At 59.1% G+C, this 56,822-nt stretch carries 48 protein-coding genes, 1 tRNA gene and 1 rRNA gene (1 of these 50 running past the window's edge); 16 read left to right on the top strand and 34 right to left on the bottom strand.

The features are described from left to right. Positions 1-26, top strand: partial view of a RidA family protein gene (locus BLV11_RS08890; RefSeq protein WP_091812681.1) — the final stretch only. The gene continues 361 nt to the left of window position 1, outside the view; only the last 26 of its 387 coding nucleotides appear in the window; its start codon lies off the left edge, out of view; it ends in the stop codon at positions 24-26. Positions 27-82: 56 nt separating this feature from the next. Here the strand turns inward: BLV11_RS08890 and BLV11_RS08885 are convergent, their stop codons facing one another. After that, the gene (locus BLV11_RS08885; protein ID WP_091812679.1) at positions 83-970 is read right to left on the bottom strand and encodes an NAD-dependent epimerase/dehydratase family protein; all 888 of its coding nucleotides are present in this window, start codon (positions 968-970) and stop codon (positions 83-85) included. A 61-nt stretch (positions 971-1,031) separates the two neighbouring features. Here BLV11_RS08885 and BLV11_RS08880 point away from each other — a divergent pair, with 61 nt between their 5' ends. The 3 genes from BLV11_RS08880 (at position 1,032) to BLV11_RS08870 (ending at position 5,572) form a co-directional block, all read left to right on the top strand. Then, on the top strand, positions 1,032-1,994 hold the full coding sequence (locus tag BLV11_RS08880; protein WP_091812677.1) for a hydrogen peroxide-inducible genes activator: 963 nt from the start codon (positions 1,032-1,034) through the stop codon (positions 1,992-1,994). 7 nt (positions 1,995-2,001) lie between these two features. Next, positions 2,002-4,077 carry an ATP-dependent DNA helicase RecG gene (gene recG, locus BLV11_RS08875; protein WP_091812670.1) on the top strand — a complete coding sequence of 692 codons (2,076 nt, stop codon included), beginning with the start codon at positions 2,002-2,004 and terminating at the stop codon, positions 4,075-4,077. Positions 4,078-4,207: 130 nt separating this feature from the next. Next, positions 4,208-5,572, top strand: a complete 1,365-nt coding sequence (locus tag BLV11_RS08870) for an HDOD domain-containing protein (protein ID WP_091812667.1) — start codon at positions 4,208-4,210, stop codon at positions 5,570-5,572. A 334-nt stretch (positions 5,573-5,906) separates the two neighbouring features. Here BLV11_RS08870 and BLV11_RS08865 read toward each other — a convergent pair whose 3' ends face one another. The 11 genes from BLV11_RS08865 to rpsU all read right to left on the bottom strand — a co-directional run bounded on the left by BLV11_RS08865 (position 5,907) and on the right by rpsU (position 21,861). After that, a complete protein-coding gene (locus BLV11_RS08865; protein WP_091812664.1) occupies positions 5,907-6,362 on the bottom strand; it encodes a DUF2489 domain-containing protein in 456 nt (151 codons plus the stop codon). 34 nt (positions 6,363-6,396) lie between these two features. Next, positions 6,397-8,691 (bottom strand): molybdopterin-dependent oxidoreductase, encoded by a 2,295-nt coding sequence (locus BLV11_RS08860; protein WP_091812662.1) that lies wholly within the window; start codon positions 8,689-8,691, stop codon positions 6,397-6,399. Positions 8,692-8,840: 149 nt separating this feature from the next. Further along, the gene (locus BLV11_RS08855; protein WP_091812660.1) at positions 8,841-12,017 is read right to left on the bottom strand and encodes an Ig-like domain-containing domain; all 3,177 of its coding nucleotides are present in this window, start codon (positions 12,015-12,017) and stop codon (positions 8,841-8,843) included. A gap of 20 nt (positions 12,018-12,037) precedes the next feature. Then, entirely contained in the window at positions 12,038-13,375 is a 1,338-nt protein-coding gene (locus BLV11_RS08850) for an aromatic hydrocarbon degradation protein (RefSeq protein ID WP_091812658.1), read from the bottom strand. A gap of 359 nt (positions 13,376-13,734) precedes the next feature. Further along, complete coding sequence (locus tag BLV11_RS08845) at positions 13,735-14,190, bottom strand: PEP-CTERM sorting domain-containing protein (protein ID WP_175528317.1); 456 nt, start codon at positions 14,188-14,190, stop codon at positions 13,735-13,737. Between the two features lie 166 nt (positions 14,191-14,356). Next, a complete protein-coding gene (locus BLV11_RS08840; RefSeq protein WP_091812653.1) occupies positions 14,357-15,937 on the bottom strand; it encodes a hypothetical protein in 1,581 nt (526 codons plus the stop codon). Positions 15,938-16,388: 451 nt separating this feature from the next. Next, complete coding sequence (locus BLV11_RS08830; protein WP_091812647.1) at positions 16,389-16,982, bottom strand: PEP-CTERM sorting domain-containing protein; 594 nt, start codon at positions 16,980-16,982, stop codon at positions 16,389-16,391. 558 nt (positions 16,983-17,540) lie between these two features. Beyond that, positions 17,541-17,617: transfer RNA gene (locus tag BLV11_RS08825), tRNA-Ile, on the bottom strand. An 81-nt stretch (positions 17,618-17,698) separates the two neighbouring features. Next, positions 17,699-19,534 carry an RNA polymerase sigma factor RpoD gene (gene rpoD, locus BLV11_RS08820; RefSeq protein ID WP_091812622.1) on the bottom strand — a complete coding sequence of 612 codons (1,836 nt, stop codon included), beginning with the start codon at positions 19,532-19,534 and terminating at the stop codon, positions 17,699-17,701. 219 nt (positions 19,535-19,753) lie between these two features. Continuing rightward, positions 19,754-21,493 carry a DNA primase gene (gene dnaG, locus BLV11_RS08815; protein ID WP_091812620.1) on the bottom strand — a complete coding sequence of 580 codons (1,740 nt, stop codon included), beginning with the start codon at positions 21,491-21,493 and terminating at the stop codon, positions 19,754-19,756. A gap of 152 nt (positions 21,494-21,645) precedes the next feature. Then, a complete protein-coding gene (gene rpsU / locus BLV11_RS08810; protein WP_072794797.1) occupies positions 21,646-21,861 on the bottom strand; it encodes a 30S ribosomal protein S21 in 216 nt (71 codons plus the stop codon). A 298-nt stretch (positions 21,862-22,159) separates the two neighbouring features. Between rpsU and tsaD the strand changes: the two genes are divergently transcribed. Then, the gene (gene tsaD, locus BLV11_RS08805; protein ID WP_091812619.1) at positions 22,160-23,224 is read left to right on the top strand and encodes a tRNA (adenosine(37)-N6)-threonylcarbamoyltransferase complex transferase subunit TsaD; all 1,065 of its coding nucleotides are present in this window, start codon (positions 22,160-22,162) and stop codon (positions 23,222-23,224) included. Here tsaD and plsY read toward each other — a convergent pair. Then, positions 23,221-23,811 (bottom strand): glycerol-3-phosphate 1-O-acyltransferase PlsY, encoded by a 591-nt coding sequence (gene plsY, locus BLV11_RS08800; protein WP_091812618.1) that lies wholly within the window; start codon positions 23,809-23,811, stop codon positions 23,221-23,223. The genes tsaD and plsY overlap by 4 nt on opposite strands. A 186-nt stretch (positions 23,812-23,997) precedes the next feature. Here plsY and folB point away from each other — a divergent pair, with 186 nt between their 5' ends. Both folB and folK (BLV11_RS08790) read left to right on the top strand, forming a co-directional pair. Continuing rightward, a complete protein-coding gene (gene folB / locus BLV11_RS08795) occupies positions 23,998-24,357 on the top strand; it encodes a dihydroneopterin aldolase (RefSeq protein ID WP_175528316.1) in 360 nt (119 codons plus the stop codon). Further along, entirely contained in the window at positions 24,354-24,875 is a 522-nt protein-coding gene (gene folK / locus BLV11_RS08790) for a 2-amino-4-hydroxy-6-hydroxymethyldihydropteridine diphosphokinase (protein WP_091812616.1), read from the top strand. Before folB ends, folK (BLV11_RS08790) begins: the two co-directional genes overlap by 4 nt. 4 nt (positions 24,876-24,879) lie before the next feature. Here folK (BLV11_RS08790) and pgi read toward each other — a convergent pair whose 3' ends face one another. The 10 genes from pgi to dksA form a co-directional block, all read right to left on the bottom strand. Then, entirely contained in the window at positions 24,880-26,547 is a 1,668-nt protein-coding gene (gene pgi, locus BLV11_RS08785; RefSeq protein ID WP_091812615.1) for a glucose-6-phosphate isomerase, read from the bottom strand. 54 nt (positions 26,548-26,601) lie between these two features. Continuing rightward, entirely contained in the window at positions 26,602-27,453 is an 852-nt protein-coding gene (panC, locus tag BLV11_RS08780) for a pantoate--beta-alanine ligase (RefSeq protein ID WP_091812614.1), read from the bottom strand. Continuing rightward, positions 27,450-28,244, bottom strand: coding sequence for a 3-methyl-2-oxobutanoate hydroxymethyltransferase (gene panB, locus BLV11_RS08775; RefSeq protein ID WP_091812613.1), 795 nt, complete (start codon positions 28,242-28,244; stop codon positions 27,450-27,452). The genes panC and panB overlap by 4 nt, the downstream gene beginning before the upstream one ends. 111 nt (positions 28,245-28,355) lie before the next feature. Next, positions 28,356-28,868, bottom strand: coding sequence for a 2-amino-4-hydroxy-6-hydroxymethyldihydropteridine diphosphokinase (folK, locus tag BLV11_RS08770; RefSeq protein ID WP_091812612.1), 513 nt, complete (start codon positions 28,866-28,868; stop codon positions 28,356-28,358). Between the two features lie 3 nt (positions 28,869-28,871). After that, a complete protein-coding gene (gene pcnB, locus BLV11_RS08765) occupies positions 28,872-30,230 on the bottom strand; it encodes a polynucleotide adenylyltransferase PcnB (RefSeq protein WP_091812611.1) in 1,359 nt (452 codons plus the stop codon). A 637-nt stretch (positions 30,231-30,867) separates the two neighbouring features. Then, positions 30,868-32,262 (bottom strand): sigma-54-dependent transcriptional regulator, encoded by a 1,395-nt coding sequence (locus BLV11_RS08760; protein ID WP_091812610.1) that lies wholly within the window; start codon positions 32,260-32,262, stop codon positions 30,868-30,870. A 1-nt stretch (position 32,263) separates the two neighbouring features. Next, a complete protein-coding gene (locus BLV11_RS08755; RefSeq protein ID WP_091812609.1) occupies positions 32,264-35,233 on the bottom strand; it encodes an ATP-binding protein in 2,970 nt (989 codons plus the stop codon). Further along, a complete protein-coding gene (locus tag BLV11_RS18305; RefSeq protein ID WP_175528315.1) occupies positions 35,223-35,399 on the bottom strand; it encodes a hypothetical protein in 177 nt (58 codons plus the stop codon). Before BLV11_RS18305 ends, BLV11_RS08755 begins: the two co-directional genes overlap by 11 nt. A 62-nt stretch (positions 35,400-35,461) precedes the next feature. After that, the gene (gene gluQRS / locus BLV11_RS08750) at positions 35,462-36,364 is read right to left on the bottom strand and encodes a tRNA glutamyl-Q(34) synthetase GluQRS (RefSeq protein ID WP_091812608.1); all 903 of its coding nucleotides are present in this window, start codon (positions 36,362-36,364) and stop codon (positions 35,462-35,464) included. A 56-nt stretch (positions 36,365-36,420) separates the two neighbouring features. Beyond that, entirely contained in the window at positions 36,421-36,861 is a 441-nt protein-coding gene (gene dksA, locus BLV11_RS08745) for an RNA polymerase-binding protein DksA (protein WP_091812607.1), read from the bottom strand. Between the two features lie 201 nt (positions 36,862-37,062). Between dksA and sfsA the strand changes: the two genes are divergently transcribed. Then, positions 37,063-37,791, top strand: a complete 729-nt coding sequence (gene sfsA, locus BLV11_RS08735) for a DNA/RNA nuclease SfsA (protein WP_091812605.1) — start codon at positions 37,063-37,065, stop codon at positions 37,789-37,791. Here the strand turns inward: sfsA and BLV11_RS08730 are convergent. The 3 genes from BLV11_RS08730 to BLV11_RS08720 all read right to left on the bottom strand — a co-directional run bounded on the left by BLV11_RS08730 (position 37,775) and on the right by BLV11_RS08720 (position 40,118). Next, the gene (locus BLV11_RS08730; protein ID WP_091812604.1) at positions 37,775-38,113 is read right to left on the bottom strand and encodes a Rieske (2Fe-2S) protein; all 339 of its coding nucleotides are present in this window, start codon (positions 38,111-38,113) and stop codon (positions 37,775-37,777) included. The two genes, sfsA and BLV11_RS08730, sit on opposite strands and share 17 nt — an antisense overlap. After that, the gene (locus BLV11_RS08725; protein WP_091812603.1) at positions 38,110-38,466 is read right to left on the bottom strand and encodes a pentapeptide repeat-containing protein; all 357 of its coding nucleotides are present in this window, start codon (positions 38,464-38,466) and stop codon (positions 38,110-38,112) included. Before BLV11_RS08725 ends, BLV11_RS08730 begins: the two co-directional genes overlap by 4 nt. A 74-nt stretch (positions 38,467-38,540) precedes the next feature. Beyond that, on the bottom strand, positions 38,541-40,118 hold the full coding sequence (locus tag BLV11_RS08720; protein ID WP_091812602.1) for a bifunctional aminoglycoside phosphotransferase/ATP-binding protein: 1,578 nt from the start codon (positions 40,116-40,118) through the stop codon (positions 38,541-38,543). Positions 40,119-40,233: 115 nt separating this feature from the next. On the opposite strand from BLV11_RS08720, the gene mrcB reads away from it, so the two are divergent. Together mrcB and BLV11_RS08710 are read left to right on the top strand one after the other, a co-directional pair. After that, the gene (mrcB, locus tag BLV11_RS08715; protein WP_091812601.1) at positions 40,234-42,561 is read left to right on the top strand and encodes a penicillin-binding protein 1B; all 2,328 of its coding nucleotides are present in this window, start codon (positions 40,234-40,236) and stop codon (positions 42,559-42,561) included. Further along, positions 42,561-43,127 carry a tetratricopeptide repeat protein gene (locus BLV11_RS08710; protein ID WP_091812600.1) on the top strand — a complete coding sequence of 189 codons (567 nt, stop codon included), beginning with the start codon at positions 42,561-42,563 and terminating at the stop codon, positions 43,125-43,127. The genes mrcB and BLV11_RS08710 overlap by 1 nt, the downstream gene beginning before the upstream one ends. 93 nt (positions 43,128-43,220) lie before the next feature. Here the strand turns inward: BLV11_RS08710 and BLV11_RS08705 are convergent, their stop codons facing one another. The 6 genes from BLV11_RS08705 to BLV11_RS08680 form a co-directional block, all read right to left on the bottom strand. Further along, positions 43,221-44,177 carry a DUF4382 domain-containing protein gene (locus tag BLV11_RS08705; protein WP_245725968.1) on the bottom strand — a complete coding sequence of 319 codons (957 nt, stop codon included), beginning with the start codon at positions 44,175-44,177 and terminating at the stop codon, positions 43,221-43,223. A 187-nt stretch (positions 44,178-44,364) separates the two neighbouring features. Beyond that, positions 44,365-45,645: a glutamate-1-semialdehyde 2,1-aminomutase gene (gene hemL / locus BLV11_RS08700; RefSeq protein ID WP_091812599.1), complete on the bottom strand. Its 1,281-nt coding sequence runs from the start codon at positions 45,643-45,645 to the stop codon at positions 44,365-44,367. A gap of 16 nt (positions 45,646-45,661) precedes the next feature. Next, the gene (thiE, locus tag BLV11_RS08695; protein WP_091812598.1) at positions 45,662-46,327 is read right to left on the bottom strand and encodes a thiamine phosphate synthase; all 666 of its coding nucleotides are present in this window, start codon (positions 46,325-46,327) and stop codon (positions 45,662-45,664) included. After that, a complete protein-coding gene (thiD, locus tag BLV11_RS08690; RefSeq protein WP_091812597.1) occupies positions 46,324-47,082 on the bottom strand; it encodes a bifunctional hydroxymethylpyrimidine kinase/phosphomethylpyrimidine kinase in 759 nt (252 codons plus the stop codon). Before thiD ends, thiE begins: the two co-directional genes overlap by 4 nt. Positions 47,083-47,123: 41 nt before the next feature. Next, complete coding sequence (hemJ, locus tag BLV11_RS08685) at positions 47,124-47,546, bottom strand: protoporphyrinogen oxidase HemJ (protein WP_091812596.1); 423 nt, start codon at positions 47,544-47,546, stop codon at positions 47,124-47,126. A gap of 38 nt (positions 47,547-47,584) precedes the next feature. After that, positions 47,585-49,360, bottom strand: coding sequence for a chloride channel protein (locus tag BLV11_RS08680; RefSeq protein WP_091812595.1), 1,776 nt, complete (start codon positions 49,358-49,360; stop codon positions 47,585-47,587). Between the two features lie 178 nt (positions 49,361-49,538). Here BLV11_RS08680 and argC point away from each other — a divergent pair, with 178 nt between their 5' ends. The 4 genes from argC to erpA all read left to right on the top strand — a co-directional run bounded on the left by argC (position 49,539) and on the right by erpA (position 52,203). Then, entirely contained in the window at positions 49,539-50,579 is a 1,041-nt protein-coding gene (argC, locus tag BLV11_RS08675) for an N-acetyl-gamma-glutamyl-phosphate reductase (protein WP_091812594.1), read from the top strand. An 8-nt stretch (positions 50,580-50,587) separates the two neighbouring features. After that, positions 50,588-51,328: a DUF6776 family protein gene (locus BLV11_RS08670; protein WP_091812593.1), complete on the top strand. Its 741-nt coding sequence runs from the start codon at positions 50,588-50,590 to the stop codon at positions 51,326-51,328. A gap of 4 nt (positions 51,329-51,332) precedes the next feature. Further along, complete coding sequence (locus BLV11_RS08665) at positions 51,333-51,785, top strand: bactofilin family protein (protein ID WP_091812592.1); 453 nt, start codon at positions 51,333-51,335, stop codon at positions 51,783-51,785. 64 nt (positions 51,786-51,849) lie between these two features. Then, complete coding sequence (gene erpA / locus BLV11_RS08660) at positions 51,850-52,203, top strand: iron-sulfur cluster insertion protein ErpA (protein WP_091813203.1); 354 nt, start codon at positions 51,850-51,852, stop codon at positions 52,201-52,203. A 32-nt stretch (positions 52,204-52,235) separates the two neighbouring features. Here erpA and BLV11_RS08655 read toward each other — a convergent pair whose 3' ends face one another. Together BLV11_RS08655 and BLV11_RS08650 are read right to left on the bottom strand one after the other, a co-directional pair. Continuing rightward, complete coding sequence (locus BLV11_RS08655; RefSeq protein WP_091812591.1) at positions 52,236-53,339, bottom strand: anhydro-N-acetylmuramic acid kinase; 1,104 nt, start codon at positions 53,337-53,339, stop codon at positions 52,236-52,238. A gap of 4 nt (positions 53,340-53,343) precedes the next feature. Beyond that, entirely contained in the window at positions 53,344-54,714 is a 1,371-nt protein-coding gene (locus BLV11_RS08650; RefSeq protein WP_091812590.1) for an OapA family protein, read from the bottom strand. Between the two features lie 299 nt (positions 54,715-55,013). Here BLV11_RS08650 and tyrS point away from each other — a divergent pair, with 299 nt between their 5' ends. Beyond that, the gene (tyrS, locus tag BLV11_RS08645; RefSeq protein WP_091812589.1) at positions 55,014-56,216 is read left to right on the top strand and encodes a tyrosine--tRNA ligase; all 1,203 of its coding nucleotides are present in this window, start codon (positions 55,014-55,016) and stop codon (positions 56,214-56,216) included. A gap of 466 nt (positions 56,217-56,682) precedes the next feature. Then, a 16S ribosomal RNA gene (locus BLV11_RS08640) occupies positions 56,683-56,822 on the top strand; the annotation flags it as partial.

The following is a 56,822-nucleotide window of genomic DNA, read 5'->3' as shown; positions in this document are numbered from 1 at the left end:
TGGACGCGGTCATGGTGCTTAGCTGATTTGCTGGCAGGCGCCCACATCCGTTGGGCGCCGTCTTCCCCCCCCCCCGCCACTCTCAGCGGCGCTGGTTGTTCGCCCGTTCCCGGGCAATCATCTCACCATAACCCGCACGATAATCCGGATAACGGAACTGGAAACCACTGGCCAGCAGGCGCTGGTTACTGCATCGTTTGCTACCGGCACGCCCGCCCGTCCGGGCATCGGCCACCGGCTCTGCGCATGAAATCTGCGTACGGACCCAGGCCACGACCTCATCGAGCCGGACCGGCTCACAGTCACTGACAATGTACGTATCCTCTATGCCGGCTCCGGACAGGGCCCGCTCCAAAAGGTAAACCACGGCGCCAGCGGCATCGTCTTCGTGTATACGGTTGCTATAAGGGGCAGGTTGCGAAGGGTTCATTCGACCCTCCAGTACCTCGCTGAGGAAGCGCCGTCGGCTGGGGCCATAGATGCCACTGTAGCGGATCACGGTGGACGGAATCCCACTCTGGCGTGCCAGCTGTTCACCTTCGAGAATGCGCTGGCCAGTAGCGCGGGAGGGATTGCAGGGGCTGTCTTCGGTTACCCAGCTGTCATCGTCCTGTGGGTAAACGCTGGTGCTGCTGATAAACACCAGTCGCCGGGGCGCTCGCCCGGACAGCGCGGCCAGCAGATTCTGTAAACCATGGACGTAGGCATCGGCATAGCCCTTATCATCGTACTGGCTGGGCGTCAGGCAGTAGACAATGGCGTCCAGGTCCGCGGGCACACGTTCCTGCAGCTGTTGTGGCTGCATCAGGTCGGCCGCGACCGGGTGAACCCCTTCGGGTACCCGGCTGATGTTGCGTCTCAGCCCAAACACCTCTGCATTGGCGCAAAGGCGGCGGGCGATCTCGCCACCGAGAGAGCCGCAACCGGCAACCAGGATCCGGGGGCGGGAAGGGTGTTCTTTGATTGCCATAGTCAATATCAATCCTTATGCTTTATCTCATAAATTCGTAGAAGCCTGACCGGAGCTGTCCATGACCCTCACTGAGTTGCGATACGTCGTTACCCTGGCCCGAGAAAAGCATTTTGGCCGTGCAGCTGAGCGTTGTCACGTGAGTCAGCCAACTCTGAGCGTCGCAGTGAAGAAACTGGAAGATGAACTGGGTATTCCACTGTTTGAACGCAGTAAAAGCAGCATCAGGGTTACCGAGACCGGTCTGAGAATCATCGAACAGGCACAACGAGTGCTGGATCAGGTCGGCGTGATCCGGGATATGGCCCAGGACGGCAAGAACCAGCTCAATTCGCCGCTGAAAGTGGGCGCCATCTACACCATCGGGCCGTACTTGTTCCCACACTTGCTGCCAGAGCTGCGCAGGGGAGCCCCGGACATGCCGCTCTTCATTGAAGAGAACTACACCGCCAATCTGCGTCAGAAGCTGCGTCACTCGGAACTCGATGCCATCATCGTTGCGTTGCCGTTTGAGGAACCGGAAGTGGTTACCCTGCCGCTTTATGATGAGCCGTTTGTGGTGCTGCTGCCGGCCGGACACCACCTGACCGAGAAAGAGGCGCTCAGTCCCGAGGAGCTGGCCCGTGAACAGCTGCTGTTGCTCGGCCCTGGCCATTGTTTTCGTGATCAGGTGCTGGAGTCCTGCCCGCCTCTGGTCGAGACAGTGACCGCCAAGCCCGCCCATGGGGATGAGCCGACGTTGGTGACCGAGGGCAGTTCGCTGGAAACCATCCGTCACATGGTGGCATCGGGATTGGGGATTACCATACTGCCGCTGTCGGCGGCGACGTCGATGCAGTATCGCCCAGATATCCTTACTATCCGGCCCTTTGTGGCGCCAGTACCGTTCCGCACTGTGGCCCTGGCCTGGCGGGTCACGTTTCCGCGGCCGAAGGCCATCGATATGTTGCGTCTGGCCGCCAGCCAGTGCCGGGTGGTTGACCGGGCCCGGCAGGAAGCGGCTGGTGCCGGGCTGAGTATCTGAGGGAGTTATGGCAGCGCTTGGGGATATCCAGGTCACGGTACTCAAGGGCGTCGGTCATGCTCTGGCCGGGACGCTGGCGAAACTGGGCATCCATTCCCTGCAGGATCTGCTGTTTCACCTGCCTCACCGATATGAGGATCGCACCCGCATTATCCCGATGGGCAGCCTGAGAGTGGGCGATGTCGGGGTCGTTGAAGGCGAGGTTGTGAAGAACGATGTGGTGATGGGGCGCCGGCGGAGCATGCAGGTAACCCTGCGTGATGATTCTGGTTTCCTGGTCTTGCGCTTCTTCCATTTCAATGCGGCCCAGAAGGGCCAGCTGGCCATCGGCACCCGGGTCCGCTGTTACGGTGAGGTTCGTGCCGGTCGCGCCGGATACGAACTGTACCATCCGGAATATGAAGCCAACCCGGAACCGATGGCTGCAGCGGGCAGTGCGACCCTGACGCCGGTCTATCCGCTCACTGAAGGCATCCAGCAGCCCCGCGTACGCAGCCTCTGTCGGCAGGCGCTGAGCTATCTCCAACGTTATCCGATCCGTGAGCTGTTACCGCCGGAGATGCTGGCCGATTACCAGTTGCCGGATATCTCGGCAGCGGTAGCTCTGGTTCACGCACCACCAGCCAGTGCCAATGTGCCCCAGCTGTTGGCGGGTAAACATCCGGCACAGCAGCGTCTGGTGATGGAGGAATTGCTTGCGCACCAGCTTAGTCTGCTCAAGGTGCGGCAGCAGATCCAGCAGCGTCAGGCACTGGCGTTGTTGCCTCAGGGGGCGTTGGTGGCACAGTTTCTCGATAACCTGCCGTTCAGTCTGACCGCTGCCCAGAAGCACGTGTTGGCGGATATCCGGCAGGACCTGAGTCAGCCGCTGCCGATGTTGCGGCTGGTGCAGGGCGATGTGGGCTCTGGCAAGACCGTTGTGGCAGCCCTGGCGGCGCTTCAGGCCATCTCTGGCGGAGGCCAGGTGGCCTTGATGGCGCCCACGGAAATTCTCGCGGAACAGCACTACAACAGCTTCCGCCAGTGGCTCGAGCCCCTGGGCATCAGGACCGCCTGGCTGTCCGGTAAGGTCAAGGGGCGGGCTCGCACCGAAGCACTGGATCAGGTGGCCAGTGGTGATGCAGTCATCGCCATCGGGACTCATGCGCTGTTCCAGCAGGATGTGGCGTTTCATCGTCTTGCGCTGGTCATTGTGGATGAGCAGCAACGGTTCGGAGTGCACCAGCGTCTGGCATTGCGGGAAAAAGGGGTGAGTGGCACCCTGGCCCCGCATCAACTGATCATGACGGCGACCCCAATACCGCGTACGCTAGCAATGAGTGCCTATGCCGATCTGGATACCTCGGTGATTGACGAACTGCCGCCGGGTCGCAAGCCGATTGAAACCATTGCGGTTCCGGACGGTCGTCGTGAAGACATCATTGACCGGGTGCGCAAGGCTTGCGAACAGGGCCGTCAGGCTTACTGGGTCTGTACCCTGATTGAGGAATCCGAGGCCTTGCAGTGCCAGGCCGCCGAAGTGACCGCCCAGGACCTTCAGGAGCGATTGCCGGGGCTGCGGATCGGACTGGTCCATGGCCGCCTGAAAGCTGCGGAAAAAGCGGAGGTCATGACGGCCTTCAAGACTGGTGAGCTGGATCTGCTGGTGGCGACAACGGTCATTGAGGTGGGGGTGGATGTGCCCAACGCCTCACTGATCATCATCGAAAATCCCGAGCGACTGGGGCTGGCCCAGCTGCATCAGTTGCGCGGTCGTGTTGGCCGGGGCCATGAAGCAAGTTTTTGTGTACTGATGTACCATCCCCCTCTGTCGCAGAACGGCAAGGCCCGGCTGCAGGTCTTGCGTGACAGCCAGGATGGCTTTGTGATTGCTGAAAAAGATCTTGAGATCCGTGGGCCGGGTGAGGTGCTTGGAACCCGCCAAACTGGCCTGATGCAGTTCCGGTTGGCGGAGTTCGAGCGTGACAAGGGCTGGATTGAAGTGGTCCGGGAATTGGCGCCAGCGGTGCTGGCGGACTCAGGGCGCACCGAAGGGCTGATCCGACGCTGGCTGGGGGAACGAATACAGTATGGCGACGTGTAGGAAATACACGTCGCATGGATTCAGGCTGTGCCGGGTGTTGGCAGCGATTGTCTCTGCTATTGGCACTGCTCTGTAAAACAATCAGGCCCGCGATCCGATGATCGACTGGCCAAACTTACAGGGGAGTATCATGGAATTACCTGTTGTCGTCCGTCAGGCACTGGGAGACAAGGCAGATTGTGTGGAGTTGCAGGAGGTGACCGAGCGGGCTGCGGTGCAGACACTGAGGATGGTGCTGCTGAACGACAGCAACGGCAAGGTACAGGTCATCTGTCGCAGTCAGGACCTGATCGACATTGTGGCTCTGAATAAACACCTGGGCCGGGAACTGCACCTGATGCCAGGTTCCGAGCAGTTGCGGGTCCGGGAGAAAACCGGGTTGCGGCAGTTACCGGCGCTGCCGCTGCTGACCGGTTTCGATACGGTGGTAGATCAGGCGGTGGATGGGCTGACCGATGTGGCTCTGGAACTGGTGGATCAAAACCTGGTCATGGTGCTGAAAGGGGACGAATTCCGCGCGCTGACCGAAGGCGCCCGGCGGCTGTTGTTCGCCGTAGACCCGGACTCGGTCGGGGTTAACCTGAACAGCCCCGAGAAGGACCGTGAGCAGCTCGATAACGCCATCCAGAGGTTTACCGGGCTGCGGATTCAGCAACGACTCGAAGACACCCTGGAGCTGCCTCCGCTGCCGGAAACGGCTCAGCGCATTCTCCAGTTGCGGGTCAACCCCAACGCGTTGATGGGGGATCTGGTGGACATTGTCGAGAGCGATCCCAGCCTGGCGGCTCAGGTTGTCAGCTGGGCATCGTCCTCATTCTATGCCGCTGCCGGCCAGGTGCGTTCTGTGCACGATGCGGTCTCGCGGGTGCTGGGCTTTGATCTGGTGATGAACCTGGCCGTGGGGCTATCCCTGGGCCGGGCTCTGGAGCAGCCGAAAGACCGGCCGGCTGGCTACGTCGACTATTGGCAGCAGGCCATCTGGCAGGCCCAGTCGGCCGGTGTGCTGGCGAGCATGATGCCCCGGGGTGAGCGGCCGGTGTTTGGACTGGCCTACCTGGCGGGACTGCTCCACAATTTCGGCTATCTGGTACTTGCCCATGTATTCCCTCCGCATTTCAGGCTGGTGTGCCGTTATCTGGAGGTGAACCCTCACCTGGATTCATCGGTGATCGAGCATTTCCTGCTGGGAGTCACCCGTGAACAGATTGGTGCCCAGTTGATGCTGAACTGGGGCATGCCCGATGAAGTCACCCAGGCCATTCGTCAGCAGAAGAACCCTGAGTTTGATGGCCCTTTCGATGTTTATGCCAGACTGTTGTGGCTTGGACGCCAGCTGCAGGTGGAGCGGGGTGTTGCGCTAGGGGGCGGAGAGCCGGTTCCTGATAGCGTTTATGATGACCTCGGGCTGGACCGGGCCAAAGTTGAACGGCAGTTCGATGAACTGGTGGCCAGCCAGGACAGCGTCATGGCCATTGCAGGCATGATCCAGGGTTGATGCGGCTGGGTTTTCGGCACGCATAAAAAAGCCGGCCCAAGGGCCGGCAAGCTCACCCGCTTGTTGCAGATCATTCCGGTGGAACACTAGGTTGGTGTGAGGAGAGTAGCCGCTGACGCTCTGAGCCGACCCTCCCTGGCCGCGCATCCTGATACTTAATCTAGCCAAAGAACGTCAATGCTGCTGGCCGGATGTTCCTCTTTTCAAAGTGTGACCCATCATTCATTTTTCGGTAAATCTGGAACAGACTGATTTGCTTGCGAAATAGTGTTGAGGCGACAGATTTCCTGTTACAAAAAATTACAAATGAGTGGCGGTCGGCCTTATGGCTGGCTCAGAAGCTGTGTTGTCGCAGGGCGCAGGCCGCCGTCCGGATCGCTTCTGCGTACTGTGTCTCAATGGCGAAGCGCTCGCGATCAAGTTTGCGGATAAAGCGCTTGTCGGTATCTTCCCTGGCCTGGTGGGTGGGCATGTGCCTGAGTTGCTCATGGACCTGCGCGAATATCTCAAACGGCGACTGCTCCAGCAGTTCCGGTGCCACCAGGTCCAACAGCCCCTTGATCCGCAGACAGGCCTCAGAATACTCCACCTGATTTTCCTCAATGGCGAGCGCAAGCACTCGCAGGCTCTCCACGATCTCCTGCCGGCGCCGGACCTGGAATGCCTGGTGCTTATTGCGCTGAGCCCGTTCGCCTTGGAGTACTTTGAGCTGGCGGATTATGAACAGCAGCAACAGGGCGATCGCCAGCAGGCCGCTTGCGATCAGTGTCCATTGTAGCCATGGGGGCATAAGGTCTTCTCCTCGAATTCGCGGGGCGTGCCGATCAGGCCCGTTTGCGACTGCGTTCGGCCCGCCACAGGCGGACTTTGACCGATTGCCCGTTGAGCACGGAAGTACCGCTCAGACGGTCGACCTGATCGGCTGCGATGATATCGTTGATGCTGGCGCCGGCATGGGCCGCGGCGATGGATTGCCCCGTGCCCTCCCGTGTATGACCCCAGCCGTGGGGAATCGAGACCACACCTGACATCACGTCCTCGGTAATGTCGACCGGCAGTACCACACGGCCTACCGCACTGGAAATCTCCGCCATATCGCCGGGTTTCAGCCCGCAGCGAGAGGCATCTTTGGGGTGGATCAGCAGCGTGCAGCGGTCTTTGCCTTTGACCAGCCGCTGGCTGTTGTGGAGCCAGGAGTTGTTGCTACGCACGTGGCGGCGGCCAATCAGTTGCAAGTCTTCGCTGACCGGTGATGCCAGCAGTTGATGTAGCCGGTCGAGATCTGCAAGATAGCGCCGTGGCGCCAGGTTGATGCGGCCGTCACGGGTAAATAGCCGCTCTGGCAGGCAGGGCTGCAGGGGGCCCAGGTCGACCCCGCTGGGGCAGGCCTTCAGGGAGCGTATTGACAGGCCCTTGGGCAGCTCTGACCAGCGTCGGTAGACCGGGCTGAGTTCTGCCAGGCCGTGCAGGGGATGCCCTGAAGGGAAAAGGTCGGTGATCAGGTCGGCCAGGTTACGGGCAACCGGGCGCAATGGCCCCAGGTCGGTACCGTAAGGCCCGCTGCGCAAGGCCAGGTCGAGAATGCCGTCGGGTCCGAGTTGTCTGAACGCGCGCCAGCCCAGTTCGGTTTGCAGGGGAAGCTGCCCACCTTTGTGCAGGCGTTCCAGACGGTGGGCGAGGCCCAGCAGGATTTCCCAGTCATGACGGGCATCGTCGCTGCGTTCGAACAGGGCGGGACTGTACTTGGCGCTGTTGCGTACCGAGAACAGGTTGAAGATCAGATCGTAATGGCTGCGTTCCAGCGCCGCCGTCGGGGGCAGAATGACATCAGCGTGGCGGGTGGTCTCATTCAGGTAATAATCCACGGAGACCATGAAATCCAGGTCTGCCAGGGCCCGCTCCAGACGGCCGCCGTCGGGGTTGGACAGGACCGGGTTGCCGGCAATGGTGACAAAGGCGCGGATCTGGCCGTCACCTGGGGTCAGCATCTCGTCGGCCATGGTGCTGGCGGGATATTCACCGCCAAATTCCGGCAACTGCCGGACCCGGCTGCGGCGCTTGTCGAAGTGGCCGGTCTGGCCAGACATTGCAGCCAGGGCGACCAGATCCACCGCCGGTTGGGTAAACATGACGCCGCCAGGTACGTCGAGCTTGCCGGCGAGGATGTTGAGCGTGTAGATCAGCCAGGTGGCGACGCCGCCGTGGGCTTGGGTGCTGGTGCCCATGCGTCCATAGAGGACGGCTTTGGGCGTGCTGGCAAACTGGCGGGCCAGGTCACGGATGGTGTCGGCCGCAATGCCGGTATGATCACTGACCGCCTCCGGGCTGAACGGCAGGGCCGCCAGACGGACCAGGTCGGCATCTTTCAGCCACTGCTCGGCGTGCCCGGGGCTGACCAGCTGTTCCTCGAACAGGGTATGCACCATGGCCATCAGCAGCAGGGCATCGGTGCCGGGCCGGATAAAGTGGAAGGCATCGGCGTGGCTTGCGGTTTCGTTGCGTCGTGGATCAATCACGATCATTTGGCCACCCCGTGCCTGCAGGGCCTTGAGGCGGCCACGGAAGTCGGGGACGGTCATCAGACTGCCGTTGGAGGCCATGGGGTTGGCACCGATGCAGATAAACAGGTCGGTGCGGTCAATGTCGGGAATTGGAAACATCAGCTGATGGCCGAACAGCTCCAGGTTGGCCAGCATGTGGGGAAGCTGGTCGTTGGAGGTGGCCGAAAAGCGGTTCTGGGTCCCCAGTGCCTTGAGGAAGGAGGGGTTGGCGATCAGGGCGCCATGGTTGTGGACATTGGGGTTGCCCAGGTATACCCCGATGGCATTGCGGCCCTGTTCCTGGCGTACCCGGTGAAGCCGGTTGGCGACAAAATCCAGAGCGTCATCCCATTCCATTTCCTGCCAGCCATCCGCTGTCCGCCGAACGGGCTTGCGCAAGCGCTCCGGGTCTTCGTGGAGATCCTTGAGGGCGACGGCCTTGGGGCAGATGTGACCCTGGCTAAGCGGGTCGTTGTCGTCCCCCTTGATGGACTGAATCTCGCCGTCGCTCACTTCGATGGCGATGCCGCACATGGCTTCACACAGGTGGCAGGTGCGAAAGTGGGTTCCGTTCTCCATGGGGCTCTCCATCTCGGTTGATGTACTGACGGGCTGCAACAGGCCATCAGACTAGCAGGAAACGCGAGGCAGGGGAAAAGACCGGTGTTGGCAATTGCGGCCATAAAAAAGGCCAGCCCGAAGGCTGGCCTGATGCCAAGGAACACCCCTTAGTACTGCTCGGGAATGTCCTTGATGGCGAAGGAGACGAAGTTGAGCCAGATACCCTCGGCTGGAATCACCAGGGGAATGCTGATGTCTCCACTGTCAGTACCGGCACCGCTAAGACAGTCCGCAAGCGAATTGCCAAGGCTGACGCACTGGAAGAAGTCAATGAATCCGCCGAGCAGCGGAATTTCAACTTCAACGTTAACGTTGATTGGCGGCTGGTTCTGGTTGCGCTGCTCGATCTGCATGCGGCCATCATCGAAGAACAGGATGGGGCCGCTCAGATCCAGCGAAAACGGCTTGCTGTAGAGGTCATGGGCCAATAACGCGGCAATTGGCAGCTGCAAATTAGGGGCGTCCAGGGTCAGGTTGGCGAGGGTCTTGAAGGTCGGCTTGCCGTCCTCACCCTCGACAATCAGACCTTCAACCAGCCCCAGTGGGTTGTCCTCAGTCGGTTCACCGTAGGTCATGCGGATCACCTGCGGGCCGGTTGCGTTCTCACCAAAACCGTCCAGGAACACACTGGCCGAGGTGGTGGCCAGCATGGTCGGGTACAGCAGTACCCGAACGCCAATGTTGTTGCCTTCGGCGTCATAGGCCGGTCCCATCACTTCGGTGTTCAGGCCGTAGGTCTGGTAGATGAACTTGTTTTCCGGGCAGGATTCGCTGGCGGCGCAGCCGACGCTGGCACCAACCGGAATGCCGAGAGCGTTTGCCTGCTGGTCAACCACTGCCAGCTTGGCGGCATTCTCGCTCGGCAGGAAGCCGCCGTTGCCGTCAGAGGCGTGGGCGAAGGGTTCAACACCCTCGATAAGGTAGTTGGAGTTGGTATCCCGAACCGGCAGGTTGCGCAGCGGCGTATAGACGGAGCTGGCCGTTTCGGTTCCGCGGAAGTAGATGGCCATATCCGGGCCGCCAACGTCTTCCGGGTCCACCAGGATATCGGTCTGCAGCGGGTAACCGTCTTCGGAACACAGCGCAGTGGAACAGTCATCTACGGCGGTGGATGAGGCCATGGTATAGCGGTAGGTGGTTCCCACTTGCCATGGGCTGTCCGGGTAGAAACGGATCCGCTGGTTGTTCTTCTCCAGGTGGCCGGGGACCTGCCCAGCGACACTGCCGTCAGGATTGATCTGCTCAACCACGAAGGTCTCGCCATTGCGGATCGAATCGAGATCCATGGACTGGGAGAAGACAACCACGATCGCCCGATCCTGGGGCAGAGTGGTGATTGGCATCACCTGCCCCGCAGGGCCACCGGGTGCGGCATCGACGCATTGACCGTGGGTGCCTGCGTCCAGGTCAAGCCCGGTGGTGACACAGGGGAAGCCCGGGTAAGTCGTCAGTGCAAACGGCGATCTGTCGACGCTCGCCAGCTCTGGCAGGGCAAAGCTGAGGGTTTCCGACATCGCACTGTTACCCGCGAGATCGGTCAGGCTGCCATTGATCTGCAGGGCGTAATCCACGCCGTGCCGCAAGCCGCCGACCGGATTGAGCGCAACGACGGTGCCATCGAGCTTGCGACGAAGGTTGGCGTCATCGACGGGGACGCCATCGGCCAGCAGGGTAAAGCCGCCCGCCAGGCTGTCGCCATCCAGCGCTTCATCAAAGTTCAGCACGATGGGATCGCCAGGACGTTGCATGGCTTGCCGGGTGCTCGGCAGGGCGTCGTCAGGCCCGGGCATCCAGCTCACCAGCTGTGGGCCGGTGGTGTCGAAGGTACGGTTGTCCAGGGCATCGAGCTGAACGTCCGCATTGGTGTTCGCCTCGATGTGGAAGGCGATGGTGGAATCGGTGAATTCCTGGCCCAGCAGGTTGGGCTCGACCATGCCGATGGCGTCGATGTTCAGGATGCCGTCTCTAACGATGGCGATACCACTGAGTTCCACGCCCAGAAGATCCTGGGACAGGGACGCATTGGGCTGGGCCTCGACGGTGTTCATGGATACGTCCATGTACAGTTTGACGTGGCGTGGCGCTTCACCCGAGTTGGAGTAGGGGTTGGGGTACAGGTAGCCGGTTGCATCCGAGAGCATGGTGACGCGGATGTCCCCGGTGGTCTGGATGCTGTTGGTGTCCGGGTTGATGATCGGCACCGTGCCGTTGATCCTCACGTCCAGGCTGCTGCTCGTCAGCAGGCTGCCTTTGGGGACGCGCAGGGGCACCGGTTCGTCGCCCGGAAAACTGGGACCGTAGCCCAGCTCGGCGTAGAGGCCGCCGGTTTGCTGGGAGGGGCCGGCAATGCCCTGAAGCACGGAGTTCAGGGTGACGCCATTGATGATCTCACCGTTGAGTACCGAGCGCTGGGCATCGGCCTCGGACAGCCCTGCGAGCAGACCGGAGTCAATGGTGTCCTGGAACAGGATCACCGTCGGGCTGGTGTCTTTCGGGGTGAAACTGCTGGAGTAATCCAGGGTGTCACCGGCCATGTTCGGCAGGTTGGCGATGTCGATGGAGTAGCTGGCACCCGGAGTCAGGGCGTCGCCCTCAAGCCCGCACTGGGCCGGATCATTGGTGGTGCAGGGATCGACCGTGATGCGCCGGCCATCGACCAGCACCGTCGCCGGTACCTCATCGCCGTTGCCATCACGCAGGGTGATGCTGCCCCCCATGCGTTGCCAGTCCGGGTGAACCGGCTGGGTCAGGCGCAGGCGGAAGGTGGAGAAATCCATCGGGCGGAAAAAACCGTTGGCCGACGGGATCATGTCGGCCACTGCGAAATTGCTGCTGAGGTTGTCGAGCCCTGCCACGCCGGACATGCCGGCGCGGGTAGAGAACTGCACACCGTTTGCGCCAATGGCATTGGGTGTTGCAACAGCACGATTGCCGGCAGCCAGAAGGCTTTCGGCAAACGTAATTGTGTAGTTTGTGCCGGTCTGGAACTGGCCAACCGGAGACAACTTCAGGCTGCGTCCGCCGTCGATGGCCGTGACGGTAAATGGCACGGTGTTGGTGCCATCGCTAATCCGGATCTTGCTGGTGAGGTTCTCGTCAGTGATCGCATGAGAGAAGCGCAGAACGACGTCAGCTTTGGGGCTGACTTCGGTCTGGCCATCGGCAGGATACGAGTATATGACCGAGCCGGGGATGAGAGGAGCATTCAGGGTTTGCTCCTCTCCTCCGCCACACGCTGCCAGCAGCAGGACAGGGGTAAGTGCCAGTATTTTATTGTATTTCATGGCAATAAAACCTCAAATTATCAGAACTTCAGCGTGATGGAGCCGGTAAAGATATCCACCTCGCCATCTGTGGTCGCCACGATGTTGTTGCTCTGCGTGCCATCGGGACGGGTGTTGCTCAGGGTGAATTCACGTTCTTGCAGCATCTGCCGCTGGTAGCCAAAATCCAGACGAACCGGGTAGGTCAGGATACGGGTACGGGCGTATTCCGCACTCAGTCCCAGGCCAAGGATGACCTTGTCGTTGTCGAAGTAGTTAACATCGGGCGTGCTGGTGCTCTTCAGGGCTGACTCCTCGTAGGCCGCGCCGAAGGAAATCCCGAAGTGCTGACCCACTTTGAACTCGGCGCCAATACGGGGCACGAGAATGTCGTCAAACTCCGCCAGGGCCTGGTCCTTGATGTCGTCCAGTTCAAACTTCTCTCCCAGCTCGCTCCAGTTCTGCTGCTCCAGGGTCACACCTACCCGCCAGCGGTCGGTGCTGTACTGTGCGCCGATGGCGTAAACAGAGGGTTCAAAGGAGTCGTAGGTTGAAACTGCCAGGATCAACGGCGCGCTTGCGGGAATCAGGCCGGGAATGATGGTTTCGGCTTCGACCGTGGTGTTGGCGTAAGAGTTGGTACGGTACACGAAGGCCGTCTCGAAGCCATCGAGCCAGCAGTCAGAATCGGGGCAGAAGGTTTCACCCAGATCGACGGTGCTACTGACAATGGAGCGAAGTGACGGCTCTGCACTAACCTCCAGGGACTCGTATTCGGTGTTGCCGGCCAGATCGGTGGTTACGGACATGGAGGCGGATGCATGCAGCGTGATGCGCAGGGAGGCACCGACATCAATACCGCGCCACAAAGTGGTGGCACCACCGACGTTCAGGAACAGGGGTTCACGACCATAGCGGAGGAACTGACCCTCGACGCCGGTGGTGGATTCGAACGCCATCATTTCCTTACTGAATTTTTCAACGCCGGCGACAAAGCCCAGATAAATCGGATGATCCACCCGGGTCAGTGAACTCAGGTTGGTCTTCATGCCAATCAGTACCTGCTGACTGGGGGAGTCACTCAGGATGTCGCCTTCCCGGTCGGAAGCCGATGCGCGCAGTTCCTGTCCACCATGAAGTAAGCCACCGGTGAGTTCACCGCGAGGATCCTTGGCCAGGTAGGACGGGTTGTAATAAGTTGCAGACACCTGGGTGTTGAACATGGAGAGCGCCTGGGCGGTTCCCACGTCGGTGGGCAACAGACCGTAGCTGCTCGGTGTCTGGCCCATGTTGGCTGACGCGTTGAGGGCGATGCCGGAAGAGGCTGCTGCAAGCGCAAGGGTTAACGTCCGCACAGAAAAGCGGTGGGATAATGGCATGGATAGTACTCCAACTTTGTTTTTTTCGTTTATTCGACGCCGGATTAGGCAGAGAGCCTGATTTTTGATCTGCTATTTATAATTTGGCACTTTTGTTCAAAAAAGAGTCTACCGGTCTTGTTATTTTGGGACGTTGGCCTTTTTGACAGTTATTTGCGTCGAAGAAACCACTGTGCTTTCGGGCCCGGGCCGATTTGTCTGGTCGGTTGTGTTCTATTCTTAGCTATTTGTCGGCGGGCTGAGGGGGATTTTGGGGACGGAACTGTTGTTAAATTGTGACAGAATTTTGTGTTTTCTTACCCGGATAACAGAAAAAAGGCGCTGTACGCGCCCTTTCTCTCCTTGGACAGGTCCCGCTATCAATGTGGCGGGCGGGTTTTGCGGCGAAGGTGATTGATGCCAATGGCCGCCAGCCCCAGGCAGAGCAGGGCAATGGTGCCAGGTTCATCAATGTTGGCGACGGGGTATTGATATCCGTCGCCAATCCCGTTGGCGCCTTCATTCGGCAGTTCGACCGCCAGTGGCTGATCAAACAGGAACAAATGCAGCACTCTGGCGTGATTCAGTACATGCCCCCAGTTCAGTTGATGAAATTGGGGTGTACCGTTGGCCAGGGGCGAAAATGCTCCATAGTCAGACAGCATGTTGCCAAACTGAAATTTCTCTATCGTGTAGCCGTTGTATTGCTGTACCGATGGTTCGCAAGCCGGGTCCGACACAGACTGGCAGTCGATGTTGCCTGCCAGAGTGGCGGCCCCTGAAAGCGAAAGGCAAATGCCTGCGAATACGCTAGCTAGTACCCTATGCGTTTTCATACATCCCCCCATTATCCGTTAGAGGGTTTATAGCCACGGAATAGGCCACCATGGATCAAGCATATCTTGTGCCTGGAATTTAAGGTTTTGATTATATTAGTGTTTGTTTTGATCCTTCGTGACAGGATGTAATGAAAGCTGACACACGTGGACAGTCAGTGAAGGTTCAGGCTTCCGGAAACTCCGTCCATCCGGCAAGCCACGACCGTGGTGCCAGCGGGTTCAGGGCGCCCTGGAAAACCGCGGATTCATCGAAGAACTCGCTCTGTGGTGGTTTGACGGCGCGCATCTGGCGCAGTTGAACCCGGGAGCCGAAGCTCGGAGTGAACGGGCTCCTGGCGGAGTCATGGAGCGCGCTGTCCATGCGGAAGTGATTGTTGTGATCCGGAGACCTGAGCCAGTTGTTTTCGCTGAAACTGAAATCGTCATCGGCGGTGCCGGTTTCTTCCGGGCTGCGTCCCAGCTGGCCAGTGTTGGCCAGAAGGTTGTTGGCGAAAGTCAGCTGCCCGTTGTGAACCTGAGCTGAAACCTCATCTCTGAGGTCAATGGCTTCAATGCCATAGCTGTCGATGACCATGTTGTGGAAGTGGCCGCCGGAGCCTTCCCTGATAACAATACCACGGTGTTGACGAGGCGATTGGCCGGTGCCCGCGAGGGTAACGTTGTAGAACGTTGGTTCTGAACGGGGGCTGGCATTGTGATCATTGCCATTGTTGTCACCCTCAAAAGCATTGTCACCGACATCCGGGTGCTGCTGAATCACCGCAAACTGGACGCGACCTGTCCAGCCCCAATCCCAGTCGATGCTGTCATCCCCTGCGCCGGAAATGACGATGTTCTTCAGGTCGACCGTGCCACCGAACATTTCAATGCCATCATCCAGGGAACGGTGTACCTGAAGGTGGCGAACAATGGTGCTGCGCCCGCACCCGCCAAGTGTCAGGCCATTCAGTTCGTTATCCTGATAGATCTCAAAACCGGCAAACTCAATCCGGGTGTACTCCAGTACGCCGCAGCTGTTGTTGGGGTCGTCGCCGCCAAACTTGCCCCGCTGATCGTGTTCGTCCAGCCCCTCTATGCGGGCATCGGGTTGGTTGACGGGGGCATTGCCCAGCAGTACCACGCCGCCCCAGTCGCCACGGGCACGACGGTCCTTGGGCTGGCTGCTGGTGAAGACAACGGGCTGCTCGGCACTACCCCGCGCAAACAGCTGGCTGTCACGGGTGACGATCAGTGCCGAACCTCGTTCGCCCTCAATGGTTACGCCAGGCTGGATGGTCAGGTTGGCCCCTTCGACGAAAACGGTCTTCTCCAGAATGTAGCGATTGCCTGTTTCCCAAAGGGTATCGGTGGTGATGTCAGAATTAATGCGAATGGCCCTGTTTTCAAAGCTGGTGAATCCTACAACGGCGACTGTGCCGACGAGCATTGCGGGAATCAGCGCCAGCAGGCTGCGGTTGGTACGCCGGGACTTTACCAGAAGCCTGTCGGGTGTTTTGGGTAGGGACAGATCGGCGGGCCGGGCTGTCAGCGGCTCTCCAGTGTCAATCGCCAGAATTTCGCTGGCGAGTGACTTGAGCGTCCGGTCACCGTCATTGGCGGCTCTTCTGAGCACATCGCTACGGTAGCCGGGCTCCCGCAGCAGGGTGTTGAGGTGCACAAAGGGAAGACTTGGACAGGCGCCTTTATCGATACGGCGTTTGAGGGTCCAGAGCTTTTCAATCAGCAGAATGGGTTGGCCGGCCATAACATGTCTCCTAAAACAGTTGGCAGGCATTTCTACCGTTGCTATATGACTCTGATATTAAGCTAGGGTGCTGAATTTTGTAGACTTTTGTATCTTGCTGTCTATCGGCCGCTGTCATCTTCCTGTAACAGCAGCATCATGTAATGCGCGGTTTCGATTGCGGTCTGGGAGGCATGGATGAAGGCGTGTGGTGTATCTGATGAGTGCGCAAAGCGAATGGTCTGGCAGTCGGGTTGCCTACGGATTTTGGCGAATGGTTATGGTGACCGGTTCGGCTTGGTTGAGGGGCGGAAATTTCAGGTGGAGCTGGAGGGCGGGGAGATTCTCTATGAATCGGACAGCTTCACTGCAGTTAAACACTTCGTTTCGATGTTGACGGAGCCTTACCCGGAATACCAAGTGGCGTAACACCGCGACGGGTGTTCGCCACTTAGCTTGGTCAACGTATCGCTCAGGCGCTCTTGCGTCGGCGTCCCAGAGACAACAGCAGGATGCCCATGCCCATCAGGCCCAGGGTACCTGGCTCGGGAACTTCGAAGGAGCCCCGCATGCCGTAGAGGTTGACGTGTGACAAGCCGCCGCCCTGGCCGAAAAAGAGTCCTGAGATAAACTCCCAGTCGCCAGAGGAAATGCCATCTTTCAGTTCGTAGACGAACCATTCGTCCGGAGTGTTGCCAGTACCGAACTTGAAGCCGATGGCGCCGGTGTCATAGGTGTCCCAGAAGGAGCTATCAAACGACCAGGTGCCAGTGCTGCCATTCTGTGAATACAGAATATTGAAAGGGTTGCTGTCATCGGATTTGCTGGCCAGCTCATAGTCTGCTCCGGCGGGAAGAATCAGGAACTCGTCATTAGCCGGATTACCCGTCAGGTTGCCTGTGCCAGATGCCAGGCACGCATCAACCTGGCTGTCGTCAATCGACATGTGGTTGAGCAGTATGTTGTTGCTGCACAGTACGGCAGCAGCATTCGCCTGACTTACGAAAAGCAGGGATGCAAGTAGGGTTGCGGCAAGAACCGCTAGTCCATTCGTCATTCGTTTCATATCTCTAACCTCGAGATGCCCTTTGGGATTTTACAATCATGGTTAAAGCAGGGTGCGTGCCATTGATGTAAAAGTGCAATTAAAACAATTGGAAAATAAAAATAATGACGTGGTTTTATATTACAGGAATGTAAAAAAAACCGACAAGGTTACCGGTTTTTAACTTTAAAGGATTGAAAGGACGGCGTTCGGGTGAATGCGAGTGTAAAAAAAGTCGACGTAGCTGCGGAGAGGTCTTGATGTGTTTCCAGTTGGGTGCGCGGGCTGCAGAGCGCAGCGGGCCAGGGGGGCTAACCTGTTGATTGGCGGGGCGTATGAAAATGACTGCTGGGAGCGTTGCCCTGTGTCCGGTTGTGCTGCCGTCCTCGTTACGGAAAGCTGCTGGCGTGATCTGAAAAGGGGTTGGGCAGGGAGTATTGCACTATTTACAGATGCTTGCCTCTGGCCCCCGGTCCTGGTTACAGGTCGGTGTGGCAGGGATGAATTCGCTAAAATTGGTACGCTAGTACTGTTAAGGTGCCCGACACCGTGGCATGCGGGTACTGCGGCTGAAAGGTATGGTGGGCCCACCTGGACTCGAACCAGGGACCAAGGGATTATGAGTCCCCTGCTCTAACCAACTGAGCTATAGGCCCTTTTCAGGAAATTCCCCAGAGAATGGGGAAGCGGGCGCCATTATACCGGTGAGGGCAGGCGCCCGCTACTGCTGAGTGGTGTTATCCGTTGCCCTGGTCGTCGATAAAGCCGCGCAGGTGATCGGAGCGGGAAGGGTGGCGCAGTTTGCGCAGCGCCTTGGCTTCGATCTGACGGATACGCTCCCGGGTTACGTCAAACTGCTTGCCGACTTCTTCCAGGGTGTGGTCGGTGTTCATCTCGATACCAAAGCGCATGCGCAGTACCTTGGACTCGCGAGCAGTCAGCCCGGCCAGTACCGAACGGGTGGCTTCGCGCAGGCCTTCTGCCGTGGCGGAGTCCACCGGAGACAGTGCCTGGACATCTTCGATGAAATCGCCCAGATGGGAATCTTCATCATCACCGATCGGAGTTTCCATGGAGATCGGCTCTTTGGCGATCTTCAGCACCTTACGGATCTTGTCCTCTGGCATGTCCATGCGCTCACCCAATTCTTCCGGGGTGGGCTCGCGGCCCATTTCCTGGAGCATCTGGCGAGAAATACGGTTCAGTTTGTTGATCGTTTCGATCATGTGCACCGGAATCCGGATGGTGCGGGCCTGATCCGCGATGGAGCGGGTGATGGCCTGACGAATCCACCAGGTGGCGTACGTTGAGAACTTGTAACCGCGACGGTATTCAAACTTGTCGACCGCCTTCATCAGGCCAATGTTGCCTTCCTGGATCAGGTCAAGGAACTGCAGGCCGCGGTTGGTGTATTTCTTGGCAATGGAGATAACCAGACGCAGGTTGGCTTCCACCATTTCCTTCTTGGCGCGACGGGCCTTCGCTTCGCCAATGGACACGCGGCGGTTGATTTCCTTGATGTCAGGAATTTCCAGGCTGACGTCGTTCTGGATGTTGGCGATGCGTTTCTGCAGGCGAACAATTTCGTCCGCACGCTCTGCCAGAGCAGCTGCGTATGGCTTGCTGCTCGTGGACAGATCGCTGGCCCACTCGAGGTTGGTCTCGTTGCCCGGGAACCACTTGATGAAATCCTTGCGCGGCATTTTGCTCTCGCGCACACAGATCTGCATGATGGCCCGCTCATTTTCGCGAACCATCTCGTTGGTGTTGCGGACCACATTCACGAGTTCTTCAAACGCCTTGTTGGCGAGCTTGAAGGGGGCAAATACGGCGCCCAGCTCATTCAGGGCTTCCTGTGTGGCCTTGTCGCCACGGCCTTTCTTCTCCAGCAGCGTGTTGGCGGCCTCGAGCTTTTCCTGCAGCAACTCCAGGCGCAGGCGGGTTTCTTCCGGGTCCGGGCCGTTATCGGTCTCTTCGTCGCTGGAGTCGTCATCTTCGTCGGCAGTGTCGGTCGTGTCTTCGCTGCTGGTGTCTTCACCCATGAACGGTTCGGCGTCGTCCGGATCAAGAAAGCCGGTAAGAATATCGCTCAGGCGACCTTCGTTTTCGATGATGCGGCTATAAGCGTTGATGACGGTGTCAGCGGTGCCGGGGAAGTGGGCCACGGCGGCCATCACATCCCGGATGCCTTCTTCGATCCGCTTGGCGATGACGATTTCGCCTTCACGGGTCAACAGTTCAACGGTACCCATTTCTCGCATGTACATGCGCACCGGGTCAGTGGTGCGGCCGGCGTCGGTCTCAACGGCCGCGAGAGCGGCGGCGGCTTCAGCGGCGGCCGCTTCGTCGGCGGTTGAATCGCCTTCGGTCATGATCAGGGTGTCGGCGTCGGGAGTTTCCTCACACACCTGAATGCCCATGTCGTTGATCATTCGGATAATGTCTTCGACCTGATCGGGGTCGGCTATGTCTTCCGGGAGGTGGTCATTTACCTCGGCGTAAGTCAGGTAACCTTGTTCCTTGCCTCGTGCAATGAGGTCTTTCAAACGTGATTTCTGCGAATTTCCCGACATAGACACCCTGTGAACTCGCTGGTAAAAAGGAAAAAAGTCAAACAGCCATTATAGCTGTCGCGTGGTTTTACTGCCACCGGTTGGTTAGATGGTGATCAGTAACCTAAGTTTCAAGTGCAGGGGGCGAGCGGGCATGTCTGCCGGGCTTTGTGCTCCCTGGTTTGCTGTGTCCCCTATCCCGTCACTTGAGGTGACGTTGGCGGGGGAGGCGGGCCGTGGTCAATCTTCGGCCTGCCTGCTGAGGCTGCGCAGTTCGTCCCGTTCCGCCTCGGTGAGGTCGGCCAGGCTGCGTTTTTCCATCAGCAAGGCGCTCAAGCGTTGCTTGCGCGCGGTTTCGTGGTTGGGTTGCAGCATTTCCCGGGCTGTGGCCAGGGTGCGCTCCCGCGATGGCAGGTGTTCCATACCATCAAACAATTTGTAGAACCGGTTTCGTGCGTCGCCATCCAGGGCGAGCTTGCCGATCAGCTGGTGGCGATCCCGCAGCTGCTGGTCCAGTATCCAGGTTGCCAGGCTGCGTGCCTGGTGAAGCTGGCGCTCGTTGCGGCACAGCTCAATGGCTTCGGTGGCCAGTTCCGGGGCCTGTACCAGGGCCAGGCAAAGAATGGTGTCCTTGCTCAGCTTGACGTCAATTCGCTCTTCCTGGATGCGGTCGCGGCGTTCGCCAAAGCGTTTGAACGGGCGATCTCCCCGGTTGTTGCTCTGCCAGTCCCGCTTGCCACCGCACAATCTCAGCATCTCGTGCCACATGGCATCCCGCAGGGTGCTCTTCGGCATTCTGTTCAGCAGTGGCTCGACCCGGGCGCGGAGTTCCCCGCGGTGCTCGGGCAGGTTCAGGTCGAGGCCTTCGCTCTGCCGGTTGAACAGGTAGCGCGACAGTGGTGTGGCTCCGTCAACGCGCTTCTGGAACGCCTGCTGGCCCTCTTTGCGAACCAGGGTGTCCGGATCTTCTCCGTCCGGCAGCATCAGGAACTGCAGATGTAGGCCGTCAGCCAGCAGTTCAAGGGCATTCTCCATGGCGCGATCTGCAGCCCGGTAGCCTGCCGTATCGCCATCGAAGCAGAACACCAGGTGACGTACCTGTTTGAGCAGGGCCGTCAGGTTGTCCTGGTTGGTCGCCGTTCCCAGGGTTGCGACCGCATAGGGGATGCCGTGCTGAGCCAGCGCGATGACATCCATATAGCCTTCCACCACCAGCAGTCGATCCAGTTGACGGATCGCCTGCTTGGCCTCATAGAGGCCATAAATCTCCCGGCTCTTGTGAAATACATCAGATTCCGGGGAATTGATGTATTTTGCCTTGTCGTCGCCCAGAGTGCGGCCGCCGAACGCCACGGTTTTGCCGCGGCTGTTGCGGATCGGGAACATGATCCGGTGACGGAACAGGTCCCTGGGACGGCCGTAGCGCTCAGACACAGTGCCGGTTTCTACAAGCGGGCCTTTCAGGTCCTGGCTGGCGGCGTCATTGAGCGCGGTGCCGGTGCCGGGGGCGTACCCCAGCAGGTAGCGCTCGGCGATGTCGTTGTCCAGGCCGCGCTGCTTCAGATAGTCGCGGGCAAATTCACCCTGTGGACTCTGCAGGGCTGAGCGGTAAAAGCGCGCGGCAAAATCCAGGGCATCCGTTAAGGTGCGGGCCTGCTGAATTTCCTGGCGGGCACTCTGGTCATAGGGAACTTCGAGGCCGGCCCGTCGGGCCAGTTCCTCTACGGCGTCGGTAAAACCCAGTCCGTCGTATTCCCGTATAAAGCTGATAGCGTCGCCATGGGCGCCACAACCAAAACAGTGATAAAAGCCTTTGTCCGGCCGGACGTTGAAAGACGGAGTTTTTTCATCATGGAAGGGGCAGCGGGCCTTGTAGTTGCCGCCAGCCTTCTTCAGCGTAATTCTCGATCCGATCAGCTCAGCCAGATCAACCCGGTCGAGCAGGTCTTCCACGAATCGTTGAGGGATCAAACCGCTCATGATGTCTCCGTAAGTACTGGCGACACGGGTGCAAAAACGACAAAAGCCAAAAATGCCGCCGAAGCCAGGCCCCGGCGGCATTTTTGAGTCGCGTGCGCCCTTGCGGAGCGCGGCGGCTTAGAGCTTGCAGGCAAGCGAGGGTCTGGTACCGATCAGTACAGACGCTCGAACTTACGCTGTTCCCGCTGAAGCTTCTTGAGATGACGCTTAACGGCAGCTGCGGCTTTACGCTTACGAACGGACGTCGGCTTCTCGTAGTGTTCGCGACGACGAACTTCCGACAGGACACCTGCTTTCTCGCAGGAACGCTTGAAGCGACGCAGGGCTACGTCAAACGGCTCATTCTCTTTCACTTTAACAGCTGGCATTCGAAAATCACCTACCTAATAGATTCGGTTTCAGTTTTGGAAGTCTGCAGACAGGTCTACTTGTACCCGCAGAGCGGTACATAGCGACTCGTTGCTCGCCAGCCTAGATCTGCACACTTCAAGTGTAACGCCCCGCTGAAATTGAACAAAACTCAACCAGGCGAAAATTAGGGCGGCAATCATAGCGCTTTGCGTCGGTGCGGGTCAATGCCTGGTTAAGATTTGTGCCGGTTGTGCGGCTCTTTCTGGTAAAATTCGCGCCCTGATCTTTGAACCGACTTCTGGGGTTGTCCGCTTTATGCTGATTCTTGGCATCGAAACGTCCTGTGACGAAACTGGTGTTGCGCTGTATGACAGTGACCACGGCTTGTTATCCCATGCCCTGTTCAGCCAGGTCGAGATGCACGCCGATTATGGTGGCGTGGTGCCGGAGCTGGCTTCGCGGGATCATGTCCGCAAGCTGCTGCCGTTGTGCGATCAGGTGCTGGCGGAAGCCGGCCGCACACGTGCTGATATTGATGGCATTGCCTACACCGCTGGGCCGGGCCTGGTGGGCGCCCTGATGGTGGGCGGCTCGGTTGCCCATGCGCTGGGGTTTGCCCTCGGTATACCGGTTCTGGGGGTTCATCACATGGAGGGCCATCTTCTGGCGCCGATGCTGGAGGAGAATCCGCCCGCATTTCCGTTTGTGGCGCTGCTGGTGTCAGGTGGTCATACCCAGCTGGTCATGGTGAGCGGGATTGGGGAGTACCAGTTGTTGGGGGAGTCGGTGGACGATGCGGCCGGTGAGGCCTTTGACAAGACCGCCAAAATGCTTGGGCTGGACTACCCCGGTGGCCCCAGGGTGTCTGCGCTGGCGCAGGCGGGACGTCCCGGTACCTACCGTTTCCCTCGGCCGATGACGGACCGCCCGGGGCTGGATTTCAGCTTCAGCGGGCTCAAGACCTACACCCTGAATACGGTCACCGATGCTGAAGAGCGCGGAGCCCTGGATGAGCAGGTGCGGGCGGATATTGCCCTGGCGTTTGAGACTGCGGTGGTTGATACCCTGGTGATCAAGTGCCGTCGGGCGCTGGAACAGACCGGTTGTAAACGTCTGGTGGTTGCCGGCGGGGTCAGTGCCAACCGCAGCTTACGGCAGGCGCTGGAGGCGATGGCGGTCAAATTGCGGGGAGGGGTGTTCTACGCTCGCCCGGAATTCTGTACCGATAATGGTGCGATGATCGCCTATGCGGGCTGTCAGCGGTTGCTGGCGGGTCAGCGGGATGGTGATCGCATTGTAGCCGTGCCACGCTGGCCAATGGATACACTGCCGCCGCTGGGTGAGCCTCGGGATAACGGACTGGCTGAGACTGCCCGCTAGAAACGGGACTCCCGGCCTTGGGCCAAACGGATCAGGTTGTTCCGGTGGCGCACGATAATCAGCAGGGCCAGCAGGCCGAACAGTGGCATGGTGTCTGGTTCGATCAGCGCGCTGATCAGCGGGCCGCAGAGGACGGCTACGATTGAGGCAAGGGCAGAGATGCGCCAGCGCCACATGACCAGTAGCCAGGTAAGACTGATCAGCAGGGTAGTGATTGGCGCCAGTGCAAGGCCGGCACCGAGGGATGTGGCGACGCCCTTGCCGCCCTGAAAGCGGTAGAACAGGGGCACCATGTGTCCGGTGACCGCGAACAGGGCCACCATCGCCTGGGCAAGAATGCTCAAATCCGCCTGATGTGCCAACCAAACCGGCAGCCAGCCCTTAAAGCCATCAAGCAGGAGGGTCAGGGCCGCAGGCGCCCAGCCTCCGGTACGGTAGACATTGGTGGCGCCGGGGTTGCCGGAGCCCTGGGCCCGAGGATCTGGCAGGTGCCAGAGTTTGCAGATCGGCAGCGCAAACAGCACCGAGCCGATCAGATACGCCAGTGCGCAAAGCAGCACGGTCAGCAGAGAATCAAAGGGAGTCATTGAGCGAACTCTTGGGCAAAGACGAGCCCCGGTGAAGTATGCGAAAATCCCGGCCCGCGGGAGCGATGGTGTACAGGCTACGTTATCGGCTCTGCGGTAATCATTCAATTAGCTTTCGGTCGCATCGGGTCACGAGGGTGGCAGGCGATGGTGGACCGGATCCAGTGGCACAAGGGTAGTGATCGAGTGACAGATTCTGTGTTGATTGAAGGTCTGGCTGTAGAGACCGTCATCGGTGTTTACGACTGGGAGCGTGACATTACCCAGCGTTTACTGGTTGACCTGGATATGGCCTGGGACAACGCAGCGCCGGCGGCCACCGATGATGTCGCTCAAGCACTGGATTATGCGGCAGTCAGTGAGCGGGTGGTCAGTTATTTGGACGAGTTGCGCCCGCAGTTGCTGGAAACGGCCGCTGAGGGTCTCGCTGCCTGTCTGCAGGAGGAGTTTGGTGTGCGCTGGCTGGCGTTGACTATCCGAAAACCCGGCGCAGTGCCGCAGGCCCGGTCTGTCGGTGTCCGCATCGAGCGGGGGCAGCGATCATGAGTGACCGTGTGCCCGTTTACATCAGCATCGGAAGCAACATCGACCGCGAACACAATATCGCCCAGGCGCTGGATGCGTTGGCTGCGGAATTCGGGACGCTGGATATTTCGTCGGTCTATGAAAGCGAGGCGGTCGGTTTTGACGGCGAGCCGTTCCTCAACCTGGTGGTCGCGATCCGGGCGGATCGTTCGGTAGCCGAGCTGTCGCGTCTGTTCAAGGCGATCGAGGCCGCCAATGGGCGTCACCTTCATGCGCCGAAGTTCAGTCCGAGAACGCTGGATATCGATATCCTCACCTACGGAGAGCAATCCGGTGTGGTCGACGGCGTTGAGTTGCCCCGGGCCGAAATTCTCAAAAATGCCTTTGTGCTGTTGCCTCTCGCGGAAATCGCGCCGGACCAGAAACATCCGGTGGTGGGACAGAGTTATGGCGGGTTGTGGCAGCAGTACCAAAGTGACCAGAAGCTCTGGGTTGTGCCGTTCAGCTGGCGCGGAGGCGTCATCTCCCCGCGCCCTTGAGTTGTCAGTGGCCGTTGTGGTGACGGCTTCGGAACAGCGCGATCAGTCCATCCGTCGAACTGTCAGAGCCGCTGCCGGGCGTTGTCGGGCTTTGCAGCCGCTGCAGTATACCCTCGCCCAGTTGTTTGCCCAGTTCAACCCCCCACTGATCAAACGAATCAACATCCCAGATTACGCCCTGGGCGTAGGTTTTGTGCTCGTAAAGCGCGATCAGGGCGCCGACCGTACGTGGCGTAGCCCGGTCAAACAGCAGGGTGTTGCTGGGCTTGTTGCCGGGAATAACCTTATGGCGGGCCAGTCGGTTGACCTCTTCCGGTGGCAGGCCCAGGGCTTCAAGCTCGGTGCGGGCCTCGGCCTCGGTCTTGCCTTGCATCAGGGCCTGGGTCTGGCTCAGGCAGTTGGCAAACAGGATGGCGTGGTGATTCGCTACCGGGTTGTGGGTCTGCAACGGGATGATGAAATCGGCCGGTGACAGGCAGGTGCCCTGGTGCAGCAACTGGTGATAGGCATGTTGGCCATTGGCGCCCGCACCGCCCCAGATGATCGGGCCGGTCTGGTAATCCACGGGATCACCGTGCTGGGTCACGCATTTGCCATTACTCTCCATATCCAGCTGTTGCAGATGAGCGGGCAGTCCTCGCAGGTAATGGTCGTAGGGCAGGATGGCATGAGCGTCCGAGCCCCAGAAATTGCCATACCAGACCCCCAGCAGTGCCAGGATGACCGGCAGGTTCTGCTCCAGCGGCGTGTTGCGGAAATGACGGTCCATTGAATGGGCGCCGGACAGCAGGGAGCGGAAGTTGTCCATACCGATGGTCAGCGCCGTGGGCAAGCCAATGGCGGACCACAGGGAATAGCGGCCGCCGACCCAGTCCCACATCGGGAAAATGTTTTCCTCGGCGATGCCAAAATCGATGGCGGCTTGGGGTTTGGCCGTCACGGCCACGAAATGTTTGCCGATCTGTTCCTCGCTGCCGCCATTGTGGAGGAACCACTCCCGCGCAACCTTGGTGTTTTCCAGCGTTTCCTGGGTCCGGAAAGACTTGGACTGGATCAGGAACAGGGTGGTTTCCGGGTTAATGTGGCGGAGCACCTCGGTAATGTGGCTGCCGTCGATGTTGGCGACGTAATGGCAGTTGAGCTGACCGTGCCAATAGGGCTTGAGAGAGGCGGAAACCAGTTTTGGTCCGAGGAAGGAGCCGCCGATGCCAATGCTCACGACATCGGTAAACGGCTTGTTGGAAAAGCCGCGCCACTGGGTGCTGCGGATGCGCCAGACAAACTCCTCCATGCGAGCCAGGGTTTCTCTGACGTCGGGCATGATGTTTTGCCCATCCACTTCAATAGCGTCGTCGCTCAGATTGCGCAGGGCGACGTGGAGGGCTGGACGGTTTTCGGTGACATTGATGGTGTCACCGCGGAACATGGCCTCGATCCGTTGTGGCAACTCGCAGCGGCGCGCCAGAGCCATCAGCAGGTCCATGGTGTCGTCGGTGATCAGGTTCTTGGAGTAGTCCAGGGAAATGCCGGCAGCTTCGGTAAAAAAACGCTGGAAGCGCTGCGGGTCCTGGTTGAACAGTTCGCGCATGTGAACATTTGCCATGCTGGCCTGGTGCTCAAGCAGCGCCCGCCACTCATCGAGTTGGGTAAGGTGTGTTGAGGCCTTTGCCATGAACGCTTCCTTTCAGTGATTCCCGGTGAGACCGGTTATTCCCGCCAGCGTTGGCTAGCGGGTGACGGAGATGTTGTCGATGAGTCGGGTTGTGCCCAGAAATGCCGCCGCCAGCACGGTCAATTCACGGTCGTCAATGCTTGCCGGTTGCAGTGTCAGGCTGTTGACGATGTTAACGTACTCTGGTCGGAATCCTGCAGCTTCGAGCCGCTCGCAGGCCTCTCGGGACAGTGTGTCGAGGTCGGCGATGGACGGCTGTTCCAGCTGCTTCGCAAGATCGGACAAGGTCTGGTGGATGGCCGCCGCCTTGCTGCGCTCCTGTTCCGACAGGTAACCGTTTCGGGAGCTTTTCGCTAAGCCGTCTTCGTCACGAACCGTCGGCGCGCCAATGATCTCAACGGGAATCATCAGGTCCTGGGTCAGCTTGCGAATCACGGCCAGTTGCTGGAAATCCTTCTCGCCAAACACCGCGATGTCAGGCTGGACCATGTTGAAGAGCATGGTGACCACGGTGGCCACGCCTTCAAAGTGTCCTGGCCGGCCTGCACCGCAATGCCCTTCGCTGACTCCGGGAACCACGACCTGGGTCTGGTTGGCCAGTCCGTTGGGGTAGATCTCACTGACAGGCGGCGCGAAGACCAGGGTGTTTCCGGCCTGCTCCAGTTTCTCTTGGTCGGCTTTCAGGGTGCGAGGGTAGCTGTCGAGGTCCTCGTTGGCACCAAACTGCATAGGGTTCACGAAGATGCTGGTGACAACAACATCGGTAGCCTCGAGTGCCTTGGCCACAAGTGAGATGTGACCTTCGTGCAGGTTACCCATGGTTGGTACCAGGCCAATCCGTTTACCCTGGGATCGGTAGTTCTGGAGGATGGTTCGCAGTTCTTTGATCTTGTGTACGGTTCTCATGCTTCGAACGTATGCTCCTGGCCGGGAAACTCGCGTTGCCGGACGGCGTTGACGTAGGCCTCAAGGGCGCCCTGAATGGAACCGTTCTCGGCCAGGAAGTTCTTTACGAATCTGGGCTTGCGGCCGGGTGTGACGCCGAGCATGTCGTGCAGCACCAGTACCTGACCGTCGGTATCGGAGCCTGCGCCTATGCCTATCACCGGGGCTTTGACGGCTTGGGTGATGCGGGCGGCCAGTGGTGCCGGGACGCATTCCAGCAGGATAACGTCAGCACCGGCTCGCTCCAGCATGCAGGCGTGCTCAATCATCTGCTCCGCGGCGTGTTCCTCGCGGCCCTGGACCTTGTACCCGCCAAACTTGTTAACGAACTGAGGTGTCAGCCCGAGGTGGGCGCAAACTGGAATGCCCCGTTCGCTCAGTGCGGTAATGGTGTCGGCCATCCAGTCGGTGCCCTCAAGCTTGACCATGTGGGCGCCAGCACGCATCAGTTCGGCGGCGTTAGTGAGTGCGCTTTCGGTGGTGCCATAAGACATGAAGGGCATGTCGGCCATCACCAGTGCGCCTTTGTTGCCGGCGGCTACCGAGCGGACGTGGTAGGCCATCTGTTCCATAGTCACCGGAAGGGTGCTGTCGTGGCCCTGAAGGACCATGCCAAGGGAATCGCCGATCAGGATCACGTCCACGCCCGCCTCGCTGACGGCGTGGGCGAAGGTGGCGTCGTAGGCAGTCAGAACGGCAAAAGCTTCGCCTTTCTGTTTGTAGTCACGCAGGGTGTTGATGGTAACAGCCATAGATTCCTTGCCTTTCAGTAAATGGGTCGGGACCGGGCCGGTGGCCGTCGCCAGGATCAGAGCTTAAGGGTAATCCCGGGGTGACCACTAGGCAAGGCTACCGGTATCGGCTCAGGGCCAGGGCGGCGTATCGCTGCCCGTTGGCTCCAGTCGTTGCAAGTGGTTGTCCGGGCACTGGTCGCGGAGGTCTCGCAGCATGCGCCCGTCCGGCAGGCTCAGCTCAGGGTTCAGGTCCAGCAGCGGTTGCAGTGCAAAGTCCCGGTTGCACAGTTCGCGGTGCGGGACGTGCAGGCGTTCATGCTCGATGACGTCATTGCCATACAGCAACAGATCCAGATCGAGGGTCCTGGGGCCCCAGTGCTGAAGGCGTTCACGGCCCTGATCCTGTTCAATCACCTGAAGGGCGTCGAGCAGTGCCAGTGGCGCCAGGGTCGTGGACAACTGAACAGCGCCGTTGATGAAATCTGGCTGGTCCTGGGGGCCAACCGGGCTGCTGCGGTAGAACGGGGACTGTGCCAGCAGCGTGGTCTGGGGCAGCATGGACAGCGCCACGACGGCTGAGGCCAGTTGTTGCAGCGGCTCTGCCAGATTGCTGCCCAGGCCGATGTAAACCGTAACGGCCATGGGTCAGGCGGTCCTGTTACCCGGCGGCCGACGCCGGCGACGCTTCGGTTTTGGCCCGCTGTTGCCGAGCTGACTGAGCATGCGCTCGCGGCCACGTTCGTCGGTGGCCTGGAATTCGGTCCACCACTGCCCAAGCCCGGGCTCGACCTCTCCGGCGTTTTCGCGCACCAGAAGGAAGTCATAGGCGGCGCGGAAACGGGGGTGTTCCATGGTAGTCAGGGCGCGTTTCCCCTGGCGCCGCGGCAACCGCATCTGCAGCTCCCAGATTTCTTTCATCGGTCCGGAAAAACGCTTGGGGATCGACGTTGCCTGAATCTGGCGGCCGATGACTTTGGCGATGGCCTGGTGCAGGGCGGGTTGGATCGGTTCACCCTGATCCTGGCGTTTGCGCCATTCTGCCTGCAATGCCGGCCACAACATCGCGGCAAACAGGAAGTAGGGAGTGACCGATTTGCCCTGGCGAATGCGGGCGTCGGTGTTTCTCAGTGCCTGGCGAATCAGTTCGTCGGGCTCGCCGGCGTTGAGGGCGCGGACGGTGTCCGGAAACAGCGGCGCCAGCAGGTCGTAACGCTGCAGCAGATCGTAGGTGGCTTCGCCATGACCGGCGGTGAACAGCTTCAGTACCTCGTCAAACAGCCGGGCCGCCGGAATGTGAGTCAGCAGTGGAGCGAGCTCGCGAATGGGGGCTTCCGTTGCCGGTTCGATGGCAAAGTCCAGCTTGGCCGCAAAGCGGATGGCCCTGAGCATTCGAACCGGGTCTTCCCGGTAGCGGGTTTCCGGGTCGCCAATCAACCGCAGTTGGCGGTTGTTCAGGTCATCGACGCCACCGGCAAAATCAATCACCGTAAAGTCACGAATGCAGTAGTACAGCGCGTTGATGGTGAAGTCTCGTCGCAGCGCGTCTTCTTCCATGCTGCCGTAGACGTTGTCGCGCAGCAGCAGGCCATGCTCGCTGGTCTTGCGCTGGTCGCTGGCGCTGTCATCGGTGTTGTCCGTCGCATTACCGCGGAACGTGGTCACTTCAATCACTTCGCGCCCGAAGAGCACGTGCACAATGCGGAAACGACGGCCGATCAGCCGGGAATTTCGGAACAGGGCGTGTACTTCTTCCGGCGTGGCGCTGGTGGCCACGTCGAAGTCCTTGGGTTTGCCGTCCAGCAGAATATCCCGGACCCCACCTCCCACGAGGTAGGCCTCAAAGCCGGCCTTGTTCAGGCGGTGGAGAACCTTCTTGGCGGGGTCGCTGATAGAGGTGCGTGACACGTTGTGTTCGTCCCGGGGGATGTCACGACGTACCAGCTTCTGGGTCTTGTTGTTTCCCCCGAGTAATCGGGAAAAGCGTTGTTTGACTTTTTTAAGCATTGAAATCCGTTGTTGCGCTCAGCAAAAACGAGAGTTTACCGGTTTGGCGGGAAATTGCACACGGCAATAACAGGGTAGGCCAGATAATCAAAAGGCGGACCCGCTTGCGCGGGCCCGCCCTGAAGAATAGACGATCTGCGTTGTTTTTGTTGTTGCCGGGCTTATTCTTCGTTTTCTTGCCCCTTGCATGCTTCACAGTTGAAGCCAGTCAAGGCAAACGGAACGCTTTGAACACATAGAGCAGACAGAGACTTTTAGTATGAGATTAGAGCGGATATAGCGGCGCCTGGAAGGCGATTCTTCTCTACATCTGCAACTCACACAAGCCGGGGGTCCACTAAAAAGCACAGTACCCAAAACACTCAGTTCGCTTACGTTCTGTTCTTGTTTTTGTTACCGAACGCTTTTCTACGGCTTTTTGTTTTTGTTTTGGCGCCGCTTAGTCACACTTGTTTTTGTTGTTGTGCGCGGTGGTAGTTGCATTGGGTGTGCCAGGTTTTTAAAATCCTTTATTAACAAGTAGTTAAAAAATATGGGACTAAAGGTGGGGTGAATTATTAGACTTAAGTGTTACTCGCATCTCCGTTTTTATACCTACACGTGTTCCTTGCGGTAACACTGGGTAACACTGTGGGCGTTACCCGGATTTCTTTCGTGGTATGCCCAGACGTTGGCGGCGTTCCCACAGGGATTTCCGGCTGATACCCAGTTTCTGGGCCAGCTCGGTTTCGCTCATCCGGTCCTGGTTTTCCAGGACGAAGTGCTGGAAATAGTCTTCCAGAGACAGATCATTGGATTCGCCGGTGTCCTGAGGCTTGGTCTGTTCATTGTCCCCTTCCACCAATCCGTGCGGAATATTGACGTCTTCACCTTCGATTTCCAGATCCAGGGTCACCGGCGTGATGACATCGCCCTCACAAAGAATGCTGGCCCGCTCAATGGCGTTCTCCAGTTCGCGGACGTTCCCCGGCCAGCGGTAACTGCGTAGGGCCTGCATTGCCTCCGGGCTTAGGTGAAGGTTGGCATTGCCGAGTTTGTCGCCCTGGCGTTTGATAAAGCGGCGGGCCAACCCGAGAATGTCGCTTTTTCGGTCCCGTAGCGGCGGAATGCGGATTTGCATGACATTGAGCCGGTAGTAGAGGTCTTCGCGGAACTCGCCGGTTCGGGTCATGGCTTTCAGGTTACGGTGGGTGGCGGCAATCATCCGGACATCGACCTTGCGGCTCTGGGTAGAACCGACCTTGCGTATCTCGCCTTCCTGCAAGACGCGCAGCAGCCGGGCCTGAGCTTCCGGGGGAAGTTCGCCAATTTCATCGAGGAACAGGCTACCGCCGTCGGCGGCTTCAATCAGGCCGGTCCGGCCTGAGACCGCACCGGTAAATGCGCCTTTTTCGTGGCCGAACAGCTCGGATTCGATCAGGCTTTCGGGGATTGCCGCGCAGTTGACCGAGATCAGTGGCCGTGCGGCCCGCGGGCTAAGCAGGTGCAATGCCCGGGCCGCCAGTTCCTTGCCGGTGCCGGATTCGCCGTTTACCAGTACCGTGGTCTCGGTAGGGGCGACCTTGCGGATGAGGTGGAAAACCTGCTGCATGGCGTCGCATTCGCCATACATGATGGCAGAAGGGTCCCCTTCCGCGGAGCGCGCGACCGGGGCCTCGGCCCGCGAGTCTGTTTTGGTCTCACCTTTCTGGCTAAGGATGGTTGCTACCGCGGCAAGCATTTCATCGTGATCAAAGGGTTTGGCGATGTATTCAACGGCGCCCAGCTTCATCGAGTCGACGGCGGAACGCAGGCTGGCGTAGCTGGTCATGATCAGTACCGGGGTATCCGGAGCCCGGTTGATCAGCTCGGTGCCCGGAGCGCCCGGCAGTCGCAGGTCAGAAATGATGAGATCGAATTGGTTCAGGTCATGGCCCTGTTCGGCGTCGTCCACTGAGCCGGCGTCGGAGACGTCATAGCCGGCATGCTGTAGCAGCTTTTTCAGGGCTGAACGGATGATCTCTTCATCTTCGACAATCAGAATGCGAGACATATCAGTGTGTTGACCTTTCGTTCTGGCTTAGTGGGTGGAGCTCTCCGCCGGCATCATAAGCCGGAAGTCGCAGGCGGACGCAGGTGCCGCGCTCGTTCTCGGGGTCGGCAGGACTTTCAACCTGTAGGTTGCCGTAATGTTCCTCGACGATGCTGTACACCAGCGACAATCCGAGGCCGGTGCCCTGGTTCGGGCCCTTGGTGGTGTAAAAGGGCTCGAAGATGTGGTCCAGCTGGTCCGCCGGAATGCCGGTCCCCTGATCGGTGACCTCGATAATAGCGGAGTAGCCTTCGTGGTTTCCACTGACCCGGATTTCGCCGCCCTCGGGAGAGGCGTCGCGGGCATTGGCCAGCAAGTTGACGAATACCTGAACCAGTCGTTGCTCATCCCCCAGGACCACGAGATCCTCCGGGCAATCGTTGCGGTAACTGATGCCTCGCCCTTTGTCACTGAGTGACAGCAGATTGATGGATTCCTCCACGCAGCGATGAATGGATGCGGGTTCGTAGCGGTTGGCCTGGGCATGGTTGCCGGTACGGGCAAAATTCATCAGCGACTGCAGGATGGTGGAGATTCGCCGGGTCTGCTGCTGAATCTGCTCGGCTGTCTGGAGGATGTCCGGGTCGTCGGTTTCCAGTTTCAGATTCTGGGCCAGCGAGGAAATGCCGGTGACCGGATTGCCGATTTCATGGGCGACACCGGCGGCCAGGCGACCGACCGAGGCCAGGCGCTCGCTGTGCATCAGTTCGTCTTCCAGCAAGCGGGTTTCTGTCTGGTCTTCTACCAGAATGATGCTGCCGCCTTCGGTGTGGTCGGGGCCGCTCAGGGCGGCTTTATGCAGATTCAGCCAGTGCGGGCGACCGCGCAGGTCCAGCCGGTGTTTGTAGCGGTGCTGGTCTTCACCGCGGACAAAATCATCCAGCAGGCTGTGCCAGTGATCGGGCAGCGCCATCAGACGTCCGCCGACGACGACCTCGGCGTCAATGCCGGTCAGCGCCACCATGGCATGGTTCCACATCAGGATTTCACCGTCCTCGCCGACCGAGCAGGCCGGGATCGGAAGATTCTGCAGGGTCTGGCGGTAATGGCGCCGAAGGCTGTCGAGTTCACCGGCGAGGCCGGTCAGCTGATTCTGGTAATCGCCCAGTGCCCGCTCCATGTAATGGATGTCCTGGGGGCCGCCGTCACTGGCCAGAGGTTTGAAGCTGAGGTGGCGCTTCACCATATCCCGGGCAACCGCAGGGCCAAGCAGGCCCGACAGATTGATCTCGATCTGGTCCCGCAGGCGCCGGAGCTGATAGGGCCGGAATTCCACCGTCGGCAGTTTGAGCTGATGGGCGGCCCGTTCGACTTCCCGTATCGCCACGTTCCGGCCCAGCGGTTCCGACAGTTGTTCCACGAACTCGCTGGAGGAACTGGCCATCAGCTCCCGCCGTTGGGGACGGGACAGCGCGCCCCAGGAACAGGCCTGGGCAGCCCGGCTTTCTTCGCTGCTCGATTTGGTGACCATCGAGACCAGGGCGAACGCTGATATGTTCACCGTCAGACTGATGAACACAAAGATGTGCCAGTTATTGTTAGTGGGGAACAGCGGTGCATCGGCCAGGGCAAGCAGGTTGGGGCCATAGGACAGTGGCATGACCAGGGTGACGATCCAGACCGCCATGCCGGCAAACAGGCCCGCAATGAGTCCCCGGCGGTTACCTTCCGGCCAGTAGATCACGCCGAGCGCCCCCGGCAGCAGTTGCAGAACGCCGGAGAGTGCGAGTATTCCCAGTTGGAACAGTCCCAGGCGCTGGCCCAGAGTTTCGTGGAACAGCAGCGCGGTGAAAATGATGATGCCAATCAGCAGGCGCTTGATCCGTCGCAGCCAGAGGTAGATGTCCCCGTGATCGGTCTGGGTGCGCAATGGCAACACCACGTGATTGAGTAGCATGCCGGCGAGCGCCAGGGTGCTGACGATCATCAGTCCGCTGGCGGCAGACAGGCCCGCAATAAACACGGTCAGTGCCAGTGCCGGGTTCTCCAGCGCCTGGGCAATCCCGATCGCCATATAGCTGGGCGGGGTGTTGACCGACAGTTCCATGCCTGACCAGAGAATGATCGGAACCGGCAGCGCCAGTAACAGTAAGTACAGCGGCAGCCCCCAGCTGGCCTTGGCCAGGGCCCTGGGGCTCGGGTTTTCCGCAAAGGTCATGTGGAACATGTGTGGCAGTACCAGGGCGCCGGCAAAGGACATCAGCATCAGTGCGCGCCAGCTACCGTCGTCAACGTTGAGCTCCATGTTACCGGCCAGCGACTGATGGCTTCCAAGCCAGTCTTCCAGGCCTTGGTAGCTGCCGAAGATTGAGTAAATTGCCACGCCGGAGAGGGCCAGCAGGGCGAGCAGCTTGATCAGCGAGTCGAACGCAATAGCCACCACAAGTCCGCGATGGCTCTCCGACCCCTGGTCCCGCTGGGAACCGAACAGGGCGGCGAACAGCACCACGGTCAGGCTGAACAGGGTGCTGATCAATGCATGCGAAACGCCAGGGGCCAGCAGGCTGGCGGTATCGGTAACCGCTTTGATCTGCATGCTGAGCAGGGGCAGGATGGCGATGCCGGAGCATAGCGTGGCGAGAGAGCCGGCAAACTGGCTGCGATAACGAAAGGCAAACAGATCTGCCAGTGAACTCAGCTGATAGGCGCGGCCGATCCGGAGGATCGGGTTAAGCAGGACCGGCGCCAGCAAATAGGCCCCGCTGATGCCGAGATAATAGGCAAGGAACCCATAGCCGGTTTCCGCTGCGATGCCAACGGCGCCATACACCGCCCAGATGCCGGCGTATACCCCGAGGCTGAGAATGTAGGTAAGAGGGTGATGAATCCAGCTGCGGGGAAGGATGCCCCGCTCTGCCAGATGGGCAATCGCAAATAGCAGCAGGAGGTAAAGCAAACTGCATGACAGCAACGCGGTCAGGCTAAAACTCATTAGGGTCCCGCCGTAGTTCGAGCCAGAACCCAAGCACGATCAGTCCGCCCCAGAGTAGGTAAGGGGTGTACCAGGCGTTACCGGGGGCGATCCACCAGTCCAGGATATTGGGTGAGAATACGTAAATAGCCAGGACCAGCAGGAAAACCAGGCGATAGATATACATCCGACAAAGGTTTCCTGAGTGTTGCGACAACCTGCGTTTATACCACGAGCACGGCGGCGCTGTCAGGGATTCCGCAAGGTTGGCGCCGGCTGTTCCTGATGGGGTTGACGGGGAACGTGGTCGCGCTGCCAGTGCTCCACTGCCCACGCCAGCACGGTGCTCACTGGGGACTGTCGCAGCGTAGGCGGCGGATTCTGGCCCAGAGCAGCCAGTGCCCGAACAAGGTTGTGTGCCGGTTGGCAGTCATCCAGTGCGGGGGCATGGGTCTGTTTGCTGAGCTTCTGACCGCTGCTGTTTAGGATCACGGGGATGTGCAGCCAGCTGGGGAGTGGTGCATTCAGGGCACGATAGATCTGCTGCTGTTGGCCGGTTGTGTCGAGCAGGTCAGAGCCGCGAACCACGTGGCTAATGTTCTGGTCGATGTCGTCCACCACCACCGCCAGCTGGTAGGCGACAAAGCCTTCCTTACGCAGAATGACGGGATCGTCCACGCCAGCGCGGATGGCCAGGGTTTGGGGGCCAAGGAGCTGGTCAGACCAGCTGAACGTTTGCTCCTGCAGCGCGAACCGGATGGCGTGAGGTGTTCCGGGCAACACCGGGGCTCGTTGTCGGCAGGTTTCGGTGTGTTCAGGGTGTTCTCGCAGCTCTTTGCGGGAACAGGTGCAGGGGTAGGCCTGTTGCTGTGCCCTCAGCTGCTCGATGGCTGCGAGGTAAGCCTCCCGCCGGTCAGACTGGAAACGAACGGGTTCATCGGAGTGGAGCTCGTGGGCATCAAGGGACGCCAGAATGCGGGTGGTGGCACTCTGTGATTCCCGGAGGGGGTCGAGGTCCTCGATGCGCACCAGCCAGCAACCATTGCTGGTGCGGGCTTCCAGAAAGCTTGCCAGCGCAGTGACCAGCGATCCGAAATGCAGCGGGCCGGTTGGAGAGGGCGCAAAGCGGCCCCGGTATGGAATTGTCGGCATGCTTCCTGAATGCGCCGGTCAGGTTGCCCCGGCGCACCGTGTTGTCGGCCGAGGGCTCAGATGCCTGTCTGGCGCTCGCGGATTTCCGCCAGGGTTTTGCAGTCGATGCACAGGGTAGCGGTGGGGCGTGCTTCCAGGCGACGAATGCCAATCTCGACACCACATTGGTCGCAGAAGCCGTAATCGTCCTTGTCGATGCGGTCGATGGTCTGATCGATCTTCTTGATCAGTTTACGCTCGCGATCGCGGGTACGCAGTTCCAGGCTGAACTCCTCTTCCTGGGTTGCGCGGTCGCTCGGGTCCGCATAGTTGGCGGCGTCTTCCTGCATGTGGTGCATGGTACGGTCGACCTCTTCCATCAGCTCCTGTTTCCAGGTCAGCAACAGTTGACGGAAGTGCTCGAGCATCTCGGCACTCATGTACTCTTCACCCTTCTTCAATGTGTAGGGGGTGAAGTTGGTAAAGCTCTCACGTGGTTTTTCAGCAGTGTTTGCCATGTAACCCGGCCTCTTTTTTGTACTTCACAACAACACTCTGGATTTTAGCGGCCAGAATGTTAATCCTGAAACGGGAATTTGCGGAAAATAGCAGATAAGCCTCTGGTACGCTAGCTTTCTCAACGCTATACCGGATTGGCGTCACGACGCCGGTGTCCCGTATCATGCAGGCCATTTGTCGTCCTCTTCCCGGAGCATAGCATGCATTTCCCTTCGCCGTTGATCGAAGCCCGCCTTATCCAACGTTATAAAAGGTTTCTTGCTGATGTGGAACTGGCGGATGGCCGTATGGTTACGGCGCACTGCCCCAATACCGGCTCGATGTTGGGCTGCAAGCCGGATCATGCCCGGGTTTGGTTAACGGAAAGTGACAACCCCAAGCGCAAGCTCCGTTACACCTGGGAACTGGTTGAGACCGTGCCGGGCCAGTTTGCCTGCATCAATACTGCGCGACCCAACGCTCAGGTCCGGGAAGCGGTGGAGAGCCAGCAGGTGGCTGAGCTGCAGGGGTATCCGGTATGCCGGGCGGAAGTCCGATACGGCAGTGAAAACAGCCGGATCGACCTGCATCTCTCTGGTCATCAGGCCCGGCCCGACGCCTGGGTGGAGGTCAAGAATGTCACCTTGTGTGAGGAAGGCCTGGGATATTTTCCCGATGCGGTTACCAGCCGGGGGCAGAAACACCTGCGTGAGTTGATGGCTCAGGCCCTGTCCGGTGCGCGGGCTGTGCTGTTCTTCTGCGTAAACCACACCGGCATCAAATCGGTACGGCCGGCCCGTCATATCGATCCGGAGTATGGTGCGTTGCTGGTTGAGGCCGTGGCCAGCGGAGTTGAGGTGGTGGCCTATCGGGCGGCGCTGGCCCGTGGTCAGGAGGTCAGTGGTGAGCTGACACTGACAACCCCGGTGCCGGTTATTCTGGAAACCTGACCAGGATCTGGTCCTGATCTATGCGGGTATCGAGCTGTTGCAGGGCTTCACCCTGGCAGGGACCCGCGATACAGAGACCCTTGTCCAGGGAAAACAGCGCGCCGTGGGTGGCGCACTGGATAAAGCATTGCTCGGCGTCGAGAAAGCGTCCGGGCATCCAGTTCAGCTCAATGCCAAGGTGGGGGCAGCGGTTGACGTAGGCGCGTAACTCGCCTTTGTGAGCGATGACAAATCCGGGGGTGTCGTCAAGGGTGAACTCCGCCGCCTGCTTGTCTTCCAGGGCATTGAGTGCGCAGGCGGTGTGCCAGGAACTGTCCGTCATTTGTTCACGCCATAACGCATGCGGGTGCCATGGTTGAGCGACATGACGATTTCATCAGCGTGAAGTTCTCGAGGGAAATAGCAGCCGGAAATCTTGGCCCCGGCGATGCTGGCGCCTTCCAAATTGCTGCCGCTGAAGTCAACGCCGCGAAGGTCGGCACCGCGGAAGTAGGCATTGCGGAAATCCATGCCGCTGGCCTCCATGCCCCGGAGATCAAGCCCCCGGAAATCACCAAAGGCGAAACTGGCCACGGTGTCAGCCGCTGCCTTGGCCTTGTTGAAGGCGGCGATATTCTCGTTGTGGAGAATCTCGTAGAGCGGGTCGTCAATCTGGCGAATCATGTCTGAATCCATCTCACTACTCCCGGGATCACGGTGGCATCGGTCGGGAGTTGCCTCCAGACCGATGTATCCTCAGTCTAGTCCAGTCAGGCGGTGGGCAGTCCGAGGTGCTGGCGAATGCGGTCAGCGAGGGCCTCGGCTACATGTTCCTGTTCTGTATGAATATGAATGGTGTGGCTTTTCTCGTCCTGGGTCAGCGGCTCAAACCAGGTCATCTGGGCATCCAGCAGTTCTTCAGTCGCTTCTGAGGCGTCGTCCTGACGCTGGCGAATCCACTGGCGGCGGAGATTTTCCGGTGCCTCGCAGTGCAGCAGGGCAAACGGTACGCAATGGGTTTCTGCCACATCGGTAATCAGCGCCCGCTCCGACACTTTCAGGCTGGCGGCGTCGACAATCACCGACAGTCCGTCTTCCAGCAGCATCGCGGCCAGCCGGGCCAGGCGTTGGTACGTTTTTTCCGTCGCCTCAGGCGTGTAGATATTCTCGCCAACGCCCGACTGGCTCGGCGCCAGCGGCTTGAGCCCGAACAGACGCTTGCGTTCAACGTCCGAACGCAGTCGCACCAGGCCCAGTTCGGCAGACATCTCCGCGCTGACACAGGTCTTGCCGCTGGCCGACAGGCCGCAGGTTGCGAGCAGGTAATGGTTGGGAATCTCGCTGTAGCTTTCGGCCAGGTTTGCGTAGTCCCGGTAGCGCTGCATCAGACTGGCCTTCTCGACATCTGACAGGGTCGGGTTGCCCAGGGTGAACAGCGCGATCTTGGCGCGAACCATAGCGCGATATGCCTTGTAGAGAGACAGCAGCGCCAGCCCTTCAAAATCCCCCCGATATTCCAGGTAGCTGTTGAGCACGCGATTGGAAAGTGCAAACTCCTGGCGGGACTCCAGATCCATCAGCAGGAAGGCGAGATCATTGATGACGTCGATCCAGCGGAACGGTTCGTTAAACTCGATGCCGTCAAATACGGTGACGTTACCGTTGAACACGGTGATGTTGGCCAGGTGGAGGTCGCCGTGACATTCGCGCACGTAGCCATCCTGGCGGCGCTGGGCGATCTGGTCGCGATGCCGTTCAAAGGTGGTCCGGGTCCAGTCTTCGAGGTTGTCGAGTTGGCTCAGAAGCGTTTTGTCCGACAGCAGCGGACGAATCTGGTCGAAGTTTTCCTGCATGGCTGCGAACACCGCTTCCGGCGTTCCCAGTGGGCTGTCATCGGTCAAACCTGGCTGCTGGTCGTGAAATTCAGCTACCTGACGGGCCAGGGTGGTCAGCAGGTCGGCGGGCAGATCGTTGCGCTCCTGGCGGGCATCGAACAGATCCTGTTGGTCAAACTGTCGCATCCGGATGGCATACTCGAAAGCTTCGCCAGACCCATCTAGCCGGGGCTGCTCCGGTGAGCCGCAAATCGGCAGTACGTCAAGATACAGCGGTTCGGCCAAACGCTGGTTGAGCCGCATTTCTTCCTCGCAGAAGTGCTTTCGGCGATCCAGCGTCGAGAAGTCCAGAAAGCCGAAGTCGACCGGCTTCTTGATCTTGTAGGCATACTCACCCGTGAGGATGACCCAGGAAATATGGGTTTCCAGCACCTGGAAGCCGGCGACGGCATGGTCATAGAGTTCCGGGTTCTGTAAAGCCTGGATCAGGTTAGGGGAATTGGTATCACTCACGGCCGCTCCTTGTACGTATCGGTTTTTATCATGCCGCTTATCATAGCGGGCACATTACAGAAATAACACAGATCGCACCTGCAACTGTTCAGGTGGCTTTGGGTATAATCCGGCCATGGCAAAATCAGCTAAATCTCGTAAAAACAGTAAAAAATCCGCCTCCGGGAAAGCGCCGGCCAGCCGTCGTAGTGGCCTGTGGGGTATCCTCGGGCGATTGATTCTGGTGGGTCTGGTCATCCTGGCTGGCTGGATGGTCTATCTGGACGCGGTGGTCACCGATCGTTTCGAAGGGCGCCGCTTTGAAGTGCCGTCGAGAGTCTATGCCCGTCCCCTGGAGCTCTATGACGGTACCAGTATCAGTGCCGGGGCCCTTGGGCGTGAACTGGAGTTGGCCGGTTACCGCCCCGGCAACGGTTCGAGCCCGGGAACCTATAGCCGCAGCGGTGGCCGGTTTATCATCAGTACCCGGGGCTTTACCTTCAGCGATGGGGCTGAGCCAAAGCGCCGCCTTGCGCTGACCGTGTCAGGAGACCGGGTGACGGATTTTCGTGTATTGATCGGTCCGTCGTCGCCGATTGTCCGTCTGGAGCCGGCTCAGATCGGGGGCATCTATCCCGCCCACAAGGAAGACCGGATTCTTATTCAGCTCAGCGATCTGCCGCCTTTATTCGAGGACACGCTGCTGGCTGTGGAAGATCGAAACTTCTACCAGCATTTCGGGGTGGCGCCGATGTCCATCGCCCGCGCTATGTGGGTCAACCTGCAAGCCGGGCGGGTGGTTCAGGGTGGCAGTACGCTAACCCAGCAGCTGGTCAAGAATTTCTTCCTGAGCCGGGAGCAGACTCTGGTCCGCAAGGGCAATGAGGCGCTGATGTCGGTGCTGTTGGAGTGGCACTACGACAAGCAGGATATTCTGGAGACCTATCTGAACGAGGTTTACCTGGGTCAGGCGGGCGTCAGAAGCATTCACGGCTTTGGTCTGGCCAGTCAGTTCTATTTTGGCGAGCCGCTGGCGGAGCTCGACCTGCACCAGGTCGCGTTGCTGGTGGGGATGGTCAAGGGACCCAGCTATTATGATCCCCGGCGGCATCCGGAGCGGGCGCTGGAGCGCCGTAACCTGGTCATTGACGTACTGGCGAGTAATGGCTCCATCACTGAGCAAGAGGCAATGCGAGCCAAGGCCAGGGATCTGGGGGTGACCTCGCGGCCGTCGTTCTCCGAAAACCGCTATCCGGCCTTTATTGATCTGGTGCGCCGGCACCTGGCAAGGGACTATCGGGAAGAAGATCTGCAAAGCGAGGGGCTGCGTATCTTCACCACGCTTAATCCGGCTATCCAGTATGCGTCGGAGTTCTCGGTCAAACAGACGCTGGACCGCATTGATCCTGGTAACGGTGATGGTGGCCTGCAGTCGGCAATGGTGGTCACCAGTCGCGACAGCGGCGAAGTTCTGGCGTTGGTCGGCGGCCGCGATCCCCGCTTTGCGGGCTTCAACCGTGCGCTGGATGCCAGCCGGCCCATCGGTTCTCTGGTCAAGCCCTTTGTCTACCTGGCAGCGCTGGCACAGCCGCAGCGCTACACCTTGATCACCCCATTGCAGGACAAGAGCTTTGCACTGGTGTTCGATAATGGTCAACGCTGGGAGCCGAAGAACTACGATGGTCTGGAGCGCGGAGACGTGGCTCTGCATACCGCGCTGTCGCGTTCGTACAACCTGCCCACCGTGCGGTTGGGGCTGGATGTGGGCGTGGATTCAGTCGTCGACCTGCTGCAGGATCTGGGCGTTTCGGAGGCCATCCCGCACTATCCGTCGATGCTGCTGGGCGCAGTGCCCATGGCGCCGGTGACCGTCGCCCAGGTCTACCAGGGGCTGGCGACGTCGGGGTTCAACACGCCGTTGCGTACCATTCGCCAGGTAACCGATGCGAGCGGCGAGCCGCTGTCCCGTTACCCGCTGGCGGTGGAGCAGGTGCTGGATCCGGCGGCCACTCATCTGGTTCAGTATGCCATGCAGGAAACCATGCAGGAGGGTACCGGGCGCGGGGCTTACCGTCGGATATCACGGGATCTGGCGCTGGCCGGCAAGACCGGTACCACCGATGATGGTCGCGATAGCTGGTTTGCGGGTTTCAGTGGCGACTTGCTGGCGGTGACCTGGGTTGGTCGTGATGACAATGGCCCAACCTCGCTAACCGGAGCTTCCGGAGCGTTGCCGGTCTGGGCCGACTTTATGGCCAGCGTGCCGCAACACGGGTTGTCGCCGGTGATTCCCGATGGCGTTCAATATCACTGGATTGATCCGCAAACAGGCGCCCTGACAGACGAGTTCTGCGAAGGGGCCAGGCTGGTCCCCTTTATCGCAGGGAGCGAACCAACACAGACCCGCAACTGCGGGGGAACTCTGCAGCGCCAGCTACGAAGCTGGTTTGAAGGACTGTTCTGATGACCAAGGCAAATTACATCACCTGCGGGTTGCTGGCCGGTGCCCTTGTGCTGGGAGGATGCGCGACCAGTAACGGCACCAGCATCTATGTGCCTTCAGCTCCGGCCCCGGGGTTTGATCCCCCTCCGGCGAGGGTTGAGCCGGAGCCGGCTCCAGCACCGCAAACGTCACCCTCGCGACCGGCGGTTTCGCCTGCCGAACGGGAGCCCACACCCTCACCGAGCTATCGGGATGAAGGCGAGACCCTGTCGGGTGCGGCGGCTAGTCTGATTCGCCAGGCCGACAGCTTGTTGGCCCAGGGCAATGTGCCGGCCGCCATTGGCCAGCTGGAACGGGCCCAGCGGATTTCTCCGCGCTCGCCGGAAGTGTATTTCAAATTGTCCGAGGCCTATGTGGCCGCCAACAACCTGGGGGCCGCGGAGCAGTTTACCCTGAAGGGCCTGTCGCTGGCGGGCAGCAATGTACGGATGCAGCGTACCGGCTGGTTGTTGCTGGCGGATATCCGCCGGGCCCGGGGAAATGTGGCCGGGGCCAATCAGGCCGAGGCACGGGCTTCGTCACTCTGACAGGAATGCCGTCACGCCTGCTTTAGCCAGCGCTATATCGACAAAAGGGGCCGTAAGGCCCCTTTTGTCTTTCATTGGTGTGAACGGTGTGCCTCAGGGGGCCAGCGGAATGGTTTCTGCCGGTACGTCTTCGTTGACGATCACAGTGACGTTTTGGGTACCTTCAAACTGTAACGGATTGGTGTCCAGCGCAGTATCCGTGATTTCGTTGTCGTCGAGCTGGCAGCTGTAACTCAGCGTGTAGGTGCCGGCCGTCAGGAAAGCAGCGGTGTACTCGTACAGTCCGTCATTGTCGGCGTCGCTGACGGGAAGGACCATGAGCGGGTCATTCGAGGTGTCGTCATCGGCGATATTCAGGTCGCTCGGGGTAACATCGGCACCTGCAAAGACATAAACAGCGCCTTCATAGCCTACGGCGCAATCGGTCAGGCCGGCATCGCCTCCGCGAGTGGAATTGATCGTGGCGTAGTCCACGGTACCGCTGATGGAACCGACTTCCAGGTTATTGAGCAGGCGCAGCGATGGCTTGAGCAGGTAGTCGGCCAGGGAGTTACCCTGTGGGTTGACGATGGACTTGGCGACATCAAAGTCGATCGTGAAGGCGGTTGTGGTGTCGGCTGCGACGATCAGGTCACCCTTGAGCTTCAGGCCACTCTGTTCACCGGAGGGTACCGCAAGTGTGAGCTGCACGTCGGGCTGGTCTGACAGGGCGACGTATGAGTTGTCGGTATCGATCTTCAGTCGCAGCTCGCTGTATTCACCAGCGGGAACTTCTTCGTTGGTGATCAGAGGTTCGCTCAAACCGCCGGTCAGATCCAGCAGGTTCCAGGTCTTGGTGTTGTCAAAGGTGAACTCGATCCATTGACCGCCGGCAGGCTTGAGGGCAATACCGGTGAACGCAATGGTGACGTCACTGAATTCTGTAGCCGGGGCGTCGGTAATGCCGATGCTGACCTGGCCGGTGGCTGCAGAGTCGGAGCCACCGCCGCAGGCGGCCAGCAATGAGGTCATGGCGATGGCGGCACTGAGTTTGAGATTGTTGTGGATCATAACTGCTCCCTATGTCCTGAACAGGTTAATGGCTGTGTTCTCCCAATAGAGTAAGGGAAAACTTCGGGCAAAGTGTTGCCCCATCATTACATTCAATTTAAGCAGGACGGCGGAGAGTTTGCCTGGTTCGGCAGGTTATGCTGCCGAACCAATAGCTTGGGAGGAATGAGTGTTTTTACCAGAGGGGTTACAGTGAGGCGAGAACCTTTTCTGCGGCGCGTAAAGTGTGATCGATGTCCTCTTGCGACAAGGCCGCACTGGCGAAACTGGCTTCAAATGCGGATGGCGCCAGGTAGACGCCTTCCTTAAGCATGCCCTGGAAAAAGGCCTTGAAGCGCTCAACATCACAGGCCATAACCTGATCGAAGCGCGTAATGCTGGGTTCGTCAGTAAAGAAGAATCCGAACATGCCGCCGGCCCCCTGTACGGTCATCGGAATCCCGGCCTTGTCGGCAGCAGCCTTCAAACCGTCGCGGACGGCGGCGGCTTTCTGCGCCAGGCTGTCGTGGAAGCCCGGTTCTGAAATGGCGTTCAGGGAGGTCAGCCCAGCCACCATTGCCAGCGGGTTTCCGGACAGGGTGCCGGCCTGGTAGACCGGGCCGAGTGGGGCAATGTACTCCATGATCTCGCGCTTGCCACCAAAGGCGCCCACGGGCAAACCGCCGCCAATAACCTTGCCCAGGGTGGTCAGGTCCGGGGTGACCCCGTAGTAACTCTGGGCGCCGCCGAGGGCGACCCGGAACCCGGTCATGACTTCGTCGAAGATCAATACCGCACCGCTGTCGTCGCAGACTTCCCGCAGGCATTCCAGGAAGCCCGGCACAGGAGGAATGCAGTTCATGTTTCCGGCCACCGGCTCGACAATGATCGCGGCAATCTGATCACCCATTCGGGCAAAGGTGTCGCGGACCTCATCCATATCATTGAAGTTCAGTGTCAGCGTGTGTTCCGCGAGGCTCGCCGGAATGCCCGGTGACGTGGGTACGCCGAGAGTAAGAGCACCGGAGCCGGCCTTGACCAGCAACGAATCGACATGACCGTGGTAGCAGCCTTCAAATTTGACGATCTTGTCCCGACCGGTATAGCCCCGGGCCAGGCGAACCGCGCTCATGGTGGCTTCGGTACCGGAGTTGACCATGCGCACCATCTCGATGGACGGCACCAGTTCGCAGACCTTTTTGGCCATATCGGTTTCGATGGCTGTGGGCGCGCCATAACCTACGCCGAGGTCTACCTGGGCATGCAGTGCGGCCTTGATGCGGGCGTCGGAGTGACCAAGAATCATTGGCCCCCACGAACCGATGAAGTCGATGTAGCGATTGCCATCTTCATCGTACAGGTAAGCGCCTTCGGCATGGTTGAAGAAGATAGGGGTGCCGCCCACGCCTTTGAAGGCCCGCACCGGTGAGTTAACACCGCCGGGAATGTATTTTTGAGCCTGGGCGAAGAGATTTTCTGATTGGGTCATGAGTCGGTAGCTCCCATTAGGAATGACGGTGAAAGAGTGGGTGGTGGTCGGCGAACAGCTGGCTCAGCCGACGCGCCTGATGTTCGATATCGGGGTGGCCGAACAGGCCGCCAACGACGGCGAGCATGTCAGCGCCACTGCAAATCAGTTCGGCACCATTATCGGCGCTGATACCGCCAATGGCGGTGATTGGCCGCCGGAACTGACGGGCCTGAGCCAGCACCTGTTTGTTGGCGGGTGGGGCGCCGGGTTTGGTGGATGACGGGTAAAAGCGCCCAAACGCCAGGTAATCCGCGCCCGCGGCGTCGGCGGTCCGGGCCAGTTCCAGATCACTGTGGCAGGTCATGCCAATGATCGCCTGGTCGCCCAGCAGCCGGCGGGCCTCCGTCAATGAGACGTCGCTTTGCCCCAGGTGAACGCCAGCTGCGCCAACCCGGTGAGCCAATTCGGCGTCGTCGTTGATGATCAGTGGAACCCCGGCCTCTCGACAAAGGCTCTGTAGGTCCGCAGCCTGACGCAGCCGCTCGCTGGAGGTGGATGATTTGTCCCGATACTGCACCAATACGGCACCGCCAAGAATGGCGGATGCTACCGCGCTGAGCAGTTGTGATGACGGTGTCAGGGTGTTGTCGGTAATGGCGTAAAGGCCTGGGCGCAGGCCTTTGTTAAAGGCAGTACTCATGATGGCAAGCGGCCGTTGCGGTCGGGCACCGGTTGGCCCTTGCCCACGGCCATGGCCTGTCCGATCGCCATCGATACGAACCGCTGGGCCTGTGCGATGGCTTCTGGCTGGCTGAGACCCGCAGCCCTTCCGGCAGCAATGGATGCGGCCAGGGTGCAGCCGGTGCCATGATATTCACCCCCAACCCGCCGGATCTGCCAGCTTTGAGGTGGCTGACCGGGCCGATACAGGGTGTTTTCAATATGATCACCAGTGCCATGACCACCTGTTGCCAGAACGGCCTGGCAGCCCGCGCTGAGCAGGTTGCCTGCGGCGCTGGCGAGGTCCTCGTTGGCACCGAGCATGGCCAGTTCGATGCCGTTTGGCGTGATCAGGTCGGCGCGGGCAAACAGCGCCTCTGCCATCCGTGTGATCAAGACCTGATCGGCAAGGTCGCCGCCCCCAGCAGCCTTGATCACCGGATCAACGATCAGTGGAATGTCTGGCTTGTCGGCAAGAAAGTCCAGCAGGGTATCGACAATCTCGGCGTTGCCCAGAGCGCCTGTTTTAATTGCCTGGAATGGGGTGTCTGCGGCCAGGCATTCCAGCTGCTCGTGGATTAACCGGGCATCAACGGCGGTGGCATTGTAGACGTTGCGGGTATCCTGCACAGTGAGACAGGTAATGACCGGCAGCGGGTGAGCGCCGAGGGCTGTAATGGCCTGAATGTCGGCTTGGATGCCGGCGCCGCCGGAGGGGTCGAGCCCCGACAGCACCAGAACCTGTGGGCGTTGATGAAGTTCGATGGCAAAGCTCCTTAAAACGGCCGAACCGTGGCAAGAATGACCACAGCCAGCAAAATCAGTACGGGCAATTCGTTGAACCAGCGGTAAAACACATGGCTACGGGTATTGCGGTCATCGCGGAAGACCTTGACCAGGCGGCCGCAGTAAAAGTGGTAGCCAATCAGCACGGCGATCAGTGTGAGCTTGGCGTGCAGCCAGCCCTGGCTGAGATAGAACGACGGGTTGTAGCTGATTAGCCAAAGACCCAGTCCCACCGTTGCAATCATCGCGGGTGTGGTTATGCCCCGATAGAGCTTGCGTTCCATGACCTTGAATCGCTCCCGCCCAGGCTCATCGTCGCAGGCGGCGTGGTACACGAACAGCCGGGGCAGGTAGAAAATCCCGGCGAACCAGCACACCATCGCAATCAGGTGAAAGGCTTTAACCCACAACATCCATAGCTCCTGTTTCTGTAATTCCTGCCGCTGCTGGCCTACGTCCGGCGATATTGATAATAGCTGTCGATGTCCGTGGGCAGCACGATACCGTATATGCGCTGGATCATCGGGGCCACATGGCGCTGCACATAGAGCGCCTCTGCCTTGCTGTCGTCGAATGCCTGCAGGGCCTCCTCCAGCGTGGCCTGGTATTGTACCGCAGCCACGTCGCGACGGTTGGCAGGAATCTCCACCAGGTCGATGGATTCTGGCAGTTCACCGTTTGCCTCCTGGCATTCCGCAGTCTTGTCCTCAAGATAGCGGGCGAGGTCAACCGCAGGCATCAGGGCCGTCGGGCCGCTGCTGCCATCAATGACCAGCCATTTACTGCCGGACTTGAGTGCCTGGCGGCATTCCTCCAGAGGAAGCTGGCGGGGTACCCGCATCACGCTTCGATCCATGATGGCGCCGACGGACACCCGTCTCAGGGCCTGGATCACCGGAGAGTTCTGGTAGCTCAGTCCCTGACTTTTGAGGATGGTGATAAACAGCGATTTCTGACCAAACACTTCGCTGGTCACCATGCTGGCCACTGTAATGGTCAGCATGCCGGGGAAAATTATGTGGGGGTTGAGGGTCAGTTCCAGTAATGCCATCAAGGCCGCGAGTGGGGCCTGGAGCACCGCACCCATCATTGCGCCCATGCCCAGCATGGCGTAGAAGCCGACCGAGGAGGCGCTCTCCGGGGCGATCATCGCGCCAATCAGTCCCATGGCGCCGCCAAGGGTGGCTCCCATGAACACCGTAGGGCCAATAACGCCGCTGGGCATGCCCAGGCCGAGGGTCAGGGCGGTGACGACAAGCTTGGCAAGCGCGGCGGTAAGCATCAGCCAGAACGGCAGCTGGTTGTGAATGGTGAGTGACACCGTATCGTAGCCGATGCCCATCACTTCCGGGATTGCGATGGCGAAGGGCACCATCAGCAGTCCGGCAACGCTGATCCGCAGTAACACCGGGCGCTGGTGATAGCGGCCGGTATAGTCGAGCAGGAAAATAAACGCGGCAGCAGCGATGCCAATGATGACGGCAATGGCCAGAATCCAGGGGATTTCCAGGAGTGAATTCATGGTCATGGCCGGGACGGTGAAGGCGGGTTCGGAGCCGTAGACAGCGCGGGTAATGATGGCGCCGGAGACGGACGCCAGAATGATGGGGGTAAAGCCGGCGATGGTGTACTCCATCATCACCACTTCCATGGCAAAGATGACGCCTGCAATGGGGGTGTTGAAGGAGGCTGAAATAGCCGCCGCGCAGCCACAGGCAACCAGGGTACGGATGCTGTTGTTGGGCAATCGCATGCGCTGGCCGAGCAGGCTGGAAAATGCGGCGCCCAGATGGACCGCGGGGCCTTCGCGACCGGCAGACTGGCCGGTTATGACGGTGCCAACACCACACACAAACTGAACCAGAGCACTACGAAACGACAGGTAACCCTGGTGGTAGTTCAGTCGCTCCATGACATGGACGATACCTACCTTACGGTCCTGCAGCGCGAGTCGGTGCAGGAAGAGTCCCAGCGACAGGGCGCCCGCAAGGGGCAGCAGCCCACGAGTCAGCGGAGCGAGCTGCTCAAAGGCCTCGGAATCGTTGTTCGGCAGGAAATACTCCAGGGGCAGTTCAATGGCCATGCGGAAGATAAGAATGACGCCGCCCGTCACCAGGCCCGATAGCAGACCCAGCAGTGCCAGTTGGGGTAGGGCATCGACACCAGACAGTCGCCGCCGGAACAGGGGGATCAGGTGCTCGGTGATTCGTTGTCTGATCTTTCGCATGGGTGCGAATGTCCGGAGAGAGTAGAAGGGTATGCAAAACAGGGTTTAACTGTATTGTAATGGACCGTGTAGTGGCTGCAATAACCCGTTGGGATATCGTGCTAGAATAGGCGCCCAAATTTTTGCCCCGTTGGTGTGGTAACAACACCCGGTGGCTAGTCAAAGTCTGGAGTGTTCGGTGATTAAAGTAGGCATAGTTGGCGGTACCGGGTATACCGGTGTGGAATTGCTCAGAATCCTTGCGACCCACCCTGAGGCTGAGGTGAGCTGTATTACTTCGCGATCCGAGGCTGGACTGGCCGTTGCCGATCTCTACCCGAACCTGCGGGGCCACTACGATCTGGCCTTCAGCGAGCCAGATCCCGATACGTTGGCGCAGTGTGACCTGGTGTTTTTCGCGACCCCTCATGGGGTGGCCATGCGTCTCGCGCCGGAGCTGATTGCGCGGGGCACGCGGGTTGTGGATCTGTCAGCGGATTTCCGTATCAAGGATCTGGATGTCTGGGCCAAGTGGTACGGCATGCCTCACGAAACGCCTGAGTGGGCAGAGAAGGCGGTGTATGGACTGCCAGAAGTTGCCCGCGCGGCGATTCGTGACGCCCAGCTGGTTGCTAATCCCGGCTGTTACCCCACGGCCGTCCAGCTTGGTTTGATCCCGTTGCTGGAAAACGGTCTGGTGAAGACCGACCGGATTATTGCGGATGCCAAGTCCGGGGCCAGTGGTGCCGGGCGTCAGGCCAATGTTGGGATGCTGCACGGCGAAATTGGTGAGAGCTTCAAGGCCTATGGTGCTTCCGGTCACCGCCACCTGCCGGAAATCCGTCAGGGCCTGGTGGCCGCTTCCGGAGACAGCCAGCTGGGCGTGACCTTTGTGCCCCACCTGGTGCCGATGATCCGGGGTATCGAAGCCACGCTCTACGCCGAGCTCAACAACCCTGCCGACTTTGATCGCCTGCAGTCGTTGTATGAAGCGCGTTACCGGGACGAGCCGTTTGTCGACGTTCTGCCGTTTGGCAGCCACCCGGATACCCGCAGCGTGCGCGGTGCCAACCACTGCCGGATGGCCCTGCATCGCCAGGAAGACAGCAATCTGGTGATCATCACATCGGTGATTGATAACCTGGTCAAGGGGGCTGCCGGACAGGCGGTGCAGAACATGAATGTCATGTTCGGGCTTCAGGAAAACCTTGGCCTGCAAGCACCGGCGATGCTGCCATAGGACCGCTTGTGAGCACGAGCAGAAAGCCTTCCGAAGAGTACGTTGTTGTCCGTCATCGCCCTGGGCGCCGGTTGCGGCGGACAACCATCCTGCTGATCTTTTCTGTCGGGTGCGCAGTCCTGGGTTATGCTGTCGGGCTTGCCCAGGGCGGGTTCCGTTTTTCCAGTGTTCTGCAGTCGCGGAATTCGCTGGTGGAAGAGCTGGATTCCCTGCATGAGGACTTCCAGAACGCACAGCAGCGTCTGGTGACGCTCGAGCGTGGCCACCAGATTGATGAGCTGGCATTGAGTCAGGCCCGGCGTAGCATTGCGGCTCTGGAGCGAGAAATCATTTCCCTCAAGGCTGACCTGACGTTCTACCGCAATATCATGGCGCCTTCAGAGATCAGCGATGGCCTGCAGGTTGATCGCCTGACGCTGAGCGCCATGCGGGAGCCTCGCCGTTTTGGCTTCAAGCTGGTTTTGACCCAGGTGGGGGATAACAGCAGCTATATTGGTGGAGTGGTGGCCGTAAACGTGATTGGTCTCCGTGACGGTCTCAAGGAAGTGATCGCACTGAGAGATTTGTCCGAAGACATTATCGATCTCGGCGTAAAATTCCGTTTCCGCTACTTTCAGGAGTTTGAGGGTTACCTGACGGTGCCCGAAGGTTTCGAACCTGTCGAAGTACAGGTCGTCGCGCAGGCTCAGGGGCGTAAGTCATCTCAGGCGGAACGTACTTTTGAGTGGATGCAACTCACGGAGAACTAAAAAAATGCTTGGCAAAAAGAAACAATCACGACGCCCTGCAGGGCAGTTCGATACCCTGATCTCGGCAAAAACATCCATTGCTGGCGATTTGCAGTTCTCAGGTGGTCTGCATGTGGACGGCAAGATTCATGGCAAGGTCGTGGCCGAAGAAGGCAGTTCCGCCGTGTTGCGGATTTCTGAGGTCGGAGAGATCGAAGGCAACATTCATGCTCCTCATGTCATTATTAATGGCACCGTGCATGGCGATGTGTATGCCAGTGAACACCTTGAGCTGGCGGCCAAGGCGTCCATTCATGGCAATGTCTACTACAACCTGATCGAGATGGCGATGGGTGCTGCGGTAAACGGCAATCTGGTGCATCAGAAGGAGCCGGTTGGCCTGCTGGACCGGCATCAGCCGATGGCCACCCATCGGGCTGAAGCGGAGAACGGTGAAGAAACCGTTGATGCTGAATAATTGACTGTTTTAGTCAGGAATATGATAATTGTCGCCAATTCGTATCGATTCGCCGGAGGCAACCTTGAGTGTAGTTCAGCAACAAGTAGCATCGCCGCTGTTCTTCAGTGACAGTGCGGTGGCCAAGGTGCGCGAGCTGGTCGAGGAGGAAGGTAACGCTGACCTCAAGCTGCGGGTATTTGTCACGGGTGGCGGCTGTTCCGGATTCCAGTACGGCTTCTCCTTTGATGATAACCAGGATGAAGACGATACCGTGATTGAGAAAGATGGTGCGGTATTGTTGGTGGACCCGATGAGCTATCAATACCTTGTGGGGGCAACGATCGACTACCAGGAAGGCCTGCAAGGTTCTCAGTTTGTGGTGCAGAACCCAAATGCCAGCTCTACCTGTGGTTGTGGATCGTCGTTTTCCATCTGACCACCCCCGTCTCTGTTATTGGCCCTGAGCTCTCAGGGCCAATAGACCGCTCCCAGTATTCGCTCTCCCTTTGCCCCCGTTACCGCAGGCAGGTTCCCTGGCTTCCGGTTCAGGGTTTGTTGTGCCAACCACGCAAACGCTGCGGCTTCCACCCATTGCGGGTCGAGCCCTATCTCCGCGGTGGAATTGACACTAAAGGGCGAGCAGGCCCGGCGAAGCTCCTGCATCAGAAGTCGATTGCGGCTGCCCCCACCACAGATATACACCTTGAGGTCCGCGGACTCGGGTAACTGTTTGGCAATCGAGATCACGGTCAATTCCAGCAAGGTGCGTTGTACGTCGCTGGGGGAGGTGTCCGGGTGACGGTTGAGAAAGGTCTTGATCCAGTCCAGATTGAATTTTTCCTTGCCGGTGCTCTTGGGGGCCGGCAGGGTGAAGTAGGCGTCGGACAGCATGTCGCTTAACAGGGGCTGGATGACCCGTCCTTCGTTGGCCCAGTCGCCGTTCTCGTCGTAACTTTTTCCGGTCTGGTCCAGGCACCAGGCGTCCATCAGGGCGTTGCCTGGCCCGGTATCAAATCCGTAGACCTGCTCGGTCGGAGTGTTGAGCAGGCAGCTGATGTTGGCGATACCGCCGATATTGACGATGCACAAATTCTGTCCGGGGCTGCCAAATATCGCCTGATGGAAAGCCGGAACCAGCGGGGCGCCTTCGCCACCCGCGGCCATATCCCGGCGGCGAAAATCTGCAATGGTGGTTATTCCCGTTGCCTCGACGATCAGGTTGGGGTCGCCCAGTTGCATGGAGAAGGCGTTTGTTCCGCGGGGCTGATGGCGAATGGTCTGGCCGTGGCTGCCGATGGCTTTTACATCGACATCAGCAGCGGCCGCAGAATCAAGAACGCCAAGGGCAGCCTGACTGAACAGTTCACCGATCGCATGATCCAGGGCGCCGAGTTCATCCGGGCAGCCCTGATTCTGGCACAGCTTGATCAGGCGATGCTTGAGTTCATCGGGATAGCAGATTGTACAGGTCGAGTGAATAACCGCCCGGCCTTCACTGAATGAGGTCAGGACCGCATCAATACCGTCCATGCTGGTTCCTGACATCAGTCCGATATAGGCGGCGGGCTTCATGTCATCACTCAGTCGGTGCCAGGGCTAGAGTGGATGTGCTCTGGTAGGTGTCGAGCTGGGCCAGGGCGCTCTGGGTAGACGCCTTGAAGCGTGCCAGTTCCTGACTGGCAATTGGCGCCGCATCCGGCAGCGGTACGGTGACAGGGTTGCGCGGTGCGCCATTGACCCGGAACTCGTAGTGCAGATGTGGTCCGGTTGCGAGGCCGGAGGAGCCGACATAGCCGATGACCTGCCCTTGGGTGACGCGACCACCGGTACGGACGCCGCGGGCAAAGCCGCGCATGTGAGCGTACAGCGTAGTGATGTTGTTGCCGTGTTGCAGGACAACCGTGTTGCCATAGCCGCCTTTGCGCCCGGCGAGCAGGACCTTGCCGTCGCCCGCTGCGCGTATTGGTGTGCCCGGGCCCGCAGCGTAATCGGTACCCTTGTGAGCGCGAATCCGGTGCAGTACCGGATGACGGCGAGCCAGGTTAAAGTGGGATGAGATACGAGCGAAATCGACCGGAGTGCGCAGGAATGCTTTGCGCATGCTGCGGCCATCCGGCGTGTAGTACGCGCTTACGCCGTCATCGTCGGTATAGAGAACGGCTCTCAGGTCTCGGTTCTGGTTGTTGAAGCTGGCAGCGAGAATGCGGCCGTTATCAATCTTCTCACCATCCAGATAGAGTTCCTCATAGACGACGCTGAACCGGTCGCCGCGGCGGATGTCGAGTACGAAATCGATATCCCAGCCGAAAATACCAGCCAGTTCCATGGTGAGTTTGTCAGTCAGTCCAGCGGACTGCCCGGCGCCAAACAGCGAGCTTTCAATCTCGGCCTCAGCGTAGGTGACGCGAACTTCCGGTTCCTGAATAACCTTTTCGCCAACGAAACCTTCGTCGCCACGCTCAATTCTGAGGGATTCAAGTCGGCTGCGCTGAAGATTGATGGCAACCAGTTCGTCAGCATCGTTGGTGGCAAAGGAAATGGTTTCGCCTGCATAAAGATGTTGCAGGTCACCCGCCTCACCTTCGCCGTGAATGACCGATAACATCAGGCCATCGTTAAAGCCGGCCTGGCGGAACAGGGCAGACAGGGTGTCACCGCTCTTGACCTGGAAGTCCGACCAGCTGAGTTGGGGTTCTGCCGGAACGTCCACAATAACGGCCGATTCCACCGGAAGTTCCGCAGCGGTCGGGGCGGGAGTGATGGCCTCTAGCTGATCTGCGACGGTTGGAATATCGAGAACCTGGGTATGACCGGACGAAAGGTCCAGTGACACCGACATGCGTTTAGCCTCTACGTCGGCGCTTGGGCTTAACATCATCGCCGTGCCGACGACCGTACCGATAACAACGGCGGCCGCGAGGTGAGTCTTTGGAAATTTGCTTAGCACGTTAAAAAACCTATTTTGTCAGTTACTTCGTTAGGTTGAATGGCCTAATTAAAGTTAACGTTCAAGTGTAGTTAAACAGATTACCGTATAAAAAGCGTTCAGGGTAGCGTCGGCCGATGCGTCATGCATGTTGCACGCGGATTTTCGCTCACTGCATTGCTATAATGCCCGCCTTAAAACTGCCCGGGTTGATTGAAAAATAGACAGGTGTACTTTAACAGGCCGGGCGGTAACGCTCAGATTTGTTTTGTTGAGCTCTGTAACTGATTACATCCAATGAATGTTTAGGGAAATCTTGCATGGTATCGATCGACGAAGCGCTGGCGATTATCAAACGGGGCGTGGATGAGTTGCTTCCGGAAGAGGAATTGGTCAGCAAGCTGAAGCAGGGGCGCCCGCTGCGGATCAAAGCCGGCTTTGACCCCACTGCGCCGGACCTCCATCTGGGCCATACCGTGCTGATCAACAAGCTGCGGCAGTTTCAGGATCTCGGGCATGAGATCATCTTTCTGATTGGTGACTTCACCGGAATGATCGGAGACCCGACCGGTAAGAGTGTGACGCGTCCGCCGTTGACCGAAGAGCAGGTCGCGGCCAACGCCGTTAGCTATAAAGAGCAGGTGTTCAAGATTCTCGATCCTGCCAAAACCCGCGTGGTGTTCAATTCGGAATGGATGAGCAAGCTGTCAGCGGCTGACATGATCAAGCTGGCAGGCCAGTATACGGTGGCGCGCATGCTGGAGCGGGATGACTTTAGCAAGCGTTACCAGGCGGAACAGTCCATCGCGATCCACGAATTCCTTTACCCGCTGGTGCAGGGTTATGACTCGGTTGCGCTGGAGGCTGATGTTGAGCTTGGCGGTACCGATCAGAAGTTCAACCTGCTGATGGGTCGGGTTCTGCAAAAGGGGCATGGCCAGGAGCCGCAGGTGATTCTGACCATGCCGATCCTGGAAGGGCTCGACGGCGTTCAGAAAATGTCGAAGTCGCTGGGTAACTATATTGGTGTCAATGATGCGCCTGGTGAAATGTATACCAAGCTCCTTTCGATGCCTGATGAGCTGCTGTGGCGTTATTTCGAGTTGTTGAGTTTCCGTCCCATGGATGAGGTTGCGGAATATCGCAAGGCGGTAGATGCGGGGGCGAACCCGCAGGACTACAAGAAGATTCTGGCTGAAGAGATTATCACTCGCTTCCATGGTGAGGAGGCGGCAGCCTCTGCGCATAAGTCTGCGGGTAACCGGGTTGCGTTGGGTGAGATTCCTGAAAACGTACCAACTGTCGAAGTCAGTCTTGATGGTCAGAGTGGATTGCCGGTGGCGGCCGTGCTCCGATTGGCAGGGCTGGTGAAGAATGGCGCAGCGGCTCGTGATGTGTTGGGTCGTGGCGCTGTCTTTATTGATGGTGCGCAGCTGGAAGGCAATCGCGAGTTTGCGCTTGGTGATGAGGCGGTTATCCAGGCAGGTAAGAAGAAAATTGCTCGTATCCTGATTACGGAATAAGCAATTTTGCGGGGATTTGAGTTTTTCTCAAATCCCCCGTTGACAGCCTCGCTGAGGTCTGTAGAATGCGCATCTCTTTCGAGGGGCAAGCCACTGAGGTGGGCCAGAAATCGAAAGATAACCGACTGAAAGTACTGAGTTTTTTGAATTAAGAGAAACTTCAGTTCAGCGGTTGACAAGGGGTCGGGTTGCTGTAGAGTGCGCCTCCTCCTTGAGAAGGAGGCCGGAAGGTTTCGGCGGTTTTCAGAGTAGCGAAAACGGCGAAAACAAACGGTTGACAGGGTCGCGGATCTCTGTAGAATACGCGGCCTTGATCGGGCAACGGCCCAGCTCTTTAAAAAGTTAACTAAGTAATTCGTGTGGGCGCTGGCTGAGGTATTTCGGACATGAAATACCAAGACAGTGACTCGTCGAACATTGAGTTTTGTCTTGAGCAGATTTAGAAGCTTCGGCTTCTGTATGATTTAAACTGAAGAGTTTGATCATGGCTCAGATTGAACGCTGGCGGCAGGCTTAACACATGCAAGTCGAGCGGTAACAGGGGTAGCTTGCTACCCGCTGACGAGCGGCGGACGGGTGAGTAATGCTTAGGAATCTGCCTAGTAG

This window comes from Marinobacter mobilis, from assembly GCF_900106945.1.
Lineage (GTDB): Bacteria > Pseudomonadota > Gammaproteobacteria > Pseudomonadales > Oleiphilaceae > Marinobacter > Marinobacter mobilis.
Note: the sequence above shows the minus strand (reverse complement) of the source record. Positions and strands in the feature narration are given on the sequence as shown.

What these genes read in the sequence shown, in the direction of transcription:
- BLV11_RS08850 (WP_091812658.1), bottom strand. Translation starts at nt 13,375, where the DNA reads ATGCCATTATCCCACCGCTTTTCTGTGCGGACGTTAACCCTTGCGCTT.
- BLV11_RS08885 (WP_091812679.1), bottom strand. Translation starts at nt 970, where the DNA reads ATGGCAATCAAAGAACACCCTTCCCGCCCCCGGATCCTGGTTGCCGGT.
- hemL (WP_091812599.1), bottom strand. Translation starts at nt 45,645, where the DNA reads ATGACCCAATCAGAAAATCTCTTCGCCCAGGCTCAAAAATACATTCCC.
- BLV11_RS08830 (WP_091812647.1), bottom strand. Translation starts at nt 16,982, where the DNA reads ATGAAACGAATGACGAATGGACTAGCGGTTCTTGCCGCAACCCTACTT.
- dnaG (WP_091812620.1), bottom strand. Translation starts at nt 21,493, where the DNA reads ATGAGCGGTTTGATCCCTCAACGATTCGTGGAAGACCTGCTCGACCGG.
- BLV11_RS08760 (WP_091812610.1), bottom strand. Translation starts at nt 32,262, where the DNA reads ATGTCTCGCATTCTGATTGTCGAAGATGAAGAGATCATCCGTTCAGCC.
- BLV11_RS08705 (WP_245725968.1), bottom strand. Translation starts at nt 44,177, where the DNA reads ATGATCCACAACAATCTCAAACTCAGTGCCGCCATCGCCATGACCTCA.
- BLV11_RS08845 (WP_175528317.1), bottom strand. Translation starts at nt 14,190, where the DNA reads ATGAAAACGCATAGGGTACTAGCTAGCGTATTCGCAGGCATTTGCCTT.
- pcnB (WP_091812611.1), bottom strand. Translation starts at nt 30,230, where the DNA reads ATGCTTAAAAAAGTCAAACAACGCTTTTCCCGATTACTCGGGGGAAAC.
- panC (WP_091812614.1), bottom strand. Translation starts at nt 27,453, where the DNA reads ATGAGAACCGTACACAAGATCAAAGAACTGCGAACCATCCTCCAGAAC.
- BLV11_RS08870 (WP_091812667.1), top strand. Translation starts at nt 4,208, where the DNA reads ATGGAATTACCTGTTGTCGTCCGTCAGGCACTGGGAGACAAGGCAGAT.
- pgi (WP_091812615.1), bottom strand. Translation starts at nt 26,547, where the DNA reads ATGGCAAAGGCCTCAACACACCTTACCCAACTCGATGAGTGGCGGGCG.
- dksA (WP_091812607.1), bottom strand. Translation starts at nt 36,861, where the DNA reads ATGGCAAACACTGCTGAAAAACCACGTGAGAGCTTTACCAACTTCACC.
- panB (WP_091812613.1), bottom strand. Translation starts at nt 28,244, where the DNA reads ATGGCTGTTACCATCAACACCCTGCGTGACTACAAACAGAAAGGCGAA.
- rpsU (WP_072794797.1), bottom strand. Translation starts at nt 21,861, where the DNA reads ATGCCAGCTGTTAAAGTGAAAGAGAATGAGCCGTTTGACGTAGCCCTG.
- BLV11_RS08655 (WP_091812591.1), bottom strand. Translation starts at nt 53,339, where the DNA reads ATGAAGCCCGCCGCCTATATCGGACTGATGTCAGGAACCAGCATGGAC.
- BLV11_RS08840 (WP_091812653.1), bottom strand. Translation starts at nt 15,937, where the DNA reads ATGGCCGGCCAACCCATTCTGCTGATTGAAAAGCTCTGGACCCTCAAA.
- thiE (WP_091812598.1), bottom strand. Translation starts at nt 46,327, where the DNA reads ATGAGTACTGCCTTTAACAAAGGCCTGCGCCCAGGCCTTTACGCCATT.
- BLV11_RS08710 (WP_091812600.1), top strand. Translation starts at nt 42,561, where the DNA reads ATGACCAAGGCAAATTACATCACCTGCGGGTTGCTGGCCGGTGCCCTT.
- recG (WP_091812670.1), top strand. Translation starts at nt 2,002, where the DNA reads ATGGCAGCGCTTGGGGATATCCAGGTCACGGTACTCAAGGGCGTCGGT.
- BLV11_RS08860 (WP_091812662.1), bottom strand. Translation starts at nt 8,691, where the DNA reads ATGGAGAACGGAACCCACTTTCGCACCTGCCACCTGTGTGAAGCCATG.
- BLV11_RS08880 (WP_091812677.1), top strand. Translation starts at nt 1,032, where the DNA reads ATGACCCTCACTGAGTTGCGATACGTCGTTACCCTGGCCCGAGAAAAG.
- BLV11_RS08865 (WP_091812664.1), bottom strand. Translation starts at nt 6,362, where the DNA reads ATGCCCCCATGGCTACAATGGACACTGATCGCAAGCGGCCTGCTGGCG.
- sfsA (WP_091812605.1), top strand. Translation starts at nt 37,063, where the DNA reads ATGCATTTCCCTTCGCCGTTGATCGAAGCCCGCCTTATCCAACGTTAT.
- plsY (WP_091812618.1), bottom strand. Translation starts at nt 23,811, where the DNA reads ATGACTCCCTTTGATTCTCTGCTGACCGTGCTGCTTTGCGCACTGGCG.
- hemJ (WP_091812596.1), bottom strand. Translation starts at nt 47,546, where the DNA reads ATGTTGTGGGTTAAAGCCTTTCACCTGATTGCGATGGTGTGCTGGTTC.
- BLV11_RS08665 (WP_091812592.1), top strand. Translation starts at nt 51,333, where the DNA reads ATGCTTGGCAAAAAGAAACAATCACGACGCCCTGCAGGGCAGTTCGAT.
- folK (WP_091812612.1), bottom strand. Translation starts at nt 28,868, where the DNA reads ATGGCCGTTACGGTTTACATCGGCCTGGGCAGCAATCTGGCAGAGCCG.
- BLV11_RS08755 (WP_091812609.1), bottom strand. Translation starts at nt 35,233, where the DNA reads ATGAGTTTTAGCCTGACCGCGTTGCTGTCATGCAGTTTGCTTTACCTC.
- BLV11_RS18305 (WP_175528315.1), bottom strand. Translation starts at nt 35,399, where the DNA reads ATGTATATCTATCGCCTGGTTTTCCTGCTGGTCCTGGCTATTTACGTA.
- BLV11_RS08855 (WP_091812660.1), bottom strand. Translation starts at nt 12,017, where the DNA reads ATGAAATACAATAAAATACTGGCACTTACCCCTGTCCTGCTGCTGGCA.
- rpoD (WP_091812622.1), bottom strand. Translation starts at nt 19,534, where the DNA reads ATGTCGGGAAATTCGCAGAAATCACGTTTGAAAGACCTCATTGCACGA.
- gluQRS (WP_091812608.1), bottom strand. Translation starts at nt 36,364, where the DNA reads ATGCCGACAATTCCATACCGGGGCCGCTTTGCGCCCTCTCCAACCGGC.
- BLV11_RS08725 (WP_091812603.1), bottom strand. Translation starts at nt 38,466, where the DNA reads ATGGATTCAGACATGATTCGCCAGATTGACGACCCGCTCTACGAGATT.
- tsaD (WP_091812619.1), top strand. Translation starts at nt 22,160, where the DNA reads ATGCTGATTCTTGGCATCGAAACGTCCTGTGACGAAACTGGTGTTGCG.
- tyrS (WP_091812589.1), top strand. Translation starts at nt 55,014, where the DNA reads ATGGTATCGATCGACGAAGCGCTGGCGATTATCAAACGGGGCGTGGAT.
- mrcB (WP_091812601.1), top strand. Translation starts at nt 40,234, where the DNA reads ATGGCAAAATCAGCTAAATCTCGTAAAAACAGTAAAAAATCCGCCTCC.
- BLV11_RS08680 (WP_091812595.1), bottom strand. Translation starts at nt 49,360, where the DNA reads ATGCGAAAGATCAGACAACGAATCACCGAGCACCTGATCCCCCTGTTC.
- BLV11_RS08730 (WP_091812604.1), bottom strand. Translation starts at nt 38,113, where the DNA reads ATGACGGACAGTTCCTGGCACACCGCCTGCGCACTCAATGCCCTGGAA.
- folK (WP_091812616.1), top strand. Translation starts at nt 24,354, where the DNA reads ATGAGTGACCGTGTGCCCGTTTACATCAGCATCGGAAGCAACATCGAC.